This window comes from Verrucomicrobiota bacterium (assembly GCA_016871495.1).
In the GTDB taxonomy this organism is placed as follows: Bacteria; Verrucomicrobiota; Verrucomicrobiia; order Limisphaerales; family VHDF01; genus VHDF01.
Window position 1 is genome coordinate 1 of the sequence record VHDF01000038.1, and the last position, 42022, is coordinate 42022.

36 protein-coding genes are annotated in these 42022 nt (G+C 61.3%); 20 read left to right on the forward strand and 16 right to left on the reverse strand.

What is annotated here, in order from left to right:
* Nucleotides 1–150 precede the first annotated feature (150 nt).
* Entirely contained in the window at nucleotides 151–846 is a 696-nt protein-coding gene (cmk, locus tag FJ404_10170; protein MBM3823234.1) for a (d)CMP kinase, read from the forward strand.
* Nucleotides 843–1490, forward strand: a complete 648-nt coding sequence (locus FJ404_10175; GenBank protein MBM3823235.1) for a 1-acyl-sn-glycerol-3-phosphate acyltransferase — start codon at nucleotides 843–845, stop codon at nucleotides 1488–1490. Before cmk ends, FJ404_10175 begins: the two co-directional genes overlap by 4 nt.
* 59 nt (nucleotides 1491–1549) lie before the next feature.
* Here the strand turns inward: FJ404_10175 and FJ404_10180 are convergent, their stop codons facing one another.
* Nucleotides 1550–2830 (reverse strand): amino-acid N-acetyltransferase, encoded by a 1281-nt coding sequence (locus tag FJ404_10180; GenBank protein ID MBM3823236.1) that lies wholly within the window; start codon nucleotides 2828–2830, stop codon nucleotides 1550–1552.
* Nucleotides 2831–2961: 131 nt separating this feature from the next.
* On the opposite strand from FJ404_10180, the gene FJ404_10185 reads away from it, so the two are divergent.
* On the forward strand, nucleotides 2962–3492 hold the full coding sequence (locus tag FJ404_10185) for a glycine cleavage system protein R (protein MBM3823237.1): 531 nt from the start codon (nucleotides 2962–2964) through the stop codon (nucleotides 3490–3492).
* On the opposite strand, the gene FJ404_10190 is transcribed toward FJ404_10185, so the two are convergent.
* The 4 genes from FJ404_10190 to FJ404_10205 all read right to left on the reverse strand — a co-directional run bounded on the left by FJ404_10190 (nucleotide 3470) and on the right by FJ404_10205 (nucleotide 7296).
* Entirely contained in the window at nucleotides 3470–4189 is a 720-nt protein-coding gene (locus tag FJ404_10190) for a hypothetical protein (protein ID MBM3823238.1), read from the reverse strand. The genes FJ404_10185 and FJ404_10190 overlap by 23 nt on opposite strands.
* 36 nt (nucleotides 4190–4225) lie before the next feature.
* Nucleotides 4226–4429: a hypothetical protein gene (locus FJ404_10195; GenBank protein MBM3823239.1), complete on the reverse strand. Its 204-nt coding sequence runs from the start codon at nucleotides 4427–4429 to the stop codon at nucleotides 4226–4228.
* A 342-nt stretch (nucleotides 4430–4771) separates the two neighbouring features.
* On the reverse strand, nucleotides 4772–6112 hold the full coding sequence (locus FJ404_10200) for an aminotransferase class V-fold PLP-dependent enzyme (protein MBM3823240.1): 1341 nt from the start codon (nucleotides 6110–6112) through the stop codon (nucleotides 4772–4774).
* 419 nt (nucleotides 6113–6531) lie between these two features.
* On the reverse strand, nucleotides 6532–7296 hold the full coding sequence (locus tag FJ404_10205) for an RluA family pseudouridine synthase (protein ID MBM3823241.1): 765 nt from the start codon (nucleotides 7294–7296) through the stop codon (nucleotides 6532–6534).
* An 8-nt stretch (nucleotides 7297–7304) separates the two neighbouring features.
* On the opposite strand from FJ404_10205, the gene FJ404_10210 reads away from it, so the two are divergent.
* Complete coding sequence (locus tag FJ404_10210; protein ID MBM3823242.1) at nucleotides 7305–7904, forward strand: hypothetical protein; 600 nt, start codon at nucleotides 7305–7307, stop codon at nucleotides 7902–7904.
* Between the two features lie 140 nt (nucleotides 7905–8044).
* A complete protein-coding gene (locus FJ404_10215) occupies nucleotides 8045–10219 on the forward strand; it encodes a hypothetical protein (GenBank protein MBM3823243.1) in 2175 nt (724 codons plus the stop codon).
* A gap of 145 nt (nucleotides 10220–10364) precedes the next feature.
* Here FJ404_10215 and der read toward each other — a convergent pair whose 3' ends face one another.
* On the reverse strand, nucleotides 10365–11915 hold the full coding sequence (gene der / locus FJ404_10220) for a ribosome biogenesis GTPase Der (protein MBM3823244.1): 1551 nt from the start codon (nucleotides 11913–11915) through the stop codon (nucleotides 10365–10367).
* Nucleotides 11916–12107: 192 nt separating this feature from the next.
* Between der and FJ404_10225 the strand changes: the two genes are divergently transcribed.
* The 9 genes from FJ404_10225 to FJ404_10265 all read left to right on the forward strand — a co-directional run bounded on the left by FJ404_10225 (nucleotide 12108) and on the right by FJ404_10265 (nucleotide 21866).
* Nucleotides 12108–13547 carry a class I SAM-dependent methyltransferase gene (locus FJ404_10225; GenBank protein ID MBM3823245.1) on the forward strand — a complete coding sequence of 480 codons (1440 nt, stop codon included), beginning with the start codon at nucleotides 12108–12110 and terminating at the stop codon, nucleotides 13545–13547.
* On the forward strand, nucleotides 13544–14092 hold the full coding sequence (locus tag FJ404_10230; protein ID MBM3823246.1) for a hypothetical protein: 549 nt from the start codon (nucleotides 13544–13546) through the stop codon (nucleotides 14090–14092). Before FJ404_10225 ends, FJ404_10230 begins: the two co-directional genes overlap by 4 nt.
* Entirely contained in the window at nucleotides 14049–14273 is a 225-nt protein-coding gene (locus FJ404_10235; GenBank protein MBM3823247.1) for a hypothetical protein, read from the forward strand. The genes FJ404_10230 and FJ404_10235 overlap by 44 nt, the downstream gene beginning before the upstream one ends.
* An 18-nt stretch (nucleotides 14274–14291) precedes the next feature.
* Nucleotides 14292–15557 (forward strand): response regulator, encoded by a 1266-nt coding sequence (locus tag FJ404_10240; protein MBM3823248.1) that lies wholly within the window; start codon nucleotides 14292–14294, stop codon nucleotides 15555–15557.
* A gap of 116 nt (nucleotides 15558–15673) precedes the next feature.
* Entirely contained in the window at nucleotides 15674–16891 is a 1218-nt protein-coding gene (locus tag FJ404_10245; protein ID MBM3823249.1) for a hypothetical protein, read from the forward strand.
* A 133-nt stretch (nucleotides 16892–17024) separates the two neighbouring features.
* Nucleotides 17025–19079, forward strand: coding sequence for a S9 family peptidase (locus tag FJ404_10250; protein ID MBM3823250.1), 2055 nt, complete (start codon nucleotides 17025–17027; stop codon nucleotides 19077–19079).
* A 73-nt stretch (nucleotides 19080–19152) separates the two neighbouring features.
* On the forward strand, nucleotides 19153–19785 hold the full coding sequence (locus FJ404_10255) for an RNA polymerase sigma factor (protein ID MBM3823251.1): 633 nt from the start codon (nucleotides 19153–19155) through the stop codon (nucleotides 19783–19785).
* Between the two features lie 19 nt (nucleotides 19786–19804).
* On the forward strand, nucleotides 19805–20281 hold the full coding sequence (locus FJ404_10260) for a hypothetical protein (GenBank protein MBM3823252.1): 477 nt from the start codon (nucleotides 19805–19807) through the stop codon (nucleotides 20279–20281).
* 25 nt (nucleotides 20282–20306) lie between these two features.
* Nucleotides 20307–21866 carry a hypothetical protein gene (locus tag FJ404_10265; protein ID MBM3823253.1) on the forward strand — a complete coding sequence of 520 codons (1560 nt, stop codon included), beginning with the start codon at nucleotides 20307–20309 and terminating at the stop codon, nucleotides 21864–21866.
* On the opposite strand, the gene FJ404_10270 is transcribed toward FJ404_10265, so the two are convergent.
* The 4 genes from FJ404_10270 to FJ404_10285 all read right to left on the reverse strand — a co-directional run bounded on the left by FJ404_10270 (nucleotide 21855) and on the right by FJ404_10285 (nucleotide 24739).
* Complete coding sequence (locus FJ404_10270; protein MBM3823254.1) at nucleotides 21855–23057, reverse strand: PAS domain-containing protein; 1203 nt, start codon at nucleotides 23055–23057, stop codon at nucleotides 21855–21857. The two genes, FJ404_10265 and FJ404_10270, sit on opposite strands and share 12 nt — an antisense overlap.
* Before the next feature lie 81 nt (nucleotides 23058–23138).
* Nucleotides 23139–23825, reverse strand: coding sequence for a response regulator transcription factor (locus FJ404_10275; protein ID MBM3823255.1), 687 nt, complete (start codon nucleotides 23823–23825; stop codon nucleotides 23139–23141).
* A 59-nt stretch (nucleotides 23826–23884) separates the two neighbouring features.
* Nucleotides 23885–24322, reverse strand: a complete 438-nt coding sequence (locus FJ404_10280) for a response regulator (protein ID MBM3823256.1) — start codon at nucleotides 24320–24322, stop codon at nucleotides 23885–23887.
* Nucleotides 24323–24430: 108 nt separating this feature from the next.
* A complete protein-coding gene (locus tag FJ404_10285) occupies nucleotides 24431–24739 on the reverse strand; it encodes a hypothetical protein (GenBank protein ID MBM3823257.1) in 309 nt (102 codons plus the stop codon).
* 205 nt (nucleotides 24740–24944) lie between these two features.
* On the opposite strand from FJ404_10285, the gene rpsB reads away from it, so the two are divergent.
* The 4 genes from rpsB (at nucleotide 24945) to FJ404_10305 (ending at nucleotide 30547) form a co-directional block, all read left to right on the forward strand.
* Nucleotides 24945–25811, forward strand: coding sequence for a 30S ribosomal protein S2 (gene rpsB, locus FJ404_10290; protein MBM3823258.1), 867 nt, complete (start codon nucleotides 24945–24947; stop codon nucleotides 25809–25811).
* Nucleotides 25812–25911: 100 nt separating this feature from the next.
* Nucleotides 25912–26751 (forward strand): translation elongation factor Ts, encoded by an 840-nt coding sequence (gene tsf / locus FJ404_10295; protein MBM3823259.1) that lies wholly within the window; start codon nucleotides 25912–25914, stop codon nucleotides 26749–26751.
* Nucleotides 26752–27059: 308 nt separating this feature from the next.
* Nucleotides 27060–29069, forward strand: a complete 2010-nt coding sequence (locus FJ404_10300; GenBank protein MBM3823260.1) for a hypothetical protein — start codon at nucleotides 27060–27062, stop codon at nucleotides 29067–29069.
* Nucleotides 29066–30547 (forward strand): hypothetical protein, encoded by a 1482-nt coding sequence (locus FJ404_10305; GenBank protein MBM3823261.1) that lies wholly within the window; start codon nucleotides 29066–29068, stop codon nucleotides 30545–30547. Before FJ404_10300 ends, FJ404_10305 begins: the two co-directional genes overlap by 4 nt.
* 6 nt (nucleotides 30548–30553) lie before the next feature.
* On the opposite strand, the gene FJ404_10310 is transcribed toward FJ404_10305, so the two are convergent.
* The 6 genes from FJ404_10310 to FJ404_10335 all read right to left on the reverse strand — a co-directional run bounded on the left by FJ404_10310 (nucleotide 30554) and on the right by FJ404_10335 (nucleotide 39174).
* Nucleotides 30554–31492, reverse strand: coding sequence for a sugar phosphate isomerase/epimerase (locus FJ404_10310; GenBank protein ID MBM3823262.1), 939 nt, complete (start codon nucleotides 31490–31492; stop codon nucleotides 30554–30556).
* A 16-nt stretch (nucleotides 31493–31508) separates the two neighbouring features.
* Nucleotides 31509–31757 (reverse strand): hypothetical protein, encoded by a 249-nt coding sequence (locus FJ404_10315; GenBank protein ID MBM3823263.1) that lies wholly within the window; start codon nucleotides 31755–31757, stop codon nucleotides 31509–31511.
* 139 nt (nucleotides 31758–31896) lie between these two features.
* Nucleotides 31897–32949, reverse strand: a complete 1053-nt coding sequence (locus FJ404_10320) for a phosphoribosylformylglycinamidine cyclo-ligase (protein MBM3823264.1) — start codon at nucleotides 32947–32949, stop codon at nucleotides 31897–31899.
* A gap of 26 nt (nucleotides 32950–32975) precedes the next feature.
* A complete protein-coding gene (locus FJ404_10325) occupies nucleotides 32976–34673 on the reverse strand; it encodes a hypothetical protein (GenBank protein MBM3823265.1) in 1698 nt (565 codons plus the stop codon).
* A 117-nt stretch (nucleotides 34674–34790) separates the two neighbouring features.
* Complete coding sequence (locus tag FJ404_10330) at nucleotides 34791–38390, reverse strand: DUF1553 domain-containing protein (GenBank protein ID MBM3823266.1); 3600 nt, start codon at nucleotides 38388–38390, stop codon at nucleotides 34791–34793.
* Nucleotides 38104–39174, reverse strand: coding sequence for a serine/threonine protein kinase (locus tag FJ404_10335; protein ID MBM3823267.1), 1071 nt, complete (start codon nucleotides 39172–39174; stop codon nucleotides 38104–38106). Before FJ404_10335 ends, FJ404_10330 begins: the two co-directional genes overlap by 287 nt.
* A 32-nt stretch (nucleotides 39175–39206) precedes the next feature.
* Between FJ404_10335 and FJ404_10340 the strand changes: the two genes are divergently transcribed.
* Both FJ404_10340 and FJ404_10345 read left to right on the forward strand, forming a co-directional pair.
* Nucleotides 39207–39635, forward strand: a complete 429-nt coding sequence (locus FJ404_10340) for a LamG domain-containing protein (GenBank protein ID MBM3823268.1) — start codon at nucleotides 39207–39209, stop codon at nucleotides 39633–39635.
* Nucleotides 39577–42022 (forward strand): hypothetical protein (locus FJ404_10345; GenBank protein ID MBM3823269.1); only part of this gene is annotated, 2446 nt, incomplete at its 3' end. The genes FJ404_10340 and FJ404_10345, both read left to right, overlap by 59 nt.

Sequence of the window (42022 nt, forward strand, 5' to 3'; positions counted from 1 at the left end):
CCTGCGTGAAAAAAACATTTCCGAACTTTTTCCAGAAACTGGCCGAGGCCCCGCCTCACGGCCTGGGAGTCGTCCTTCGTGACGCGGCAGGACGCCCGTTGTCGGTGGAGTTGATGTCCGCCGAATGAGCTGGCAGACCGCGCACTCTGGATGGCATCCATGACTTCCCCTGTGAAATCCCAGAAGGAACTTGATGCGCGCATCGTGGTGGCCATCGATGGCACCAGCGCGAGCGGTAAGAGCACCAACGCCCGGCTCGTGTCCCGCGCCTTGGGTTTTCTTTATGTGGACACGGGCGCCATGTATCGGACCCTCGCGTGGAAGTGTTTGCACGATCGCATCGATATTTCCGACGAGAAGGCGGTTTCGGGCTTGATTCGCAAATGGAAAACGGCCCTGGAATCCAAGGACGGCCAGGTTCGGTTGTTGGTGGACGGGTATTTTCCCGAGAAGGAAATTCGGACGGCGGAAACGAGTCAGGCGGTGCCGTCGGTGGCCGCGATGCCCAAGGTGCGCGACTGGATGAAACTGAAGCAGCGGGAATGTTTGCGGCTCGGGAATTTGGTGATGGAGGGGCGAGACATTGGCAGCAATGTTTTCCCGGAGACCGAGTTCAAATTTTACCTCGATGCTACGCTGTCCGAACGGACCCGGCGGCGGGAAGCGGACGGGGTTCGGGAGGATCTGGCCTTGCGCGATCGGAGGGACAGTTCGAGGGCTGCCGCGCCGCTGATGATCCCGCTGGGGGCGGTGGTGATCAATACGTCGGGCATGACCCCCAACGATTCGAGCGCCCAGATCATCGAGTCCGTGCGGCGGCGGTTGGACGGTGCCGCGGGGCGATGAACCCGATCTACGCGGTCACCGCCTGCGTCTGCCGGATCCTTTTCCGGTTATGGTTCCGCTGGCGGGTGATCCACCCCGAGCGTGTGCCGCGGGAGGGTCCGGTCATCCTCGCTTCGAATCACGCCAGCTTTCTCGATCCGCCGCTGATTGGGTCGCCCTTGCCGCGCATGGTGAATTATCTGGCGCGGGAATCCTTGTTTCGAGTGCCTGGCATTGGCGCCTATTTGAAGGCTCTGCACGCGGTGCCCGTGGATCGGGATGGAGGCGGGGGCACGGGATTGAAGGCCATTCTCGACCGGTTGCGGGGCGGTGGCGCGATTCTGCTTTTCCCGGAAGGCACTCGAACCTCGGATGGTTCGTTGCTGCCGGCCAAAGCCGGCATCGGGCTGACTGTGATCAAGTCAGACGCTCCGGTGGTGCCGGTGCGCGTGTTTGGAACGTTTGAAGCGTACGGACGGAGCCATCGCTGGCCGCGCCCGCGTCCGATCGCGGTCAAATACGGGCGTCCGCTGGATTTTTCGAAATGGCGGGAGGAAGCCAAGTCTTGCTCGAAGCCGAGGCTCAAGCAGGTTTATCAGGAAGTCGCCGACGCTTTGATGTTGGAAATCGGCCGGCTGGAGGCGCAGTGGGACGACTCGAAGTGAGCTTCGGGCATGCTCGATGCAGCCGGCATGCGCGACGAAACCCGGTCCAAGGCGAAACATTACACCAACTGCTTCAGCAGGACTTTGGATTTTCGTCCGCTTTGATCGTACTTTTCCCGGCGGGCGGGCGGCAGGTCATCCGGCGTGCCTTCGATGAAGCCGCCTTTGGATTGGAAATAATTAAAGGCCTGCGTGGACAAGGTGAGCAGCGTGTTCAGGTTCAACTCTCTCGCCCGGCTTTCCACGAATTGGAGCATTTTCCGGCCGATGCCTTGATTTTCGTGCGAAGGGTTGACGTAGAGGCAGGCGAGTTCCCCCGCGCCGTGTTCGGGATAGACGTGCAAGGCGACGCAAGCCACTGGATTCTTGTCGATCTCGAACAGATAGTAGTCGTTGATCTGCCGCTCGATTGCCGGGCGTGTCCGCTTGACCAGTTCGTGCGATTCCACGGATTTCTTGGTGAGCGCGAGGATGACGCGCACGTCTTTTTTCATAGCGCGGCGGATTTGCTGGTACTCGTTCGCATAGACCAGCGTCCCGATGCCTTGGTTAGAGAATACTTCCGCCAGGAGTCCCTCATCGACGCGGCCGCTGAGCAGGTGCACGCGTGGGACGTCGGCGCGGCAGGCGGCGGCGGCATGCTCCGCCTTCGAGATCATGGAAGGCAGAAAGTCGTCGCGCTGCTTCGTCAAGGAGGCTTGCAAATCCGAGACTGGGACTTGCCGGATCAACTGGCCTTGACGGGTCAGGCCCTCTTCCTCGGTGATGAAGATCAGTTTCGCGGCCTTGAGAGATTCGGCGAGGGCGAGGGCGACGCCGTCTGAATTGACCCGGTAAGTGCGTCCGTCCCCGTCGAAGCCGAGCGGGGGAACGACGGGAACCACGCCTTGGGAGAGGAGCGTCTGGAGGAGTTCGACGTCCACCCGCTCGACCTTGCCGGTGTGGAGGTGGTCCACGCCGTTCAGGATGCCCATGGGGTGGGCGATGATGGCATTGGTGCAGGCGGCGCGCAGGTCGTTGGCGGCGAGGCCTTCGAGGATTTCGTGGGTGAGGCGGTTGGCGGCGGTGAGGGCGAGTTTGAGCGTGTCGGCATCGGTAATGCCGGTGCCGTCCAAGTTCGAAGGTGTGGCGTGGAGTTCCTCGGCGAGCGTCCGGATTTGGGCCGAAGCGCCATGCACGAGCACGACCCGGATGTTGAGCGAGCGCAGGACGGCGACGTCGAGCAGGAGATTGGCGAAGTTTTCGTCCGTGACGATGGCGCCATCGAGGCTGATGACGAAGGTTTTATCCCGAAAACGCGGAATGTACTGGAGGATGCCCCGGAGGTCGGTTGGTTTCACGTGATTGGCTGCGGTCGCCGCCGGAGCGGACTCCGGTTTGCGAACGAGTTGAGAACTAGATTCTTCCGTGGCGCTTTCAATCAAAAATTTGCATTTTATATTTCCTCGTTTGCGCTTTGGATGAGGGGAGCATGACGATCATTCTCACGCTTGTGGGGCCGGACCGCACCGGCATTGTGGAAGAGGTTTCTCATCTGCTGGTCATGCATGGCGGCAATTGGCTGGAGAGCCGGTTTTGCCGTTTGGGCGGCCATTTTGCCGGGATTTTGCGCGCGGACATTCCCCTGGAGAATCGCGATGCGCTTCACCGCGCTTTTGACTCGATGCGAGGCGGCGGATTCGAGATTCAGCTTCGTGAAGGGAGCGTTCTTCTGGCCGCGCAAGCGATGCATTTCGCCCATCTCGAGGTGGTGGGCGGCGACCGTCCGGGCATCGTTCGCCAGATCAGCCAGATCCTGGCTCGATTGGCGGTCAACGTGGAAGATTTCGAGTCCGGCTGCGAAAGCGCTGCGATGTCGGGGCACTCCCTGTTCTCCGCCAGGGCGACCCTGGCGCTGCCACCCCAGGTCAGTGTGGAGACTTTGCGATCCGCCTTGGAGGGCATTGCGGACGACTTGATGGTGACGGTCCGCCCTGGCGCTAAGGAACAGGGGCCAGGGTGATGCGGAAGAATCCCTGGGTTCCAGGTTCGGCTGCGGCATCGAAGCGGAACGAAGTTTCGAAACAGCCTGTGCCATCGAAAAGATTGGCGTCGGGGGCCGCGAGAACAGGCCGCTTCAGCCCGGGCTGCCAGTCTCCGAGTTGCGGGGAGAGTTCGTAGGAAGCCAGGCTCATGGCGGGCGCAGGCCGCCGAAAGGTGGCGACGAGACTATTGAGCGCTCCGTTCTTGACCACGGTGAGTCGCACGGACGGGCGGCTGGAGGAGTTCAGGGGCGAAGTTCCGTGGGCCCATTCGGCGAGGTTGCTCACGCCGTCATGATCGGCATCCTCGTTCGGGCCTGGGGTTAGATTGCCGAAGTGTTTTTCCTCCCACAGATCGGGCAGTCGATCGCCGTCGGAATCCACGACTTTTGCCGCTTCGAGGAGGAGTTTCTTGAGGGCGGTGTAGTGGGTGGGGAGGAGCAGGTTCTGGCTGGTGAGGTTGAAGACTCCGGACAGCCGGTTCACGGGGTCGAGGATGCGGACATCGCGGTAGGTGGCCTTCCATTTTTCGGCTACGGCCAGGTCGAAGCGATCTTGAAGCCAGGGCAGGTTGCGGCCTGCGGTTGCGGTGGCATTGAAGGAGGCGTAGTTGGTGCGGTTGATGCCGAGGATTTCGATGTTAAATCCCACCCGCTCCGCCCGGAGTTCCTTCTGCAAATCGTTCAAGTACCCAAACTGGGTACGGCAGTAACTTCACTCCGCGGAGCCGAAGTAAAAGGCGGAGACTTGGAAGACGTAATCGCGGGGAGAGACGGACGCATGGAATCGCGGGGAATTGGGATTTTCGTCAGGCAAGCGCCAGTCGGCTTCGGGGGTGGCGGCGCGGGCGAACGCGGTCATGACGGCCATCAACAACGCAAGGGAAACCCTGGCGGCCCCGGACGAAAGCGGATTCATAAGGCGGTTACGGTAGATCAAACAGAGAAGTTTTTCAAAACTTTCCCACCATGGCCGGGCATGGGCCGTGCATCCCGAAGATGTCTGTCGTGTGGCGCAGGCTGCCCAGCCTGCCGTATCGCCGACTGCCAGTCGGCCCGGCGGGTGAGGAACGAGGCCCTTCCATGCTCTCCACGCGCCTGGATCCCTTCGTCGCCCCGCAGGCTGGGCAGCCTGCGAAACAGCAAACAGGGCTGTCTGCGTTACCAAGACAACCCGGTCACCGACAACCTCTGGATGCACCGGGGCATGGAAGCTCACAGGGGAAGCAAGATTCCTCGATGAAACCGGATGGCCTCGAGCTCAAGGGGCGGCCATCTCCTTTTCCAGCGCCTTCGCCAGCCGGTCGATCTCGGATTCGTCGTTGAAGATATGGGTTGAGATGCGGAGGGCGTTGTAATCCTGAAGCCGGCCTTGTCCGGTGGAAATCCCCCCGTAGGTGGGCGGCACCACGCGCGTTTGAATGTGATGGTTTTGATAGAGTTTGGCCGCGAGGTCTGCCGATTTTACGCGTTCGAAGGCGAAGGTCGAGATGCCGGGGGCGGAGAGTGAATCGTCGGCGGGGGACAGCAGGCGAACTCCGCCGATGGCGCCGACTTGCTTTCGAAGGTACCCGCTCAGTTCGCGGCAGCGAGCTTCCACGCGTTTGCGGCCGAGCACTTGATGAAACGCCATCGCGGCGGCGTGTCCGAGAATGCCGGCCACATTCTGTGTGCCTCCCGACGCGGAATAAAAAGGCTGGCCGAAACCGGTCGGGAGAGGCAGGCGGGGCTGGGCCTCCTTCCGGACATAAAGCAGGCCGCTGCCTTTGGGGGCCAGCATCCACTTGTGGCTGCTGGAAGCGTAGGTGTCCACGTCCAGTTTCTTCACATCGATGGCCAGCATGCCGGGAGCCTGAGCTCCGTCGCAGACGAGGAGGATGCCGCGGGGCCGGGTGAGTTTGGCGATATCGGCCAGCGGCATCACCAGGCCGGTGAGCGTTTCCACATGGCTGAAGCTGCAGACGCGGGTGCGGTCAGTGAGTTTGGCGGCGATGAGATCGAGGATTTCACGGGCGGTTCGCGCGGGCGCGGGGATTTCGACGAAGACCGGTTTGATTCCGTAATGGCGGGCGAGGAACATCCAGCCATTCGAGCCGCTCGGGTGCTCGTGATTCGTGGTGAGCACTTCGTCGCCGGGTTGCAACCGCAGGGCCATGGCGATGGCGTTCATGCCTTCGGTGGTGTTTCGAGTGAGCAGAAGTTCGTCGCGCGTGGCGCCGAGGAATTCGGCGGCTCGCTCTCCCGCATCGCCGGGGGCGCCGAAGGCGTATTGCACCGGATCCCCTTCCACATGGCGCAACCACGTGGTCACCGTGTCCAGGACCAGGCGCGGACAGGCCCCGATGGTGGCGCAGTTCAGATGGATCAGTCCGGGATGAAAATCGAATTCGCGCCGAAGACGGCGCCAGTAGTCTCGGCCCGCTGCCAAGCTTTGCAGTTCCGATTCCAACTCCGCCAGACCTGTCCGCAGGGCGGCGTCCGCTGCTTGAACGGCCGCGGTGGCCGCGGCACCCAGTGCCAGCCGGCCCATGAACGAGCGCCGGGAATGGTGAACTTTCGAAGCGAGGCGCGGCTTGGCGCGGGAGGAAGTCATCGCCGACATTTTGGACCGTTCGCACGCGATTGGAAATTCAATTCATGAAAGCCGCGGCTCCCGATTGCCTTCTCGAGTTGTCAGCCGGAGGGGGATGCCGGGAGTCCCACGTTTCGTTCGAAAGAGCTCTGTCGACGCGGAACTCGAACGAGTGAAGAAGGAGGCCCTGCCATGCTCTCCACGCGCCTGGTTCCCTTTGTCGCCTGCAGGTTGGGCGGCCTGCGCAACGGTCGACAGGGCTGTCTGCGTGATCAGGACAACCTCTGGATACACCTGAACCACGGCGTGCTGAGGCGCATCGCCGGACGACGGCACGTGCCTCGCAGACCGCGGCGCTCTGGACATATTATCGCGTTCACCACCAACTTTTGGTTGGGTGCGGCTTTCGGTTGGCCGGGCGCGGAATTGCCTAGAGGCGGTGAAGTCCTTCAGGACACGGCACGGATAAATTGCATGAACCAGAATTCGGGCTCGACCTCGAACACGAACTCGCGCCCGGCCCAGGCAAAGGAAAGGCTTCGAGCGTGAAGGGCATGATGCGGCAGCATCAGTTTTTCGCATTGGGTCGGAGTCAGCGCATGGTTCACGAAGTCCAGGTAGTGACGTTCGTCGAGTCCGTATAACTTGTCTCCCACGATGGGATGTCCGATGGAGGCAAGGTGGATTCGGATTTGATGCTTGCGGCCCGTGCGGGGCTCGACTTCGAGCCAGGAGAAAAGATGGTCCCCGTTGGACCAGCGCTGGAGTTCGCGCCAGGCGGTGGCCGCCGGTTGCCCGTCAGGACGCACACAGTCCTTGATGGCCACGAGGCTCAGCGGGTCGGGTCCCAAAGGAGCCTCGATGAATCCCAGAGGCTGGCGGGGATGGCCATGGACCAGGGCCCAGTATCGTTTTGAGACTTTCCCTGCTTCGAAGGTTTGTCCGAGCGCGCGGGCCGTGTCCCTGGTTTTTGCGGCAATCACCACACCGCTCGTTTCCCGGTCGAGCCGGTGGACGAGTCGAACGGGTGCTTCGCCGCCAAGGTGAAGTCGGAGGCGTCCGGCCAGGCTGGACCAAGCGTCCGTTTTGGTGGGATGACAGGCGAGTCCGGCGGGTTTGCGGACGACGAGGAGGTCGGCTGACTCGAAGAGAATATGGAGCCGCGGGTCCGGGCGGATCGGGGCGCTTGTCATGAGGGAGTTTTCGCGTATCATTCGACGCAGTGAAAGAGAAGCGGAATATCATTTTGGTTGCGTTGGTGTTGCTGGCCTTTGCGTTGTCACGGTGGCCGGGCTTGCTGCCGCAGAATTTCAGTGCGGCTTATGCGCTCGTCTTTTGCGCGGGGGTTTTTCATCGGCGTCTTCCGTGGTGGGCGGTGGGCTTGACCCTGTTGGCGACCGACGTGATCAAGAATGTGTGGCATTACCACACGGACGCGGTCAGCGATTACATGATCGCCATTTACGCGGCTTACGTGGTTTTGTTTTGGATGGGCAGGCAGTTTTCGGCCGCGGGTTCGTTGACCCGGCTTACGGGAGGCGGGTTGATGGGCGCGATTCTGTTTTATTTGATCACCAACACCGCTTCCTGGTTGCAGAACCCTGAGTACGTCAAATCCCTGGCCGGCTGGTGGCAGGCGTTGACGGTGGGCACCCTGGGCTGGCCGGAAACGTGGAAGTTTTTCAGCAACACTCTTTTGAGCGGCGGGCTGTTTACGGGAGTGATCGCCTTCCTGTTTCAGTCCCAAACGGAGGACGCCAAGGAGGACGCGGAGGAACCCGCCGAGGAACCCGAACCTGAGGCTGAGAATTCGAAAAGTTGAAGGTGTCCGACGATCGACGGTTTCTGGTCACGGCGGAGGGACGGCCCTTTTTCTGGCTGGGAGAAGCGGCATTCCGGTTCGAGAGCTTTGCTGGAGCGCGCGAGACTTGCGCGGGTGCTGGCTTCTCGCTTCAATGAGCCATGCACCCCGCCGTTTTTCGGAATTGGCTCCTGCTCATGGGATTCGCAGCCAGCCTGGACCTTTGCGCCGCCGCGTCGCTTCGCGCCGGAGCGTCCTCCGTCTCGATCAATCCGCCTGAGTTTCCGGTTCGAGTGAACGCCATGTTCACGGAGCGAACCGCCAGTCAAGTGGTGGACGACTTGCAGGCCAAGGCCTTGGTGCTTGAGGCCGGGGGCACCACGATCGCCTTGTGTGTCGTGGACACTTGCATGATGACGCGCGATTTGATCGACGCCGCCAAGGTTCAGGTCTCGCAAGCCACGGGAATTCCGGAGCATCGCATGATGGTTTCGGCGACTCACACGCACTCGGCTCCTTCCGCCATGGGCTGCCTGGGCAGCAGGATGGACCCGCGCTACGCCGCTTTTCTGCCGGGGCGCATCGCACGGGCGATGATCGAGGCGCACAAGCGGCTGGCTCCGGCCGAAATGACCGTGGCGCAAGCCCCGCTTTGGGAACACACGTTCAACCGGCGCTGGATCCGGCGGCCCGACACGCTTCTCACCGATCCTTTTGGCGACCGTAATGTGCGCGCCCACATGCACCCCGGGCACAACAGTCCGGACGCCATCGGTCCGAGTGGTCCCGTGGACCCGGAACTTTCGATCCTCGGTTTTCGGGGAATGGATAGACGTCCACTGGCGGTGTTCGCGAACTATTCGCAGCATTACTATGGTTCCCCGTTGCTGTCTTCCGACTATTTTGCGCGCTTCGCGGATCACCTGGGCAAAATGCTGGGCGCCTCCGAGGGTTTTGTCGGGATCATGTCCCAGGGGACCAGCGGCGATTTGATGTGGATGGACTATGGAGCGCCGAGGCGGGAGATTGGCTATGATGCCTATGCCCGGGAGATTGCCGAGGCTGCGGCGGGTTTGTTGCGCGACGCCCGCTGGACATCGCGGGTGCCCTTGCGTTGTGAGGAAAAGTTGCTTCCGTTGGAGTATCGTTCTCCCGGTTCGCAACGCCTTGCCTGGGCGCGTGAGATGGAGGCACGACTTGGGGAAAAGCTGCCGCAGACCTTGCCCGAGATTTACGCTTTGGAAGCCATTCATCTTCACGAGAAGCCGCGCACCGAGCTCAAGATTCAGGCGTTGCGGATCGGAGAGGCCGCCATCGCGGCGTTGCCCAACGAGGTGTTCGCCCTGACCGGACTGAAGATCAAGCGGCAGAGCCCCATGGCCGCGACGTTCAACGTTGAACTGGCCAATGGTGCCGAAGGTTATATTCCGCCCCCGGAACAACACCGCCTCGGAGGCTACACCACCTGGCCTGCTCGCACTGCCGGACTGGAAACGAACGCCGAGCCTCGCATCGTTGAAACCGCCCTGAGCTTGCTGGAGAAGGTCGCCGGAAGAAACCGCCTTCCATTGAAGGAGGATCAGGGAAGCTATGCCGTCAAAGTGATGCAGTCCAGGCCTTCGGCCTACTGGCGGCTGGAAGACATGACGGGGCCGGTGGCCAAAGACGCGATGGGTGTGCATGCGGGAGCTTTCGAGGGATTGGTAGCGCTCTGGCTCCCCGGCGCCGACGGCCGCATGGGGCATCATCCTTCCGTGTTGCCGGCGCCGAATGCCTTCTCCGGAAGTTCGATCAATCGTTCGGTCCATTTCGCGGGCGGACACTTGGCGGTGGCGATGCCGCTGCCCAAGGCCTATACCCTTGTTTTTTGGGTGTGGAACGGCCTGCCCTCGCATGCGCGTGGGCTGACGGGGTATCTTTACTCGCGGGGTCCGCGAGGAAGCCTGGAGGCGGTGGAAAGCCTGGCCCTTGGAGGCTCGGCCCTCGCTTCGGTGAAAGGAGCGGGCCGATTGCTGCTTCATGGTGGAGAGCACACGAACGAGCCTTTTTGGGGGCGGAATCCCCTGGGGCTCCAGACCTGGCATCACGTTGCCCTGGTGCGGACCGGCGATCGGGTTCGCGTGTATCTGGACGCGCGATCAAGTCCCGAGATTGATGCGATCTTGCCGATGGGGTCTGGCGGGCCGCGATGGGCGATGACCTTTGGCGGACGGGCGGAAGGAGGACTCGGGCTGGAAGGCCGGATGGATGAAATTGCGGTGTTTTCTAGCGCGCTCACCCTCGAACAGCTGCGAGCTCAGTACGCGGCCGCTCGAGTTCGGGCGCTTGAGTTCTGAGCGCATGAAACCGCTGGGGCCACGAAACCAGGCCGCCTCCCGGGTGAAACGAGGGTTCCGATGCGGGCGGGGCGGCCCTCACGAAGTGATGGAAGCGATTTCTGGAAGTCGATGCCGGCCGAGATTGGGACGGGGGGATTTGAACTCACCGTTGACGCTTGCCGCGGGATCCTGGCGAGCGGGATTGGCCGGGAGATCGACGGCGTGTGGATTCCGATCGAGGGAGGTTCGGGGAGGGTGCGGACCGGCGGGAGCGGATGGTTTCGATCGTTTTCGGCCGTGCCTTGGGGGCAAGCACCAGGGGGCAACCTTCGTAGCCGAAAGCCTGGCGCAGGGCGGTCGAGAGATACTTTGCGTAAGCAGGGGAGAACAGTTCCTGGCGATTGACGAAGAGCAGGAATGTGGGCGGCGCCTGGCGAACCTGGGTGGCATAATAGAATCTTAAGCGATGGCCCGAGGCGCTCACCGGTTGGCGGCGTTCGATGGCATCGTTGAGGGTTCGATTCAAGATGGCGGTGGGAACCTTTTGCCGGAGTTGGTCCGCCACGTAGCGGATCGCTTCCAAAAGGCGGTCCAGATTGAAGGTGGTCTGGGCGGAGGCAAAGATGACGGGGGCGTAATCGATAAAAAACAGCGTGTCTTGCACCCATTCGCCGTACTCGCCGAGCGTGGTGAGGATCTGGCGGGAGGCGCGGTTCTTCTTTTCTTTGAAGGCTTCGGCTTTCTCGCGGGCTTGGGCGACCGCCTCGGAGGCGAGATCCCATTTGTTGACGACGACGACGCACGCGCGATGGTGCTCCACGATTTTCCCGGCGATGCGTTTGTCTTGTTCCAGGATTCCCGCTTCCGCATCGAGCACGAGCACGGCGATGTCGCAACGTTCGATGGCGTGCTCGCTGCGTTGCGCGCTGAAGAATTCCACGGTGTCCTGGGCGTGGAGGTTCTTTCGAATGCCCGCGGTGTCGGTGAGAATGTATCGTTCCACGCGGCCTTCGGTATGCACGGTGAAGGGAACATCGATGGCATCTCGAGTGGTGCCCGGGACGGGGCTGACGATGACGCGATTGGAGCGGGTGAGGGCGTTGATGATCGAAGACTTGCCGACGTTGGGCCGCCCCACGAGTGCCAGGCGCAGCGGCCGGTCCCGCGTGGGCTCCTCCGTGGCCGGATCCGGGGCGCCTTCGGCCGGGGCGGGCATCCGGGCAAACGCGGCTTCCATCAGAGCCACGATGCCCAAGCCATGGATCGCTGAAACGGGATGGGTCCGCTCAAAACCCAGCGAGGCAAAGTCGGCGGTTTGATCGATCACGCCATCATGATCGACTTTGTTGGCGACGAGCAGGGTGGTTTGACCGGAGGCGCGCAGGCGGCGGGCAACTTCCTCGTCGAGAGGAGTCAAGCCCTCCTGGGCGTTCACCACGAACAGAATGAGTTGTGCCGAATCGATGGCCAGTTGAACTTGGTCCACGGCGGCCGCAGCGAGCGCATCGGAGGAGCGCTCTCCTCGAGCCAGTCCGATGCCTCCGGTGTCGATGAGGGTAAAGGGGCGCCCGTGCCATTCGACTTCGGCGGAGACGCGATCGCGGGTCACGCCGGGTTGGTCGTGGACGATGGCGATGCGTCGTCCGGCGATGCGGTTGAAGAGGGCGGACTTGCCCACATTGGGCCTGCCCACAATGGCGATGACATCCGGCATGCCGGGAACATGGGGAGGATGCAAACGGGAAGGAAAGGGGATTTTTCCAGAATGCTATGGCGAAGTGGGCCCGCTTAGAATACAGCACGCTGGAAAAGCGCGGATTGATGTCTGCGCTGTTTCCCGGCTCGCGGTCTTGCCGACCCGACGCCAACGGCCTTCTGGCGTTCCCCGGGTTGGCGGGCGATTCGCATGGAACCTAAGTCTCACACGCCCAAGCCGGGCGAAAAAGATAGTTTCATCATCAGCCGCAACAGCCAGGGGCTGGAATTGCGGGGCAGTGTGCTGCGCATGTCCCGCTACCTCGTTGTATTCGAAGTCTATAATCCTTACAGTTTGCTTCAGCTTTCCGAAGTTCTGGCCGAGTTGCAGATCTTCATCAACGACCGGCTCGCCTATCACGGGCGGGCGGTCGTGAGCAACCTGGTCAACACCGGGATCATGCTCGTTTGCGAGGCCGCGATTGACGAGGGATGGATCGACGTCGATCTGTTCTCCCCGCGTCAGCTGCAGGAACGGCTGGCGCAAGAATTCGGAGAGTTTCTCGATGAATGGGACCGGTTTCAACGGATTTTGCCGGCGTTCAAGCTGGCCGTCGCCGACATGCAGTTGTTGCTGCTGGACCTGCGCCGGTGGCTGGGCCAGCTCGAATTCGGCATTCGGTCCGAGCCGGTGGCGGACCGCCGGCAGCTTGAACTCGATGTGGTGCAGCGCATCGAGCCCAGGGTCGTCCCTCTGGTCATGAGCTGGTTCGATCGGTTTGACCGCATTGCCGAGTCGGTGCAGACCGCCGCCTTGCCCGCTCACCGGGCTTACGCGCGGCGGTTGCTGCATCCGTTGATCTTGTGCGCGCCGTTCGTGTATCGCACGTATCACAAGCCGCTGGGCTACGCGGGCGATTACGAGATGGTCAATATGATCCTCCGTCCGCCGTATGAAGGAGGATCGCTGTTTGCGCAGCTGGTCAACGTCTGTTTCCTGAAAAATCCGCCCGCGGAAGCTCACCGCAACCGCATCGCCTGGCTGCAGGTCTTGTTGCGGGAGGAAACTTCGAAGCGGGCCCGGGCGGGACGGCGCACCCGGATTCTCAATCTCGGCTGCGGTCCCGCGTGGGAGTTGCAGCGTTTTCTCCAGGAATGTCCCGAGTGCCGGCACGCCGATATCGTGCTGCTCGATTTTAACGAGGAAACGTTGCGCCATGCCGGGAGCGTCCTTTCGGGCATCGCAGACGAGGCCGGACTCCCGCTCTCGCTGAAACTCGAATTGCGATCCGTCCATCAGATCTTGAAGGATTCCGTGCATCGGAAGCCCTTCGATCCGCGCGGGGGTTTCGACGTCATTTACTGCGCCGGCCTTTGCGATTACATTTCGGATCGGGTTTGCAAAAGGCTGATGAACCAATTCTACGAGTGGCTCGCACCCGAAGGCGTGCTGGTGGCGACCAATGTGGACGCGTGCAAACCCTTCCGCCGGTCCATGGAGATCCTGCTGGAATGGCACTTGAACTACCGGACCCCGGACGAATTGGCCGCTCTGGCGCCCGACGCTTCGCCCCATGCGTGCCGCCGGTTGCAGGCGGAAGAGACGGGAGTGAACCTGCTGCTGGAAGTGCGGAGGGCTGCCGATGAATGACCCGGTCAGCCCGGAAGCGATCGCCAAGGCGTTTGCGGAGGATGACCGCCGGCATCATCCACGAAGTCAACAACCCTCTCAACTACGTCAAGACCACGCTCTACACCCTTCGCCGCCGGTTGGATCCCGGCTCGCCGGGCGTGCGTGAAATGCTGGAGGACATCCAGGATGGGGTGGACCGCGTGCAGGGCATCGTCACCAGTTTGCGCACGTTCAGTCATCCCAGCCACGAACTGCGAAAAGAAGAATCCGTGGAATCGATCGTCGGAGACGCGCTTCGCCTCGTGAGCCACGAAACGCGGGGCTCGGTCACCATCGAAACGTCCATTCCTCCAGGATTGCGGCTGCTCGCCAACCGGAATCAAATCACTCAAGTTCTGGTCAACTTGCTTCAGAATTCCCTCGACGCGTTGAAGCAGCGGGGCGAGCGAGCGGACACGCCGTTCATCCGCATCGAGGCTGTTGGCGAGGGCATCTGCGACAAGCTCATCCTGCGGGACAATGGCTGCGGTATCCCCCCCCGAATTCCTGGCCCGCGTCTTTGACCCTTTCTTTACGACCAAGGACGTTGGTCAGGGCATGGGTCTGGGGCTCAGCATATGCTATCGCATCATGCAGGATCACGGAGGCCGCATTACCGTGGAAAGCGAGCCCGGATCCCACAGCCGGTTCTGTATGGAATTCCCCGCAGCCCAGCCGGCGGGAAGCCGCCCTTTGGCCGCCTAATGACACCACTTCATTTTTATGACGCCTCAACCCTACGATTACAAACGCTTCGCCATCCTCTACGTGGACGATGAGGAGCTCTCCCTGAATGCCTTTCGTCGCCTGATGGAGGGCACCTTTCGGGTGTTCACCGCGCCCAATGCCGAGGAAGGCTTCAGCCTGTTCGAGCAACACCGGTCGGAATTGGGCCTGATCATCACGGACCAGCGCATGCCGGGTGAGAAGGGAGTGCAGTTGCTGGAGAGAACCCGTCGATTGGAACCCCGCATTCTGCGCATCCTGGCCACCGCCTACTCGGACCTCGACGCCGCCATCGAAGCCGTCAACACCGGCGCCATCTACAAGTACATCACCAAGCCCTGGGATCCTCCCATTTTGGAAACCACCGTCAAACGCGCTCTCGAGTTCTTCCTCGTGCAGCGCGAACGCGACCAATTGCTGAGGGAGAAACTCTCGAGCCTGCACAACCTGATGATCACGGACCGGGTCATCGCGCTCGGGGTTCTGGCGGCGGGTCTCGGGCATTACGTCCGTAATTCACTCGTCGCGGTGCAGACGTTCATCGAGCTCGCTCCCTCCAAGCTCAAGGAAGAAAACGTGGACTTGGATCAACTCCGGCAGCCGACATTTTGGTGCGATTTTTACGGTCATGTTCAAATTCAAGTGCGGCGCATCGGCGCCCTGCTCAGCGGTCTCGAAACCGCGGCGGCCAAACCCGAGTTCCGTTTTGAGGACGTCATCGAAACCGGCGCCCTCGTGCAGCGCGGGCTTGACGCCACCGCCTCGGAGCTGGCCGCCCGCCAGGTGCGGGTGACGGTTCGCACCCAGCCCGGGCTTCCCCCCATGAAGGTGGACATGTTCCGCATCCAACGGTTGTTCGAGCTCATCCTCCGGGATGAATCGTTCACTCTGCCGGAAGGCAGCGAAGTCCGGATCGACACGTCCCTTGAGCGTGGGGAAGGGGACAGCGCTTATTTCCGATTTGAGATCCTCGACAACGGCCTTGGTTTGCCACGGGAATCGTTGCGCGCGGTTTTCGATCCGTTTTTTGTGCGGAATCAGGACCCTCAGGGCTTCGGACTGAATCTGATGACCGCTTATTTCATCGTCTATCACCACGGCGGGACGATCCAGATCGAGGACATCGAGCCGCGGGGAACCCGTTTCGTCATTCGCATTCCCGTTTCGCCCCAGGCGCCATGGTCTCAAAATGAAGAGAGCGAGTTCCTGGCCCGCGTGCTGATGAACGACAATCTCTGGGACCGCATCCTGAGGGCGGCCTGAGGGCCATCCCATAACCCCTCGACGTGGCCGAGCAATTCCTTGTCTCTCCAAGCGAATGTTTCCATGCTGGTTTCGGACCGGCGGCGTGGTGCCCTCGCCCCGATCCGGCTTCGAATATGACCGCATCGGCCAACGCATCGAAAACCTCTCCGCCCTCGGAGACCGCAAGCCTCAACCGCGGGGCCGGCGACTTGATCGCGCTGCTGGCAGCCCGCGCCCGTTCTACCGTGGGGTCCATGGAGTTGCCCCGGGGGCCGGTCGGAAACGCCGTCGGAATCCTCGCCATCGACAAGGATCTGGCCTTGTACCGGGTGGGTGGTGCGGTGGGTGTCCTCGAGGGTTCCGACCCGCCTTCGACGGCAGTCGCCTTGGAGGAGATTTGGGCCGTCACGACCCTGCCGATTTCAGACCCTTCGTTGATCGAGAACACTTCGGTGGCGCAGGAGATTGCGTCGCGTGTGCTCCGGTTGACTTGTGCGGGCGCCTGCTCATGGATCGGTTGGGATTCGCCGGGGAGGCCGTCTTCCACATCCATTCTCGGTCCGCACGATTCATCGAAGGTCGACCATGGACCAAGGCCCCCGGGCGCGGATGCCGTCCCGCCCGATGACCGCACCGATCCGGAAACCGAATGTGCTGCCTTGAGCGATTGCTTTCAGTCCTGGGGGATTCCTTGCGCCGGACAACCCGCTTCGGCCATTCTGCGTTCCTGGAATCTCCAGACCTCCGCGATTTATGTGGCCGCGCGGCTTTCCGATCCCGCTCACGCTACCCCCCCTTGGTTCAAGGATGAGGGAGACGTCATCCTTGTGCTGGGAGGCACTGCGACCGGGGCGGATCAGTCGACAGGCGACGCAGGCCGAATCTCGAGTCTCCGCGAAGTCGTGCGCGGTTTGATTCATGGAGGCCGCGTCAAGAGCGCCGCTTTGATTGGACGTGGAGGGCTCGCGGCGGCGCTGGCGGAGGGCGTGACCCGTTGTTTGGCGCCCCCGAGTTCTTCATCGTCCGCGGGAGCCCGTGTCGATCTGGCGGCATGGGCGGGTTCCGATTCGGCGGATGCCGCTGATGCGATCCTTTTTGGTGAATGGCCGGCCCGGGCACTCGTGACCACCGACGCGTTGAGCGGGGGCTTGTTGGCGGCCCAAGCGAGGATTCTGGGCATGGAAGCCCATGTGATCGGAACGGTCGGCGGCGGCATTTTGGAAATTTCCGGACTCTCCGCACCGCTTCGATGGAGTCTGGATGCATTGTGGGCAGCCTCGTCACCGCCGTCGCCTGGATTGGATTATGAAGCAACCAAGCAAACTCCCGTGCCATCGGAGCCTCAGCCCTGACCGCTCCCCTGTCCGCCACGAGGGATCACGAACTCGTCACGGGTTTGAACTTGAGCGTTACCTCGCGCCTGCTGGCCTGGCCTTGTTGGTGATGGTTCAAGCGGGGTGTGTTTCGAAGTTTTCCGGCACGGATATGAAGTCGACAGAAGCGCTTGATTGGTCCCGCGATTCGCACCTTTGGCTCGAGGAGGTGGCCGGCGCGAAACCTCTGGCCTGGGCGAGGGAGCGGAATCGGGCGACCCTGGCGGCCCTGGCCGGGGACGATGCCTTCCGTCTTCTGAAGGATCGGCTCAAGTCGATTTACGACTCGAAGGAGAAAATTCCCCAAGTCGTCAAACGCCGGGAACATCTCTACAACTTTTGGAAAGATGAACGTCATGTGCGAGGACTCTGGCGCCGGACCACGCTGGAGGAGTATCGCCGTTCGGACCCGGCCTGGGAAACCGTGCTCGACCTGGATCGGGCAGCCGCCGAGGAAAAGGAGAATTGGGTCTGGCACGGGGCACAGTTTCTGGAACCCGGGCTGGATCGGTGTTTGATTTCGCTCTCGCGCGGGGGTGCCGACGCCTCGGTCGTGCGGGAGTTCGATGTCCATGCCAAGCAATGGGTCGAGAAGGGTTTCACGCTGCCGGAGGCCAAGTCCCAGGTGGCCTGGCGGGATCGCGACGCCTTGTATGTGGCCACTGATTTCGGCCCCGGGTCTTTGACCGACTCGGGTTACCCGAGGGTCATCAAGCTTTGGAATCGCGGCACCCCTTTGTCCGCGGCCGCAACGGTGTTCGAAGGCAAGAAGGAGGATGTGGGGGTGGGGCCAGGCGTGTCTCACGATCGCGGACGCGTCCATGAGATCATCGAGCGTTCTCCGACATTTTTCAGTTCCGAGACCTGGATCCGGCGTGGCGAGCGCTGGGTGCGTGTGGAAAAGCCCCCGGATGCCTCGGCCAGCACCTTCGGAGATTGGCTGTTGCTGACTCTGCGCTCGGATTGGAAGCAAGGCTCCAATACCTTTCAGCGCGGCTCCCTCATCGCCGCGAAACTGGACGATTGGCTGGAGGGTCAAGGGGTTTGGGTTCCGCTTTTCATGCCCACCGATACCACGTCCCTGGCTGGAGTGGACGGCACGAGGCACTATTTGATTCTGAACATTCTCGACAACGTCCGCAACCGGCTCGATGCCTTGAGGCCCGGGACGGGGACGGGCGAGTGGACGCGCGTGGCGTTGAGCGGAGAAACGGGATTTGCCACGGTGAGCGCTTGGGGCTTCGACTCGCGCGAGGACGATCGATTCTGGATGACTTCCTCCAGTTTTCTCCAGCCCTCAACGCTTTCCCTGGGCCGGGTCGGTGAAGGACAGCCTGAGAAATTGAAATCGATGCCAGCGTTCTTCGATCCCGGTGGGTTGCAGATCCAGCAAGGTTTTGCCACTTCGCGGGACGGCACCCGTGTGCCCTACTTTTTGATCAGCCGGGACGGCCTTTCGCCTCGCGGCGAACATCCCGTGGTGCTCGAAGGCTACGGAGGATTTGAGATCCCGCTGTTGTCGGAGTATGACGCCACCGCGGGCGCGGCCTGGCTGGAGCGCGGAGGCGTTTATGCCGTGGCCAATATCCGGGGCGGCGGAGAGTTTGGGCCGAGATGGCACCAAGCCGCGCTGCAACGTCATCGCCAGCGGGCCTACGATGATTTCATCGCCGTGGCGGAGGACTTGGTGCGGCGCAAGATCACGTCCCCGGCGCGCCTGGGCATCATCGGCGGTTCCAACGGAGGCTTGTTGATGGGGAACATGCTGGTGCAGCGGCCCGAGTTGTTCGGTGCCATTGTCTGCCAGGTGCCCCTGTTGGACATGCGCCGCTACCACCAACTCCTGGCTGGGGCGAGCTGGATGGAGGAATTCGGAAATCCGGACCAGCCTGGGGATTGGGAATTTCTCCAGCAATATTCCCCGTATCACCAAGTCCGGCCCGGCGTGAAATATCCGCCGGTCTTGTTCACCACCTCCACCCGCGACGATCGCGTGCATCCCGGTCACGCTCGCAAGATGGTCGCGCGCATGATCGAGTTGGGCCACGCTCCCCTGTATTACGAGAATATTGAAGGAGGCCACGGCGGCGCGGCGAACAACGAACAAAGGGCGATGATGAACGCCCTGGCGTATCGGTTCTTTTCGAAGCGCCTCGGCCTGCCTTGATCATCGATTGCAACTTCCCGGCCCCGCCGCGGGTCATCCTGGTAGAACGGCGGAACCCGACCCCGCCTTCACAATGACAGAATCGCAATCATTCGAGGCGTTCATGAAGGCCTACCAGGACATGGTTTTCTCCACCGCCGTCCGGCTGCTGGGAAATGAGGCGGAAGCCCAGGACGTCGCCCAGGAAGTCTTCCTCAAGGCGCACGAGCGATTCGCGGAACTCTCAGCGAGCCCCACCGCCGGCGGATGGCTGCGCACGGTGGCTCGCAACCTTTCCCTGAACCATCTCAGCCGCTATCGCGCGCGCTGGCGTTTTTTCTCCGAGATGGAACCGTCCAAGGAGGAGGGTGAAAACCCTGTCCTGGTCGCGGGGGAAGAAAACGTGGCATTGGAAGTGGAGTCCTTGGATCGGCGTGAATGGGTGGAGCGTTGCCTGGCGCGATTGCCCGCCGCGCAGCGGGTGCCCCTGGTGCTCTACCACTTCGAGGACATGAGCTATGAGGAAATCGCCGCGCAGCTCAAGGTGTCGTTGCCCAAGGTGAAGACCGACATCTTCCGCGCGAGGGAAGCGCTTCGCCGCGTGTTGCGCGTGGCCATCGAGGCGGACGAGGCGGCGCTGCATTCCAAAGGCTCTTCCGGCATGGCCACCCAACCCGTCAAATGGTCTCCGCTGGGCGGACCTCGACTTTCCCCGGATTGGGGATGAACTCGAAAGAATTCTTCGCATGGACATTGATCAACAACATTCCCTGGAACGAGCCATCGACCGTGAACTCAAGGCGCTGCCGCCGCGCAAGGCGCCCGCCACGCTGATTCCCTCCGTCCTCGCCGCCTTGCGGGCGGATGCCCTCCGCCCTTGGTGGCGCAAAGCCTGGCCGAGCTGGCCTCGCCGCGTTCAGGTCCTGGCCATGGCGGCCGGCGTGGTTTGGGCGTGCGCCGTGGCCGGTTGGGCTGGCTGGGCCTGGCTCGCCTGGGCGGCTGAACCCCTGGCGCGATTCAGCACGGCTTCCATGGGTTTGGCGGAAACCGTCTTCACTTTTTTGGACATCCTCCTCGGGGCAGCCGGCGTGCTGGCCCGCCGTCTAGGATTCGAATTTTGGGGTGGACTGGGGCTGGCCGCGATGTCCGCCTGGTGGATCTGCGCCGGCGCGGGTTGTTGGTGTTACCGGCAGGTTCGAGGACACTCCTGGGAACAACACTAAGTCTCAAGACACAGGTTGGCGCGTTATGAAGTACTGGAATCATCGATGGCATCCTTTCCTGGCCGTAGCCTGGATCCTGATCATTCTGGCGGGCGGAGCCAGGCAAACGCGAGCGCAGGACACCCCGGCGAACGCGAGTTCAAGCGCCGCCGGCACGGAGACGGCTCCTTCGGTCGAAACGTCCACCGCTTCCGAAGACGGGCGCACCGTCGTGTATCGGAAGGATTCATTCGACGGCCCTTGGGGGCATCGCGGAGTTGTCTCCTTCCGTGATACCGCCCGCGTGGGGAAGGATGAGGCCGCGCAGGAACTTGTCAGCATCTTTGGCGATGCGGTGGTGGAAGGAAAGGTCCGCCGCGAAGCCGTGATTATCATGGGAGACGCCAAAGTGGACGGGCGGATTGGAGGCGATCTGGTTGTCGTGCTGGGATCGGCTCAACTTGGGCCCCGGGCGGAGATCGAGGGCGACGCGGTGGTGATTGGCGGGACGCTGCAAGCGGCCGAGGGTTCCAAAGTCCGGGGCAGCAAAGTGCCGCTGCCTTTTCCGGGTTACGAGGTTGCGGTGGGCTGGTTCAAGAACGGCCTTTTTTACGCGCGTCCACTTCCACCCTCGCTGCCTTGGGCTTGGTATGTGGGCGGCATTCTCTTCCTTTTGAATGTGATGTTGGGGGCGATGTTCCCGAAACAGGCGCAAAGCTGCGTGGAGACGCTGGATCGGACGCCTTCGGGCGCATTGTTGGCGGGATTTCTGGGCGTGGCGCTTTTCCTGCCCTTGCTGGTATTGCTGATTGGAACCGTCATTGGCGCTCTGTTGGTGCCCTTTGCGATCGCCGGCTTTTTCGCCGCGGGCCTCTTTGGGAAACTCGTGATTTATCGGTTTGCGGGGCAACAGCTTGGCTCCCAACTGAACGCCGAGTTTCTCAAGCTTCCGTTCATCGCCCTCCTGACCGGCACGATCCTTTTCTATCTTCTCTACACGGTTCCCATTTTGGGACTCTTGGTGTGGTTGCTTGCGTCCCTTGTGGGTTTTGGCGCTGTGGTTCTCGCCGCCGGCCAGGCGCTTCGAGGGGATCCTGCCAAATCGGCCCCGCGCAGCTTTCATTTTCCAACCGGCTCGGCGGGCACGTCGGCGAAAGGTGCCGCCGGCGAGCCTCCGGCCTCGTCAGAACCGGGCATCGCCATGGAAGCCGGCGCCGGCCTGGCCCCCCTGAGCTATCCGTTTGCCGGCTTTTGGGTCCGGCTTGGGGCATTGTTGCTGGATTTGCTTCTGGTCGGTTTCATCTCCGCGGTGACGCAGTTTCCACCAAGCGTCCTGGTGCTCCTGCCCGCCTATTATGTGGCCATGTGGACCTGGCGCGGCACCAGCATTGGAGGGATCGTCTTCAACTTGAAACTCGTCCGAACCGATGGAGGCAAAGTCAATTTCGCGGTTGGCTTGGTCCGCGCCCTCAGCGGCTTTTTCTCCTTTATGGTCTTTGGGTTGGGATTTCTGTGGATCGCCTGGGATCATGAGAAGCAATCCTGGCACGACAAAGTGGCTGGCACCCACGTGCTCCGCCTGCCCAAGGGTGTGTCACTCCTGTGAAGGAGGGGGGTGCGTCGAAAGGGTGAAACAGAACTGCGCGCCATGGCCGAACTCGCTTTCCACCCAGATCCTTCCCCCGTGGGAATGAACCACATGCTTCGCGATCGACAAGCCCAGTCCGGTGCCCCCTTGATCCCGCGAGCGTGCCTTGTCCACCCGATAGAATCGCTCAAACACCCGTTCCAAGGACTCCCGGGGAATGCCCGGCCCATCATCCACGACACGCACTTCGACCGTCGAGTCACCAGATCGCGACGCGCGGACCACGACTCTTCCGCCTTCGCTGCCGTACTTCATGGCGTTGTCGATGAGATTGGCCAGCACTTGCTCGATCCGTTCCGGATCCGCTGTCACTTTGATGCCTTCGGGGATTTCAAGGGCCATCGTCTGGCCGCGGGACCGGGACTTCGACTGTAAATCCTCCACCACGTGGTCCACCAACGTGCGGAGATCCAGCCATTGATAATTCAACTGTAGCTGGCCGGACTCGAGCCGGGACAGGGTGAGGAGATCGTCGATCAAGAAGGCCAGGCGGTTGGCGTGGCGTTCGAGCGTGCGCAAAAATTTATCCGCCACCGCGGGATCGTCCTTGGCGCCGTCGAGCAAGGTTTCCACGTAGCCTTTGATCAGCGAGAGCGGCGTCCGCAATTCGTGGCTCACATTGGCGACGAACTCCTTCATGGTTGCTTCCAGAGTCTTGAGCCGCGTGAAGTCATGAAAGACGAGCAGGGTGCCGCGCGTTTCGCCTTGGGAACCGGCCAGGGACGTGGCGTTGACTTGCAGAAAACGGCGGGGTGTTTCGATCAGTTCCATCTCAAAGTCCCTGACGCTGCGGTCCTCGCTGGCTTCCACGGCGCGAAGAATGTCCTGCAAGGCGTGGTGCCTTAACGCCTCGAGCAGTGACTTTCCGGCCGGATCCTGGCCGAGCTTGAACATGCGAATCAGCGCGGCGTTGGCCAGGGTGATGCGGCCGCGGGCATCGAGCACGACGACTCCCTCGATCATGCTCTCGATGAGGGCCTGCTCCTGGGCGCGCGAGCGGGAGCGCGCTTCGGATTCGGCCTCGGCCAGGCGGCTTTGCTCGCGCCGCGCGAGGTCGAGGTCTCTTTGGGCGGCGCGCCATCGCCGGGCCATCCATCCCGCGGTTGCCGCCGCCGCCAGCGCGGTCAGCCATGCCAGAACGAGTTCCATGAATTCAGACGAAGAGATACGGCACCGAGAGAGCGGCCAGACCGCCGCGCCGATTCAACCCGGCCAGCCGCGCCGATCGTCTCATCCGTCTTCCGTAAACCGATAGCCGACCCCCCGCACCGTATCGAGGTATTTGGTCGCACGCCCGAGTTTTTCGCGCAGCCGGCGCATGTGCGTATCCACCGTGCGGGTGTCGATCAAGCTGTCGTAATTCCAAACATCCCGCAACAACTGTTCCCGGGACTGCACTCTCCCTCGCCGCTCCATCAACAGGGTCAACAGTTTGAATTCGGTGGCCGTGAGGTCGACGCGCTTGCCCTGCACCGAAACCAAGTGCCGCGGGAGATCCACGGAGAGTTCGCGAAACTCAAGACGTTCGAGCTTGCCCTGCGGTTCGTCACGCAATCGCAAAAGCCGCTTGACCCGCAACACCAGTTCGCGGGGGCTAAAGGGCTTGGTGACATAATCGTCGGCTCCAAGCTCAAGGCCGAGAATGCGGTCCAGCTCCGTGGCCTTCGCCGTCAACATCAAGACGGGAATATTGGAGGTCGCCGGGTCACGCCGCAGCAGCTTGCAAACCTCAAGGCCGTCGATTTCCGGCAGCATCACATCCAGGATGACCAGATGAGGGCCAAACGTCCGGGCCTTGCGAATGGCTTCGGCCCCATCGGAGGCAGAGATGACGTCAAATCCGGCGTTTTGAAGGTTGAAAGCGATGAGCTCCACCGCGTCCACCTCATCATCCACAATGAGAATTTTAGATTTCAGTCGATCCTTGGTTACCACGCCTTCACGGTAGCGACAACGGAGCCCGATTTACAATCAGGTTACGTTTGGGAAACGAGGCTGGCAGGCGGCAATAATTGGCCTATGCGGTTCAAGAGCTCGCGGCGGCTGTAAGGTTTCGTCATGAAATCGTCAGCGCCCGATTCCAACGCCAGCACCCGGCAATCGTCGGTCGCGCAGGCCGTGAGCATCAGGATGGGGATGGCCGAGGTCGACGCCTTGCTCCGCAGGATCTCGCAGACCGCGATGCCGTCCAATTCCGGCAATAACACGTCCAACAGAATCAAGTCCGGGCGCTCGGATTCCGCCGCCCGTACCGCCGTCCAGCCGTCCCGGGCCACCAAGGTTTGGAAGCCGGACGAATGCAGATTGAATTGAATCAGCTCCAGCGCGTCCAGTTCGTCCTCGACGATGAGGACGCGTGTCCGTTCGGAAACCATACGAAGCGATGGAGCCAAACCATCAGGATTTTTAGTCATGCCGTATTCATGCAAGACGCGGAAGCCTCCTTTCCAAGGGAGCGTGTTGCCGGTCTCGCCTGCGAACCCTCGCCATTTCCGGATGGGAGCCGGGATCGCAAGGTTCACCTACACACACGACTGTAAGCATTGCATGTGACAACATTGTGTCATTCCGGCGATAGTTGTCTGACAAGCTTGTCTGGTTCGCTCAGGGTCAACCCTGAATTCATGGTGAGAATCGATCGCCTGGACGCGGGCCGGGCATCCGGAGCTTTCGACTCGGTTGGGAAGAGTCCTCTGATCGCCGCGAGTTCCGTGTATCCCGATGTTGTTGGTAGGGCGGGCCTGTCCCAGCCCGCCGCCCACGGGATGCAAAACATCATGCTCCGGCGGCGCGCCGGGACGGACGCGCCCTACCTGCATCACCGGCAACATCGGGATGCACCGCCGCGAGTTCAGGCCTGGAAATAAGGATTGCGCCCCGGTGCCCCCTGTGAGAGCGTTCCCGGCCCTCGTGGGGTTGGCGAGAATCGCAGGATTTTCGAGGCCTCTCGAGGGGAAGCAAAACGGCCTTAATTGAGCCGCGGCTTGGTCGCCGCGGCGGCCTTAACCACATCGAACTCAATCCCGCGTTCCCGGGATGGCTCACAAGTCCGGTCAAGGATCTGAGCCCTTAAATCAATGGAACACTGTCCGCATGAATGTAGGTGTCAAAGAACTGTTGGAAGCAGGCGTTCACTTCGGTCATCAAACCAAGCGGTGGAATCCGAAGATGAAGAAATTCATTTTCGATGCCCGCAACGGGATCCACATCATCGACTTGAGCAAGACGGCCGCGCAATTGCGCGACGCTTGCAACTTCATGGCCAACGTAGCCGGCAAAGGAGGCCAGATTCTCTTCGTCGGGACCAAGAAACAGGCTCAAGAAGCCGTGAAAGAAGCGGCCAAGACCTGCAAGCAGCTCCATGTCACCGAAAGGTGGCTGGGCGGCACGCTGACCAATCTCAAGACCATTAAACGCTCGCTGGGCCGGTTGAACCAGATCGAGAAAATGGAAACCGATGGATCGATCAACCAATACGTAAAGCAGGAGCAGTCGGCGATCCGCCGCGAAGCCGCCCGCCTGCACAAGAATCTGGATGGCATTCGGGCCATGGACAACCATCCCCAGGCCATGTTCATTGTGGATCTCAAGCGCGAGCACAACGCGGTGGAGGAAGGGAGGAGGCTGGGCATTCCCATCATCGCCATCGTCGATACCAATTGCGATCCGGATCAGGTGGATTTTCCCATCGCGGGCAACGACGACGCGATTCGCTCGGTGAGGCTTATTCTCCAGGTGGTCACGCAGGCGATTGGACAAGCCCGCGCTGAATACGAGGCCAAGTATGCCCGGCGGAAAGAAGAGGAAGTGGCTGCTCAATCGGCACCCGCTCCCGCGCCGGAAGCGGCTCCCGCCGCTCCCCAGCCCGTGGCCGAACCCGTCACGACGCCGGCGGCCCCTTGAGTCAATCCCCTGGCCGAGGCCGGTAGTCCATGTCTTGAGGCGTTGAAACGACTCGAGAGTGGGCTTCCATCCTGCGCCACGCATCTCAACTTTTCGTCTTATGCCTGAAATCACTGCTGCCCTGGTGGGCAAATTGAGAGAAATGACCAACGCGGGCCTGATGGATTGCAAGAAGGCCCTTCAAGAAACGCAAGGCGACTTGGACGCTGCCGTCGATGTGCTGCGCAAGCGCGGCGTCGCCACCGCCGCCAAAAAGGCCGGGCGCGAGGCGAAGGATGGCGTCATCGCCCAGTTCATCGCTCCTGGCTCAAAATTGGGCCTGCTGGTGGAAGTCAATTGCGAGACGGACTTTGTGGCCAAGAACGAATCTTTTCGCGCTTTTTGCGACGAAGTGGCTCGCACCTTGGCGACTCAGCCGACGGCCGACGTTGAAGCCATGCGCACCGCGCAAGTGGCCAAGATCGGGGAGAACATTCAATTCAAGCGCCACGCCCGGCTGGAGGTCGCGGGTCATGGCATGGTCGCGGCTTACATTCACACCGGCGCCAAGATTGGTGTGCTGGTTGAGGTCGGGGCCGGCAAGGAGGCCACGGTGGGCCAGGATGACTTTAAGCAGTTGGTGAAGGACATCACGCTGCAAATCGCGGCGGCCAATCCGATCGCAGTCTCGCGCGATCAGGTGGACCCGGCACTGATCGCGAAGGAAAAGGAAATCGCCGCCGAGCTGGTGAAAAACAAGCCGCCCCAGGCCATCGCCAAGATCGTGGAGGGCAAGATCGAAAAGTTCTTCCAGAGCTGCTGCCTCGTGGATCAGGGCTACGTGAAGCAAAACTCCGAGATCACGGTGAAGGAGCACGTCGCCAGCGTCTCGAAGAAACTCGACGACGAGCTTGTCATCCGCCGTTTCCTTCGCTTCCAAGTCGGCGAAGCGGCCGCCTGATCCAGCCTGCATTTCAAACGACGATCAAGCCGAAGCCCATGGGTTCGGCTTGATCGTGGCCGGGCGGTTTTAGACCGCGCCACGTTCGATGGTTTTTCGAACCTGAGGCCTGGGGATGCCCACGCCACGGGATCCTGCATCGAACACACTTCGCCAGTGTTATCAGGCCTGGACGTTGCTTGAGACTTTATCAGACCATGCCAAGAATGACCTTGTCCAAGGGTGTTTCCTTGATGTCTGGCGTCCGCATTCCGTTCAGAATCTCCATGCCGATTCTGGCCGCCGCCTGGGGACTCATCACAAGTTCCATGCTTTCCATTCACGGCGAAGCATGGTCCCTCGCCGGCCTGCATGTGGTCCCCCATGTGCAATCGACGGAGATGCAGTATCGGCGCCAGCCCGACTTCAGTTTGGGCGCCCGCGTCGAGGTATTCCTGCGCAATGATTCAAGACGGACCCTCGTCATTCCCTCCTCGGCCGAGATCCGGTTGAGAGGGCGGACGCCCGAAGAATTGCTGCAAGCGGATGAATGGGCGTGGCACGACCTGCCCTCCGCTTGGGGCGGAGAGCCACTTCATTTGCCGCCTGGAGCGCTCACGGTCTGGAGTTGGAACGGAAAGCGGGAGCTTTGGGGCACCAACACGCAGGCAGATTTGGTGGCGTCGCTTCCCGAGTCCGCCGGTCCAAGCCGTTTGACCGTGGCCATCAACCAACCTCTCGCGTGGATCTCCGCCGCGACATTTCTGGGAGGCTCATCCGATGTCAGGCCTGATTCCTTGATTTTTCACGTGGCCAATGGAACTCGAGGTCCCCTGCGAATCGAGGCTTTTCGGCTGTGGTTGCCCGCGAACAACGCGAACTGGAGAGCCCTGGTCGCTCAACCCTGGATCAGCAACCGTCTGGATCGTTTTCCTCGCGACGGCGTCATTCCCGCCAACGACCGGGGTGGAGCCCGGGTCTCAACCGGGCCCTTGCCGCTGACCTACGCGGGATTGGAAGTCCAGCTTTCCGAGGGCGGAGGGAAGCCGATGACGCTCTGGGCGCACCAGCGCGTGAAACGCGAGGTGTTCGACATCAGCGGCGGCTGGGTGCATGACACCAGCGGGGGTGGACACAAACCGCTTGAGGCCGAAGCCTTCCACAAGACCTTGCGCCGCGCCTATGTCAACACCGCCCACATCCAGGACCAGCCCGGCTACACCGACCGGACCGGGTTGGATGGACTCTACACACGTTATCCGCTCAAGTATTTCAGCAAGCTTGACCCCATCTCTCATTACGACTCGGACGCCTTGCTCCCGCGCATCCACGCCGTTGAGTTCCTCGGCGAGCCGCAGTATGGGGGCGGGCGGCCTGTGCCGCCGCAAGAGGTGTGGAAAGCCTTATCGCCTTACGCGCCGAGTCGCTTGCCCACGACCGTCACCCACAGCGAGGAGCGGGTTTGGCGATTCTACGCCGGGTTGTCAGACTACCCGCACTATGATGCTTATCGAGTGACCGCCCCTTCACCGGACGCCTGGAGCCAGTACAACCGATGGGGTGGGCAGCGCATTCGGTGGGGGGCTCCGCTGGAGACCATCGGCGAGATGACGCGGTCCTTGCGCGAATTGAACCGGCCCCGGTCAATTGCCTACTGGTCCCAGGGGCCGCACCACGACTGGAGGGGCTATGGGGGCCGGAGTCGAGGATCCCCGACGCCGGACGAACTGCGATTGCAAGCCTATCACGCCCTCGCGAGCCGGATTACCTCACTCTATTGGTTCAACCTGAGCCTGCGTTCGCTGGTCACCTTCCCGGATCTCATCGAGCCCATGACCCGAGTGGGAAGGGAGATTCGCATGATCGAGGACTATTACCTCGAAGGTGACGCCGTGAGCCACGAGCGCGTGTTGCGAGAAGGCAGGCCGGACTGGGACCTGGATGTCGTGGCGGGTCCGCGTGGCGCGCTGCTCTTCGCGCTCGATCTGGCTTATGAAGCGGATGGGGAGGAACGTGTCTTCAAGTTCGGCGCGCCCCGCGAGTGCTCGTTTCGGTTTCGCCTCCCCGTTTATCTGCGGTCGCCGACCGAGGTGTTTCGAGTCGATGCCGACGGTGTCACGAACGTGGATCATTCCGTGAGCGACGGTGTGGTATCCATTCGTGACCGGGCCAGCCGGGTGGCGGTTTATGTTGTGGCGGCGCTTGCCGGCGAACGGGCTCGCATTGAAGCGCGCCGGCATGCTTTGATCGAGGTTGAGAACACCAACGATTTCGATCCGGGTCGCCGTCCATCCGACCTTGCCGTGTTACAGGAGCTGCTGAAGCAGAAAGGGAAGTGATGCTTCTCCGCGGACTGGGCCCTCCGAAATCTCGTATCCCGGAAATGCCTCGGGCCAGGAGCCGGCTCCTCATCGGAAATGCCTGGGGTGCGTTCGTCACTTTTGCGGTCCTCGTCGCCCAGACCCTGCCCGCCGCCTCGCTGGATGTGAAGGACACCCCGTCCTATCGCACGATCAAAGCAGCCTTGGATGCAACGCCGGCGATCGACACTCACGATCATCTGCCGCCCTTTGAATTGATCCAAGGCCGGGTGGAAACGGAGCGCGGATGGGGGATGAACCTCAGGTCTCTCTGGCAGAGCAGTTACTTTACCTGGTTCAATCCACTGAGTTCCTGGCCCCAAAGCGGCCGATTCGAGGAATGGTGGTCCAAGGCGAAGCACGATTTCGATCATGCCCGCGCCACCAGTTTCTACCGCTACCAGCTTCCGGCGTTCACCGACCTCTACGGCGTTGATTTTGACGCCCTTTCGGATGTGGACGCGGTTCGTCTGAATGACCGGATTTTCGATCATTACCGGGATCGTCACTGGATTTACGAGGTGGTCACCGAGAAGGCCAACATCGAGCTCATGGTGACGGACCCCTATTGGAACCGGCTCGGGTTCGAACTCGAGTATCCTTTCGCGGTTCCGACGGTCAATGTCACAGCGTTTCTGCGGGGCGGCCACGCCGCGGACTTTCCAAACCCGAATGATTCTCCCTATGCGTTCGCGACCAGGCACGGACTCAAGATCGAATCGATGGAGGATTATCTGGCGGTCATCGAGCGCATCCTGGTTTTTGGAAAATCAAGGGGATCCGTGTGTCTCAAGACGACGACCGCCTACGAGCGCACTCTCGACTTCGAGAATGTAACCCGGGAACGAGCGGAGCGGGCGTGGGGAAAGCCGATCTCGCAGTCCTCCCCGGCCGATGCCAAGGCGTTTCAGGATTTCGTCATGTGGCGGGTGGTGGAGATGAGCGCTCGCTTGGATTTACCCTTTCAGATCCATACCGGGCATGCGCGAATCCAGGGGAGCAACCCGATGTTGCTGGTGGATCTGATCGCCGCCAATCCGAAGACACGCTTTATCTTGTTTCATGGCGGGTATCCGTGGATCGGAGAGACGGGGGCCATTGCCACACGGCACAAGAACGTGTGGGTTGACTCGGTTTGGCTCCCGACCATCAGCTACACCATGGCAAAGCGGGCCTTCCAGGAGTGGCTTGAAGTGATGGGGTCGAACAAGATTCTCTGGGGCGCGGACGCGCACCACGCGGAGGGGATTTATGCCGCCACGGAGTTCACGCGCCGGTGCCTTGCTGAGGCGTTGGCCGAAAAGGTGGAGCGGCGGGAATTGCGCCAGGAGCATGCCCTGAAGATCGGACGCCAAATCATGCGGGACAATGCCCTCGAACTTTTTCCGGCACTGAAGGAGAAACTGTGGAAGCACACGGGCAAGAAGATGCATCCCGGACCCCGAGCTCAACCTTGATCGGTCTTAAGCTCCGAGGATCCTTCGCACGAAATCCCGGCTGCGACGGTGATTTTCCACGACGGTGCGAGTCACTTGGGTTCCCTTTTCCAGGGCCAATTCGACGGTGAAATTGCGGACCAGTTGACGCTCCCGGACGGTCCTGCCGATGGCCGCGTAGTCGATGTCTCCTTCGTCCAGATCTTCCCACCAGATTTTCGCGCGGCTTTGGCGGAGATGCCAGCTCACGACGCGATCTCCATATAGGCGCAGGGCTTCGTCGGGAGCAACGCCTCCACGATAAACCCAATGCACATCATAGCAAAAATCCACCTCGCCGGACTGGGTCTGCTGAAAATTGGAATGGAATTCGCGAGCCCGGCTCGCCATTTCCGGCGTGTGATGATGAATTCCGAGCTGGATTCCCAAGGACTTCAGTTCTTTCCCCAGCAGGGCAAGGGCGCGAACTTGCACCTTCAGCTCCTCGGCTGTTTTTTCACGCCCGACAGGGTCAGGATTGCAAACCAGGATGCGGAAGCCCGCCTCGCGGGCTGATTTCGCGGCTTGCACGGTTTGCCTGACCCGAGCTTCCCAATGGTCTGCTTCGTGGAATCGCCCTCCGGTGTAAAGACTGACCGCCCGCAGACCGCGCGATTTGAGTTTGGCCGCGAAGACCGCGTTTTCTTCCGGGCGGTCCACCGCCAACGAAGATTCGGCGTAATCGTAACCGCAATCTCGAATCAGGCCCAAAACTCGGTCCAATTCCGTTCCAATGTCCTTGCCTTCCCGTTCCCAATACTGCCCCCAGCCATAAAGCTGAGTGCCAACCAAGGCTTCAGGGGGAGACGCGGCGCGGAGCGACGAACCCATGGTGAAGGCCCCGACCGCGCCAAGGAAATGGCGGCGTGTCACACCCATGTGTGCTGGCTGAACCGTCCGGCGACTTGAGTCCGCGGGACCGTTCATGGGAAAAGATGGAGGATCAGGAACGGGCTTTGGGTTGGACGGTCTTCCGCACCAACTTGGCCTTGTTGTTGCGCAGATAATCCTGCACGACCTGAATACCACCGAGACTGATCGGAACGCGCTTCTTGTCCCGGAAATGCTTGTAATGCGTCAGGGTCTTGCCGACCTCAAGAATCTCGATGAATTCGGCTCCAATTTGCCAAAGCTGTCCTTTAGCCAAATTGACTTTGCTCGTCGTCTTCGGTGTCTGTTCCTTAACCTTCATAGAATGAATAGACAATGGAATAAAGTTAGCTGATTCGGGTGTGGGACACAACACCACAATTGGTTGCCGTCCAGTCTGAGAACCCTTGACCGGAAAACTTGGCCAGTCACTCCCCGCTCAGGAAACTTGAATCTGATTCCTAAATAACTCTCGTTAAACCACTTCCACGAACCACTTCTCCAATCTTCCAACATTTATTACCTGAGCTAATGATCTTGTTAAGTATTTGTTCTGCTTTTGCCGGGTCCACGATCGCCACCATTCCGATCCCCATGTTGAAGACTTGATAGAGCTCGGATTCATCCAGGCCACCTCGATCGCGCAAGATCCCGAAGATGGGTGGTTCCTCCCAACTCCCAGCTTTCACTTCCGCGTCGCAGTCTTTGGGCAGGATTCGCGGAATGTTGTCCACAAATCCGCCCCCGGTGATGTGTGCAAACCCTCGAATGGTGCGGTCGGAGACATCTTTGTTGAACTTGCGCAACAAGCTTTGCACGAGGAGTCCGTAGCTGACATGGACCTTCAGAAGGGCCTGGCCCAGCGTTTCCTTCATTCCGGGCATCCTTGTGGAAGGCCGACCGCCCAGTTTCTCGAACAGAATTTTTCGGGCCAGGGAATACCCGTTGGTATGCAATCCGTTTGAGGCCATCCCAAGGAGACAGTCTCCAGGCCGTATTTCGCGGCCAGTCAGCATTCGTTTGCGCTCCACCACCCCCACAATCGTCCCGCTCAGGTCGTACTCACCTTTTTGGTAAAACCCCGGCATTTGTGCAGTTTCCCCACCAATGAGCGCGCAGCGATTGGCGGCGCAGCCTCGAGCAAAACCTCGGATGATCTCCGTGAACACCCGGGGGTTGAGCTTGCCCGTTCCCAGGTAGTCCAAGAAAAAGAGGGCTTCCGCCCCAAGCACCGCAATGTCATTGACGCAATGATTGACCAAATCTTCCCCAATGGTGTCATGCCGGCCCGTCGCGAAAGCGATTTTGAGCTTGGTGCCGACACCATCAACGCTGGAAACCAGCACCGGTTCCCGGAACTTGCGTGTGTCCAGGGCGAATAATCCTCCAAAACCGCCCACCTTCCCCAGCACACCCGGGCGATGGGTTGAAGCGAGCAGTTCGGGGAGAGTGGATTTAACTCTATTGCCGAGGTCGATATCGACTCCTGCGGCCTTGTAGGCTTTAGGCTTCATGCAATCGATCGTGAAGACGATCGGACCTAAACGACAGGAGGCGGTTCCTGGCTGGGAACGGCAGTTTCCGCTGGAGGGACGTCGGGTGAGCTTGGCGCCGGATCGGCCGTGTGGTCTGCGGGAGGAGTTCCTTCAGCAGTTGGCACCGTGGCGCTGGCGACCTCTCCCTCTTTCGCGGCAGCCCCTTTGGCTTCGGCGGGCGCTGCCCCCGCCGCCTTGGCGGGTTCGGGCTTGGGAGGTTTAGGCGCGGGCTTCTTGGCGGTGTCCAATTCACCGGAGGCAAACTCGATCACGTGCCCTTCATAAACCAGCCAACGCAGATCGCGGATCAGCGCCTCCACGACGGGATTTGCGGGAGGAGCGGCGGCGGCTTCCGGCGACGGGGTGTCCGCGGCCGGAGTCCCTTCCGCGGGCGCAGGCGCGCTTTCCTCGCGCGCCGGGGTTGCTGTCGAAACAGGCGCCAGCGCTTCGATCAAGTGTTTCCGGGTGCACTTCGGATGCGCGTTGATGAACTCCACGATTTTCCGGACTCCCTCCGAAACCGGCGAAGCCTCCAGATCGAGGAAATGCGGTCGGGCAATACAAACGTGCGTCACCGACTTGTTGACCTTGAAGAACTGCAGACTCCGCTTGGAAAACTGCTGGCTCAACGAATGAACCACCTGGATGGGAAACCGGCGCTGCTCGTCCAACGTCCTCCGCGCCAGAGCTTGCATCGGCCCGGGCAGGAGTTCGCGCAAGCGGGGATTCGAGACCACCAGCTTGTCCACCGGCTGAATGATGTTGGCCAAATGGACCTCGCGGAAATGTTGTTCCACTTCGTCGCGGCTCGTCAGTTTCCTGGGCTCCGGCACATTCAGGCAGTTGAACTCCAATTTCCAGCTTTGCTCCTCCACCCATTGTTTCACAACCGCCTCGTCCCGCACGATCTTCACCCTGGATTTGAAGACATCGAAAGGCATCCGGGCAAAGCGCTCCTGATGCAGCTTGTGCAGCTTGTTTTGATAGTCGTGATAGTTGGGGGGACCCAGGATGACGCCGCTAATCCCGCATTGGGCCACAAAGGTGTAGGTGCCTTTGGGCGCCTCAGCGGCGATTTTCTCCGTCTGATAAAAGGTGTCGAAGTGTTTGGCCAGCACATGCCGCACGGCATCCGCCTCCGCCATCCACACGCTCTCATCCAAGTTGCAGGTCCAAAGTCCCTGCGCCAATTCTCCCCCGGGCTTCTTGAGGGTCTGAAATACCAACTGGTACCGCTCGGGCTTTCGCAAAATGAGGTGAGCGATCTCGAAGATGGGGTAGGCGCGGCCCGTGAGCTTGATTTGACGTGCCAGCGAATCGACCCCGGCCTCATCAGGATACAGCTCCAACCGAAGTTCTGGCATCACCACCGCAGGCCGTTCCTCGCGAAATCCGCGGTCGCGTCCGAAACTCGGTCCTCGCTGTCCCGGCCCTCCGCGACCCGGCCCGCGATCGTCCTGACGACGTGGTCCTCCGCCCGACCCTTGGGGACGTCCGCCCTCCGGACGAACCCCGTCGCGGCGCTGGGGACGATCCGGTCGGCGGGGGCCGTCGCGGCGGGGCGGACGTCCTTCGCCTCCGAAGGAGCGTCGTTCCGATTCGCCGGCGTAACCGGCATAGCGATTAACCGTGGCGGATTCCTGAGCCCACGCGGGCAGGAAATGGAGATCCAGATCGAGATTGATCTCGGGTGAATTACTCATGCAAAAATTCTAACGCCCGGCTCGGAGCCCGGCGGTTCTAGTTCAAACCAGCGGCAAAGAATGAAGAGCCTCCCCGGGGATTGCAAGAATTCGTGCGGAGAGGGAAATCGCCCCAATTCAGTGGTTAAAAACGAATTCCGGCGAATTCAAAAGCGACCACAAGATGTCCTCGGCCGCGGTTTGCCGGGTGGCCCCCTCTTGTGAGAATGCCTGTAAAGCCACTCCTTTTTCCGCCTCGGTTGGGAAACGGGTCACGGTCGCCAAATAGAGTTCAGTCACAAGGTCCGCGGGATCTTGCTTCTCCGACACGAGCCGGGCCACGCGCCCCTCGGGATGGGCCAATTTGGCTTGGATACCCTCCGAATTCATCATGTGCAGGGCTTGAACAACACTGAGATCCCGTTCCCGCTCGCACGGGCAGTCGCTGCTCGCGTTGGGCCGGCCGTAAGCGTCCATGAAGTGAGACTCGATTTTGTAACTCCACGCTTGAACCGCCCGCGCGCCCAAGGGCATGGCCATCATGGACTCGGGCAAACCGGTGATGTCGCTCACGGCATCCAGCAGGACTTCCGCCGGCAAACGGCGCCGGTAGGCGCGCGCGAAATTCTTGGTATCCGCCAAATTGGTTTCATTGGGCGTCGAACTGAGCTGATACAAGCGTGCATTCATGATTCGGCGCATCAAATGTTTGTAGTCCCACCCATGTTCCTCGAAATCCTTGGCCAGCGCGTCGAGGAGAGCCGGATTGGAACACGGATTCGAAATGCGGAAATCGTCCACGGGATCGACCAAGCCTCGTCCAAAAAACACCGCCCAGACCCGGTTGACAGCCGCCCGGGCGAAGAACGGATTGCCTTTCGCCGTCACCCAATCGGCCAAGGCGGCACGGGGATCTTGCTTCTCGCGCAAGGTGATCCCGCCGCCTCCCAAAGGAACGGGTTTCATCACTTCGCCGGTTACGGGATGCTTCACGGATCCTCCGGGCGCGTGGAAAAAGGACTCGGTGCCGGCGCTGATGGGGGGCGAAAGCCCGGCCCCCTTCTGCCTGACCTCGCCAAAAAATGCCGCCAATTGATAGAAATCATCCTGGCTCCACTTTTCATTCGGATGATGATGGCACTTGGCGCACTCCAGCCGGACGCCGAGGAAAAGCTGGCTGAACATGGTCGTCAGCTCCGGCGGTTCACGGCGATCTCGATAGATCACGGCCGGACCCTCGCGGTGGTTGGACCCCTCCGCGGTCAGAACGGATCGCGCGAATCGATCGAAAGGAACGTTGTTGCGAAAGGCGTCCCGCAGCCACTGGTCCAGGGTGAACACGCTCTTCAGTCCCACCCGGTCGGGATTGGGCCGGACGAGATCAGCCCATTTATTGGCCCAATAATCGGCGTAATGGGGTGAATCCAGAAGTTGATCGACGAGGCGGGCGCGTTTGTCCGGGGAAGGGTCTGCGATGAAGGCCCTGGCCTCTTCGGCGGTCGGAAGCACTCCGATCGCGTCCAGCTTGGCCCGGCGGAGAAACGCCGCGTCGGTCGTCTGCGGGCTCGGGAACAATCCCAGTTTTTGGAAATGGGCGTAGGCCAGATCGTCGATGAGATTGTTGCGGGGAAGCGCGGCGTATCTTGAAACAGGCAGGATTTTCTCGGCTGGGACCGTCACCTGTGAATCCGCCACATGACCCATGAAGCGGGCCAGAACCACCGCCTGCCCGGTGAGCTTCCCGATTTTCACCCGTCCCCGCTCGTCCACCTTCGCGATCTCCTTGTCGTTCGAGTCAAACGCCGCCAGCGACGTCACGTCGCGGGTGGTGCCATCCGAATAGCGTGCGGACACGCGCAGGGACCAAGTCGAGCCGCGGCGGTATCGCCCCTGTGCCGGAGCGGCTTCGATGCCGGTGAGCTCCGCTTCGCCCTGTGAGCGATAGGGCATGCCCTGCCGGATCCAGCGGACGAGGACCGATTCTTCCCTCGAACCGGGTTCGATGCGCACGCCTCCTTCGTGGGGCAGCCGTCCCGTGGGTTTTAAGAGCAACAGGCTCTCGAGGGGCGCGGCGGGAAAGACGCGCCGACCGCGAGATTCCTTCACGATTTCGTGGTGGTCGGCTTTCGGGTCGTAGGAAAAAACGGAAAGCTTGAAACCATTCTGCCCTTCCGGCTTCGCGTGACAGGAACCCGCGTTGCACCCCGCCCGATTCAACACCGGCAGCACATCCCGCACAAAACTGAGCGGTTCTTCAACGCTTTCAGCGGTCCCTCGCCTTTTGGACGCGGTCTTGGCAACGCGATGTTCGGGCCCGTGGTCCGGCTCCGTCTTCGGCGGGGGTGATGCGTCCACCCGGGCCGCGGCCTCGAAATCTTTCGGTTCGAGCTTGCCCAAAAGCTTGCCCTCCTTATCCCAAATCCGGACCGTGCCGGCCTGTGTTCCCGCGAAGACTCTTGAACCGTCCGGGGAGGCTTCCAGGCTGGACACCGGGTCTTCCAGGTCGCCGATTTTCTTTTCATTTCCGGTGGCGGAGCTTTGTTCGCCGGAATGGACCTTCAGATCGGTGTATCGATAAACCCCTCCGTCTTCCGAACTGGCGAAAAGCATGGAGTGGGCGTGCGGCCATCTCAGGCCGCTCAGACCGGCGCGATGATTCCCGGGCGTGACGGCCTTCTCACGGGTTCGCAAATCGTAGATTTTGAGCGCTTTGTCCGCACCCCCGGTGGCGAGTTGAGTGGCATTCGTGTTGAATGCGACCCCAAGAACTTGAGCGGTGTGGCCCTCCAGCACGGCGATCTCCTTGCCCGAATCGAACTCCCAGACACGCGCGACCTTGTCCCCGCCCGCCGTCGCCAGCCACTTACCGTCGGCGCTGAGATCGAGCGCAAAGACCGAGTCGGCGTGTGCCTTCCACGAACGCGCCACCCTGGGCTCCGACCCTTCCACCACACGAACGAATCCTTCCCGGCGCGCGCCCTCGTCCGCGATCAGAAGGGATCCGGAGGGCGCGTGCCATTTCATCGCCAGGATGCGTCCGGAAAGGGAATGGGTGAGCGTGCTGGAAATTCCGGATCCGGGGGACGCCGGATTGATCCACAAGACACGGCGAAACCCGCCGGCGGCGATGCGCTTGCCCTCCTCGACCCAAGCCAGCGATTCAAGGGTTTCCTCCAATCGAATCACCCGGGTTTTCAAGGTGACTACGGAGGTGTCCACCTGGGCGAGAAACAAGTCGCGTCCTCGCGCCACGGCTAATTGGCGTCCATCGGGCGAAACGGCCAGAGCGTGGACCGGACGATAGGAATCGGGATTGGGCAGCAACACCACGCTCTTGGGCGGTGGCTCCGCCAGGAACGCTTCCCTATCCCAGGGGGCCCCTTGTTGAAGCCAGGCGCGAAGGGTTCGAATCTCGGCGGATCCCAATTGTTTCTTCGGCGGCATGTGCGGGTCACCGGATGGGGCCAGGACCTTGAGCAGCATGCTCGATTCCGGTGATTTCCTTTTGACGACGGGTCCGTTTTCGGAGCCCTTTTTCAAGCCTTCCGCGCTCGTCAGATCCAGGCCGCCCTTGCGTTTGCTGCTGTTGTGGCAACTCGCACATTCGTCGCGGAGGAGGCGCATGGCTTCGGCGGCCGGTCCGGACACCGGGGCCGATGCGGCCAGGGAAGACCCGGTCCACAGCCAGCCGAGGCCGGCCGCGCACCAAAGCAAACCGGCCAGGATGGGGCGGGTCATACGAAGATTTATAGCAGACCTGATTTCGACCGGTAAACCTTGTTCTTGCGAGAATCTCAGACGGCCCGGAAGGAACGCGGTCGAGCTCTGCGGGGCACATACCTGCAACCCTTGCGCGGGGAGGGACGCGTTCCACCGCGTCCCCAATGCCCTTGAGGATGGGTGAAGTCCGACGAACTTGCTCTGTTCCGCTGGCGATTCGGGTTGCCAGCGCGGGCTTTCTTCTCACCCACCGGGCTGCGCGTTGCGGGAACGAGACCGGGCGGGCCAGGATGGGTTCGTCGCGAAGAAATCGTTCGAGTTCCTCCGCAAGTTCCAACGCGGTGCCAAATCGGCGGGCCGGTTCCTTTTCCAGGCACTTGAGGCAGATGGTTTCCAAGTCACGCGGGATGCCGGAATCCAACTGGCGGGGCGGGACCGGTTCCCGTTCGCGTACGGACATCAGCGTTGCCTCGACGGACGATCCGACGAAAGGCGGATGCCCGGTCAGCAGGTGGTAGAGGATCGCTCCGAGCCCGTAGAGGTCCGAGGCGGGACCGATGCGATCCGTTTCGCCGTTCACCTGTTCGGGCGGCATGAAGTTCGGCGAGCCCAGAGTTTCCCCGGACCTTGTGAGGTCCGAATCCTCCGCCAGGATTTTCGCGAGGCCGAAGTCGGTGACCCGGGGTTCGTCGGCAGGGTCGATGAGCACGTTCGAAGGTTTGAGATCGCGGTGGAGGATGCCCCGGGCATGGGCGGAAGCTTCCGCCTTCCGGTTTTCGCCGCTTGAAGCCAGACTTTCCATGGGTCCCGGCTTCTGGCTAAATCGCCGCACTCATGGTGAAACTCGCGGTTGCCGTCTGGTTCATCCTGGCGCTTGGCTTAGGCTTGAGCGCGCAGCCCGCTGAGTCGAATCAAGTTCTGGACTTGGACGGAAGCGGCGCTTTCGTCGAACTTCCCTCGGCGGCCATGGAGGGTCTTTCCGAGCTCACCGTCGATTTTTGGGCGCGGTGGCGGCGGTTCGACCCCATTCCCCAGCGCGTCTTCAACTTTGGCGCTCCGTTGCGTGATATCAGCGTTGCCGCCCAGCCGGGAGGTGGTCTTTGGTTCGTGAAGGCGGGTTCACGCGGCGAACTGTTCCAACTGCGGCAGGCCCTCATCCTTCAATCCAACCTTTGGCATCACATCACGGCCACCTCCGCAGGGGATGCGCCTTTATCTGAATGGATCCCTCGTTGGTTTCCATCCCCACTCAGCCGGTCCTGATTCCCTGGGGACCGGCTTGAAGTTCTACCTTGGCCAGACGACCACCCGCAACGATCCGCCGGTCCGATTCGACGGGCAGATCGACGAATTCCGGGTTTGGTCCAGGCAGTTGGACCCTGCCGCCGTTGCCTCCCTGCCGGGGTTGGTTCCTTCGCGCGACGACCCCCGGCTGCGGGCGCGATGGTCGTTCGACGGCCGGTCGCTGCGGGACTCGGCCCCGGGCCAGTTTCATGGCGAGGCGCACGGAGAGGCTCGCTTTGTCCCCGAGAAACCCGTGCTGGCTTCGGACTGGGTGGCGCCGACCCTGGCGCGCGTGCAGGTTCTCGACCGGAGGGGCGTGCCGTTGCGCTCGATTGTGGTGGAGCTATGGCACCACGATCAGTTGAGGCAGGATTTTTTGCTCGGGCGCGACGGACAATTCCTGGTGACCGCCCCCCGGCCCGGTGGAGTGTTGCGCATGCGGGTTTTGCATCCCGAATTCAGCACGAATGTGGTGGAGGCTCGATTTCTTCCCGGTCTCGAAACGCAGTTCGATTTTCAGGCTCCGGGCACCAAGGCGGATGATCCGAAGCCGGGGCGGGATCCGCTGGCGTTGGAGCGTTACGCCGAGGCCTTCAGCCGGCTTGTGGCGCGTGATCCCACCGTCCTGAACACCCTGGACGCGGCTGATTTTGTGCCGCTGATGGAACGGACGGACCGGCTCCTGCCGATATTGCTCAATCGACTCGACCATGGCGCCACGGATCAGCGCCGGTTCAGCATGTTCGTGCTGGGGCAAATGGGACAGCTTACGGTGGGCGCCTTGGAATCGATTCTTCGTATGTCCCATCATCCGGACGCGGTGACCCGCGGGCTTGCCCTGGTGGCCTTGACTCAGGCGAGGGTGCCCTCCGATTGGACCGGGATTTACGATAAGAAGTTGCGCACGTATGCCGGATTGTTCGCGGGGATCCTGCTGCCTTTCGCGCTGATTCACGGCCTGCTGTTCCTGCTTCACTCGCGGGATTCCAATAACTTCTATTACGCTCTGATCATGATGGTGGCCGCCGGGCTGGCCTGGGTGCTGGGCGCCCGGGATTATCGCGTCGGCATCGGCGCCGTGTTTGCGCTCGGCTTCCTCTTGCTGGGGCCTCGCTTCCTTTACTCCTTGTTTTACCAGCAGCTTCCCAAGGTTTTCTGGTGCTTTCTGGCCCTGGGACTAGCTTGCATCTTCGCCATCATCTCGAACGGGGACGCGATGCATCAATTGATTTCGGTCAACATGCCCAGCGGGTCCGCGCTGGCCGAGGGGTTCGTTTCCGCCCTGGTCTGGGTCGCGGTCGCCCTCCTGTTCGCCGTGCTGGCCGTGGCGGAGATGATGCGCATCCTCGTTCTCGCGATTGTCCGCCGCCGTCCCGGGGCGTGGGTCATTGCGCTGGGGTTTCTGGCTTTGCTCGTGGGTGGCGGGTTGAGTCCCGTGCTCTGGTTCTTGTTGTTCGGCGGTCGCATTTCCGCCGCTGAATTCATGGATTGGAGCCGTTTCTTTCCCAACGCGGGATTCGTCGGATTTGCCGTTTGCGCTTCCATTCATCTCGCCCGCAATCTCGCGCAAACCCACCGTGACTTGCGCGAGGCCAACCGCCGAGTCGAAGAGCAATACACCCTACTCGCGGCCGCCCGTGAGCAGGCCGAGCGGGCTCGCGAACAAGCCGAAAAGGCCAACCAGTGGAAAAGCTCGTTCTTAGCCAACATGTCCCACGAACTCCGCACGCCTTTGAATGCCATCATCGGTTATGCCGAGCTCTTGAAAGAGGAAGCTCCGGACCTCGGCGCTCCCACCATTGTTCCCGATCTCGACAAGATCCACGCCGCGGCCCGCCATCAACTCGGACTCATCAACGACATCCTGGATCTGTCCAAGATCGAGGCCGGACGCATGACCTTGTTCGTGGAGGAATTCGATCCGGCCAAAGCGGTCCGTGACGTCGAAGGGACGGTCAGGCCGTTGATGGAGAAAAATCAAAATCAACTCGTGGTTCATTGCCCTTCCGAGCTTGGTCTCATGAAGTCCGACCAGACGAAGCTGCGCCAAATTCTCTTTAACCTCCTGAGCAATGCGGCCAAGTTCACGGACCACGGCGTGGTGACGCTCGGTGCGGCCAGAGAGGGCTCGCAACTGCGGTTCCACGTCGAGGATACCGGAATCGGCATGAACCAGGATCAAATGGGCCGGCTCTTTCAGGCTTTCACTCAGGCCGAAGCGGCCACCCAGGCCAAGTACCGCGGGACGGGCCTCGGATTGGCGATCAGCAAGCGATTCTGCGAAATGATGGGTGGCACGATTGAAGTTCGCAGCGCTCCGGGCACAGGATCGCGGTTCTCCATCACGCTCCCCGCACACGCCCCCA

Bases quoted from the DNA above. Each gene is read 5' to 3' on its own strand.
- cmk (MBM3823234.1), top strand. From the start codon at position 151: ATGGCATCCATGACTTCCCCTGTGAAATCCCAGAAGGAACTTGATGCG.
- FJ404_10175 (MBM3823235.1), top strand. From the start codon at position 843: ATGAACCCGATCTACGCGGTCACCGCCTGCGTCTGCCGGATCCTTTTC.
- FJ404_10185 (MBM3823237.1), top strand. From the start codon at position 2,962: ATGACGATCATTCTCACGCTTGTGGGGCCGGACCGCACCGGCATTGTG.
- FJ404_10195 (MBM3823239.1), bottom strand. From the start codon at position 4,429: ATGAATCCGCTTTCGTCCGGGGCCGCCAGGGTTTCCCTTGCGTTGTTG.
- FJ404_10200 (MBM3823240.1), bottom strand. From the start codon at position 6,112: ATGTCGGCGATGACTTCCTCCCGCGCCAAGCCGCGCCTCGCTTCGAAA.
- FJ404_10205 (MBM3823241.1), bottom strand. From the start codon at position 7,296: ATGATACGCGAAAACTCCCTCATGACAAGCGCCCCGATCCGCCCGGAC.
- FJ404_10215 (MBM3823243.1), top strand. From the start codon at position 8,045: ATGCACCCCGCCGTTTTTCGGAATTGGCTCCTGCTCATGGGATTCGCA.
- der (MBM3823244.1), bottom strand. From the start codon at position 11,915: ATGCCGGATGTCATCGCCATTGTGGGCAGGCCCAATGTGGGCAAGTCC.
- FJ404_10225 (MBM3823245.1), top strand. From the start codon at position 12,108: ATGGAACCTAAGTCTCACACGCCCAAGCCGGGCGAAAAAGATAGTTTC.
- FJ404_10230 (MBM3823246.1), top strand. From the start codon at position 13,544: ATGACCCGGTCAGCCCGGAAGCGATCGCCAAGGCGTTTGCGGAGGATG.
- FJ404_10235 (MBM3823247.1), top strand. From the start codon at position 14,049: ATGGCTGCGGTATCCCCCCCCGAATTCCTGGCCCGCGTCTTTGACCCT.
- FJ404_10240 (MBM3823248.1), top strand. From the start codon at position 14,292: ATGACGCCTCAACCCTACGATTACAAACGCTTCGCCATCCTCTACGTG.
- FJ404_10245 (MBM3823249.1), top strand. From the start codon at position 15,674: ATGACCGCATCGGCCAACGCATCGAAAACCTCTCCGCCCTCGGAGACC.
- FJ404_10250 (MBM3823250.1), top strand. From the start codon at position 17,025: ATGAAGTCGACAGAAGCGCTTGATTGGTCCCGCGATTCGCACCTTTGG.
- FJ404_10255 (MBM3823251.1), top strand. From the start codon at position 19,153: ATGACAGAATCGCAATCATTCGAGGCGTTCATGAAGGCCTACCAGGAC.
- FJ404_10260 (MBM3823252.1), top strand. From the start codon at position 19,805: ATGGACATTGATCAACAACATTCCCTGGAACGAGCCATCGACCGTGAA.
- FJ404_10265 (MBM3823253.1), top strand. From the start codon at position 20,307: ATGAAGTACTGGAATCATCGATGGCATCCTTTCCTGGCCGTAGCCTGG.
- FJ404_10270 (MBM3823254.1), bottom strand. From the start codon at position 23,057: ATGGAACTCGTTCTGGCATGGCTGACCGCGCTGGCGGCGGCGGCAACC.
- FJ404_10280 (MBM3823256.1), bottom strand. From the start codon at position 24,322: ATGACTAAAAATCCTGATGGTTTGGCTCCATCGCTTCGTATGGTTTCC.
- FJ404_10285 (MBM3823257.1), bottom strand. From the start codon at position 24,739: ATGTTGCCGGTGATGCAGGTAGGGCGCGTCCGTCCCGGCGCGCCGCCG.
- rpsB (MBM3823258.1), top strand. From the start codon at position 24,945: ATGGCTCACAAGTCCGGTCAAGGATCTGAGCCCTTAAATCAATGGAAC.
- tsf (MBM3823259.1), top strand. From the start codon at position 25,912: ATGCCTGAAATCACTGCTGCCCTGGTGGGCAAATTGAGAGAAATGACC.
- FJ404_10300 (MBM3823260.1), top strand. From the start codon at position 27,060: ATGCTTTCCATTCACGGCGAAGCATGGTCCCTCGCCGGCCTGCATGTG.
- FJ404_10310 (MBM3823262.1), bottom strand. From the start codon at position 31,492: ATGAACGGTCCCGCGGACTCAAGTCGCCGGACGGTTCAGCCAGCACAC.
- FJ404_10315 (MBM3823263.1), bottom strand. From the start codon at position 31,757: ATGAAGGTTAAGGAACAGACACCGAAGACGACGAGCAAAGTCAATTTG.
- FJ404_10320 (MBM3823264.1), bottom strand. From the start codon at position 32,949: ATGAAGCCTAAAGCCTACAAGGCCGCAGGAGTCGATATCGACCTCGGC.
- FJ404_10325 (MBM3823265.1), bottom strand. From the start codon at position 34,673: ATGAGTAATTCACCCGAGATCAATCTCGATCTGGATCTCCATTTCCTG.
- FJ404_10330 (MBM3823266.1), bottom strand. From the start codon at position 38,390: ATGACCCGCCCCATCCTGGCCGGTTTGCTTTGGTGCGCGGCCGGCCTC.
- FJ404_10335 (MBM3823267.1), bottom strand. From the start codon at position 39,174: ATGGAAAGTCTGGCTTCAAGCGGCGAAAACCGGAAGGCGGAAGCTTCC.
- FJ404_10340 (MBM3823268.1), top strand. From the start codon at position 39,207: ATGGTGAAACTCGCGGTTGCCGTCTGGTTCATCCTGGCGCTTGGCTTA.